Source organism: Nocardia sp. NPDC051756 (genome assembly GCF_040681495.1).
GTDB lineage: Bacteria > Actinomycetota > Actinomycetes > Mycobacteriales > Mycobacteriaceae > Nocardia.
Genome location: NZ_JBFAYV010000004.1, coordinates 802,041 through 859,711, shown reverse-complemented (window position 1 = coordinate 859,711; position 57,671 = coordinate 802,041). Strand labels below are relative to the sequence as shown.

44 protein-coding genes and 1 pseudogene (2 of these 45 cut by a window edge) are annotated in these 57,671 nt (G+C 66.6%); 20 read left to right on the top strand and 25 right to left on the bottom strand.

The window, feature by feature from the left end:
* Window positions 1-519: the 5' portion of a TetR/AcrR family transcriptional regulator gene (locus tag AB0M22_RS20795; protein ID WP_364728962.1), read on the bottom strand. The gene continues 42 nt to the left of window position 1, outside the view; the window shows 519 of its 561 coding nt (coding positions 1-519); its start codon is at window positions 517-519; the stop codon falls past the left edge of the window.
* Between the two features lie 107 nt (window positions 520-626).
* Between AB0M22_RS20795 and AB0M22_RS20790 the strand changes: the two genes are divergently transcribed.
* Window positions 627-1,175: a cupin domain-containing protein gene (locus AB0M22_RS20790; protein ID WP_364728959.1), complete on the top strand. Its 549-nt coding sequence runs from the start codon at window positions 627-629 to the stop codon at window positions 1,173-1,175.
* A 53-nt stretch (window positions 1,176-1,228) separates the two neighbouring features.
* Here the strand turns inward: AB0M22_RS20790 and AB0M22_RS20785 are convergent, their stop codons facing one another.
* The 3 genes from AB0M22_RS20785 to AB0M22_RS20775 form a co-directional block, all read right to left on the bottom strand.
* Window positions 1,229-1,879: a hypothetical protein gene (locus AB0M22_RS20785; RefSeq protein ID WP_364728956.1), complete on the bottom strand. Its 651-nt coding sequence runs from the start codon at window positions 1,877-1,879 to the stop codon at window positions 1,229-1,231.
* Between the two features lie 111 nt (window positions 1,880-1,990).
* Window positions 1,991-2,524: an SMI1/KNR4 family protein gene (locus tag AB0M22_RS20780; protein ID WP_364728953.1), complete on the bottom strand. Its 534-nt coding sequence runs from the start codon at window positions 2,522-2,524 to the stop codon at window positions 1,991-1,993.
* A 143-nt stretch (window positions 2,525-2,667) separates the two neighbouring features.
* Entirely contained in the window at window positions 2,668-5,001 is a 2,334-nt protein-coding gene (locus AB0M22_RS20775) for a pyruvate dehydrogenase (protein WP_364728950.1), read from the bottom strand.
* Window positions 5,002-5,133: 132 nt separating this feature from the next.
* Between AB0M22_RS20775 and AB0M22_RS20770 the strand changes: the two genes are divergently transcribed.
* A complete protein-coding gene (locus AB0M22_RS20770) occupies window positions 5,134-5,289 on the top strand; it encodes an FAD/NAD(P)-binding protein (RefSeq protein WP_364728947.1) in 156 nt (51 codons plus the stop codon).
* A complete protein-coding gene (locus tag AB0M22_RS20765) occupies window positions 5,231-6,958 on the top strand; it encodes an FAD/NAD(P)-binding protein (RefSeq protein WP_364729852.1) in 1,728 nt (575 codons plus the stop codon). The genes AB0M22_RS20770 and AB0M22_RS20765 overlap by 59 nt, the downstream gene beginning before the upstream one ends.
* Before the next feature lie 52 nt (window positions 6,959-7,010).
* Here AB0M22_RS20765 and AB0M22_RS20760 read toward each other — a convergent pair whose 3' ends face one another.
* The 9 genes from AB0M22_RS20760 to AB0M22_RS20720 all read right to left on the bottom strand — a co-directional run bounded on the left by AB0M22_RS20760 (window position 7,011) and on the right by AB0M22_RS20720 (window position 18,301).
* Window positions 7,011-7,256, bottom strand: coding sequence for a hypothetical protein (locus tag AB0M22_RS20760; RefSeq protein ID WP_364728944.1), 246 nt, complete (start codon window positions 7,254-7,256; stop codon window positions 7,011-7,013).
* 215 nt (window positions 7,257-7,471) lie between these two features.
* Entirely contained in the window at window positions 7,472-7,870 is a 399-nt protein-coding gene (locus AB0M22_RS20755; protein WP_364728941.1) for a DUF4870 domain-containing protein, read from the bottom strand.
* Window positions 7,871-7,972: 102 nt separating this feature from the next.
* Window positions 7,973-8,452 (bottom strand): Rrf2 family transcriptional regulator, encoded by a 480-nt coding sequence (locus tag AB0M22_RS20750; RefSeq protein WP_364728938.1) that lies wholly within the window; start codon window positions 8,450-8,452, stop codon window positions 7,973-7,975.
* Entirely contained in the window at window positions 8,449-8,739 is a 291-nt protein-coding gene (locus tag AB0M22_RS20745; protein ID WP_364728935.1) for a hypothetical protein, read from the bottom strand. Before AB0M22_RS20745 ends, AB0M22_RS20750 begins: the two co-directional genes overlap by 4 nt.
* A 342-nt stretch (window positions 8,740-9,081) precedes the next feature.
* A complete protein-coding gene (locus AB0M22_RS20740) occupies window positions 9,082-9,684 on the bottom strand; it encodes a GNAT family N-acetyltransferase (RefSeq protein WP_364728932.1) in 603 nt (200 codons plus the stop codon).
* A 72-nt stretch (window positions 9,685-9,756) separates the two neighbouring features.
* Window positions 9,757-10,998 carry an FAD-dependent oxidoreductase gene (locus tag AB0M22_RS20735; RefSeq protein WP_364728929.1) on the bottom strand — a complete coding sequence of 414 codons (1,242 nt, stop codon included), beginning with the start codon at window positions 10,996-10,998 and terminating at the stop codon, window positions 9,757-9,759.
* Window positions 10,999-11,160: 162 nt separating this feature from the next.
* Entirely contained in the window at window positions 11,161-12,204 is a 1,044-nt protein-coding gene (locus AB0M22_RS20730; protein ID WP_364728926.1) for a spirocyclase AveC family protein, read from the bottom strand.
* Window positions 12,201-13,067 carry an oxygenase MpaB family protein gene (locus AB0M22_RS20725; RefSeq protein WP_364728923.1) on the bottom strand — a complete coding sequence of 289 codons (867 nt, stop codon included), beginning with the start codon at window positions 13,065-13,067 and terminating at the stop codon, window positions 12,201-12,203. Before AB0M22_RS20725 ends, AB0M22_RS20730 begins: the two co-directional genes overlap by 4 nt.
* Complete coding sequence (locus tag AB0M22_RS20720; protein ID WP_364728920.1) at window positions 13,064-18,301, bottom strand: type I polyketide synthase; 5,238 nt, start codon at window positions 18,299-18,301, stop codon at window positions 13,064-13,066. Before AB0M22_RS20720 ends, AB0M22_RS20725 begins: the two co-directional genes overlap by 4 nt.
* A 457-nt stretch (window positions 18,302-18,758) precedes the next feature.
* Between AB0M22_RS20720 and AB0M22_RS20715 the strand changes: the two genes are divergently transcribed.
* The 3 genes and pseudogenes from AB0M22_RS20715 to AB0M22_RS20705 form a co-directional block, all read left to right on the top strand.
* Window positions 18,759-19,520, top strand: a complete 762-nt coding sequence (locus AB0M22_RS20715; RefSeq protein ID WP_364728917.1) for a helix-turn-helix domain-containing protein — start codon at window positions 18,759-18,761, stop codon at window positions 19,518-19,520.
* Between the two features lie 240 nt (window positions 19,521-19,760).
* Window positions 19,761-20,987 carry a Glu/Leu/Phe/Val dehydrogenase dimerization domain-containing protein gene (locus AB0M22_RS20710; RefSeq protein WP_364728914.1) on the top strand — a complete coding sequence of 409 codons (1,227 nt, stop codon included), beginning with the start codon at window positions 19,761-19,763 and terminating at the stop codon, window positions 20,985-20,987.
* Between the two features lie 445 nt (window positions 20,988-21,432).
* Window positions 21,433-22,350, top strand: a pseudogene (locus tag AB0M22_RS20705) (LysR family transcriptional regulator); the annotation flags it as partial.
* Between the two features lie 30 nt (window positions 22,351-22,380).
* Here AB0M22_RS20705 and AB0M22_RS20700 read toward each other — a convergent pair.
* Genes AB0M22_RS20700 through AB0M22_RS20685 form a run of 4 tightly spaced genes read right to left on the bottom strand, consistent with a single transcriptional unit; the run spans window position 22,381 to window position 24,645 of the window.
* Window positions 22,381-23,316, bottom strand: coding sequence for an NADP-dependent oxidoreductase (locus AB0M22_RS20700; RefSeq protein WP_364728911.1), 936 nt, complete (start codon window positions 23,314-23,316; stop codon window positions 22,381-22,383).
* A 2-nt stretch (window positions 23,317-23,318) separates the two neighbouring features.
* Window positions 23,319-23,735 (bottom strand): DUF2871 domain-containing protein, encoded by a 417-nt coding sequence (locus AB0M22_RS20695; protein ID WP_364728908.1) that lies wholly within the window; start codon window positions 23,733-23,735, stop codon window positions 23,319-23,321.
* A complete protein-coding gene (locus AB0M22_RS20690; protein WP_364728905.1) occupies window positions 23,732-24,232 on the bottom strand; it encodes an anthrone oxygenase family protein in 501 nt (166 codons plus the stop codon). Before AB0M22_RS20690 ends, AB0M22_RS20695 begins: the two co-directional genes overlap by 4 nt.
* Window positions 24,229-24,645 carry a DUF4267 domain-containing protein gene (locus tag AB0M22_RS20685; protein WP_364728902.1) on the bottom strand — a complete coding sequence of 139 codons (417 nt, stop codon included), beginning with the start codon at window positions 24,643-24,645 and terminating at the stop codon, window positions 24,229-24,231. Before AB0M22_RS20685 ends, AB0M22_RS20690 begins: the two co-directional genes overlap by 4 nt.
* A 196-nt stretch (window positions 24,646-24,841) precedes the next feature.
* Here AB0M22_RS20685 and AB0M22_RS20680 point away from each other — a divergent pair, with 196 nt between their 5' ends.
* The 13 genes from AB0M22_RS20680 (at window position 24,842) to AB0M22_RS20620 (ending at window position 47,113) form a co-directional block, all read left to right on the top strand.
* Window positions 24,842-25,810 carry a LysR substrate-binding domain-containing protein gene (locus AB0M22_RS20680; RefSeq protein WP_364728899.1) on the top strand — a complete coding sequence of 323 codons (969 nt, stop codon included), beginning with the start codon at window positions 24,842-24,844 and terminating at the stop codon, window positions 25,808-25,810.
* A 712-nt stretch (window positions 25,811-26,522) separates the two neighbouring features.
* Window positions 26,523-28,244, top strand: coding sequence for a non-ribosomal peptide synthetase (locus AB0M22_RS20675; RefSeq protein WP_364728896.1), 1,722 nt, complete (start codon window positions 26,523-26,525; stop codon window positions 28,242-28,244).
* Complete coding sequence (locus AB0M22_RS20670; RefSeq protein ID WP_364728893.1) at window positions 28,241-29,512, top strand: cytochrome P450; 1,272 nt, start codon at window positions 28,241-28,243, stop codon at window positions 29,510-29,512. Before AB0M22_RS20675 ends, AB0M22_RS20670 begins: the two co-directional genes overlap by 4 nt.
* Before the next feature lie 4 nt (window positions 29,513-29,516).
* Window positions 29,517-30,293 (top strand): thioesterase domain-containing protein, encoded by a 777-nt coding sequence (locus AB0M22_RS20665; RefSeq protein WP_364728890.1) that lies wholly within the window; start codon window positions 29,517-29,519, stop codon window positions 30,291-30,293.
* A complete protein-coding gene (locus AB0M22_RS20660) occupies window positions 30,287-31,504 on the top strand; it encodes an MFS transporter (RefSeq protein ID WP_364728887.1) in 1,218 nt (405 codons plus the stop codon). Before AB0M22_RS20665 ends, AB0M22_RS20660 begins: the two co-directional genes overlap by 7 nt.
* Complete coding sequence (locus AB0M22_RS20655) at window positions 31,501-37,767, top strand: condensation domain-containing protein (RefSeq protein WP_364728884.1); 6,267 nt, start codon at window positions 31,501-31,503, stop codon at window positions 37,765-37,767. Before AB0M22_RS20660 ends, AB0M22_RS20655 begins: the two co-directional genes overlap by 4 nt.
* A gap of 62 nt (window positions 37,768-37,829) precedes the next feature.
* Window positions 37,830-39,236, top strand: coding sequence for a M28 family peptidase (locus tag AB0M22_RS20650; protein ID WP_364728881.1), 1,407 nt, complete (start codon window positions 37,830-37,832; stop codon window positions 39,234-39,236).
* A 20-nt stretch (window positions 39,237-39,256) separates the two neighbouring features.
* The gene (locus AB0M22_RS20645) at window positions 39,257-40,267 is read left to right on the top strand and encodes a 3-oxoacyl-[acyl-carrier-protein] synthase III C-terminal domain-containing protein (protein ID WP_364728878.1); all 1,011 of its coding nucleotides are present in this window, start codon (window positions 39,257-39,259) and stop codon (window positions 40,265-40,267) included.
* A gap of 24 nt (window positions 40,268-40,291) precedes the next feature.
* Window positions 40,292-42,181 (top strand): HAD-IIIC family phosphatase, encoded by a 1,890-nt coding sequence (locus AB0M22_RS20640; RefSeq protein ID WP_364728875.1) that lies wholly within the window; start codon window positions 40,292-40,294, stop codon window positions 42,179-42,181.
* Window positions 42,174-42,425 carry an acyl carrier protein gene (locus AB0M22_RS20635; RefSeq protein ID WP_364728872.1) on the top strand — a complete coding sequence of 84 codons (252 nt, stop codon included), beginning with the start codon at window positions 42,174-42,176 and terminating at the stop codon, window positions 42,423-42,425. The genes AB0M22_RS20640 and AB0M22_RS20635 overlap by 8 nt, the downstream gene beginning before the upstream one ends.
* 28 nt (window positions 42,426-42,453) lie before the next feature.
* The gene (locus AB0M22_RS20630; protein WP_364728869.1) at window positions 42,454-44,259 is read left to right on the top strand and encodes a non-ribosomal peptide synthetase; all 1,806 of its coding nucleotides are present in this window, start codon (window positions 42,454-42,456) and stop codon (window positions 44,257-44,259) included.
* Window positions 44,256-45,557 carry an ATP-grasp domain-containing protein gene (locus AB0M22_RS20625; protein ID WP_364728866.1) on the top strand — a complete coding sequence of 434 codons (1,302 nt, stop codon included), beginning with the start codon at window positions 44,256-44,258 and terminating at the stop codon, window positions 45,555-45,557. Before AB0M22_RS20630 ends, AB0M22_RS20625 begins: the two co-directional genes overlap by 4 nt.
* A 23-nt stretch (window positions 45,558-45,580) precedes the next feature.
* Window positions 45,581-47,113, top strand: coding sequence for a condensation domain-containing protein (locus AB0M22_RS20620; protein ID WP_364728863.1), 1,533 nt, complete (start codon window positions 45,581-45,583; stop codon window positions 47,111-47,113).
* 12 nt (window positions 47,114-47,125) lie between these two features.
* On the opposite strand, the gene AB0M22_RS20615 is transcribed toward AB0M22_RS20620, so the two are convergent.
* Window positions 47,126-47,878: a phosphotransferase gene (locus AB0M22_RS20615; protein WP_364729849.1), complete on the bottom strand. Its 753-nt coding sequence runs from the start codon at window positions 47,876-47,878 to the stop codon at window positions 47,126-47,128.
* Window positions 47,879-48,019: 141 nt separating this feature from the next.
* Between AB0M22_RS20615 and AB0M22_RS20610 the strand changes: the two genes are divergently transcribed.
* Complete coding sequence (locus AB0M22_RS20610; RefSeq protein WP_364728860.1) at window positions 48,020-48,586, top strand: hypothetical protein; 567 nt, start codon at window positions 48,020-48,022, stop codon at window positions 48,584-48,586.
* A 45-nt stretch (window positions 48,587-48,631) separates the two neighbouring features.
* Here the strand turns inward: AB0M22_RS20610 and AB0M22_RS20605 are convergent, their stop codons facing one another.
* From AB0M22_RS20605 to AB0M22_RS20575, 7 genes are all read right to left on the bottom strand, one after another.
* Entirely contained in the window at window positions 48,632-50,653 is a 2,022-nt protein-coding gene (locus AB0M22_RS20605) for a LuxR C-terminal-related transcriptional regulator (protein ID WP_364728857.1), read from the bottom strand.
* 218 nt (window positions 50,654-50,871) lie between these two features.
* Window positions 50,872-51,813, bottom strand: coding sequence for a hypothetical protein (locus AB0M22_RS20600; RefSeq protein WP_364728854.1), 942 nt, complete (start codon window positions 51,811-51,813; stop codon window positions 50,872-50,874).
* Window positions 51,814-51,816: 3 nt separating this feature from the next.
* Window positions 51,817-52,866: a 3-oxoacyl-[acyl-carrier-protein] synthase III C-terminal domain-containing protein gene (locus AB0M22_RS20595; protein WP_364728851.1), complete on the bottom strand. Its 1,050-nt coding sequence runs from the start codon at window positions 52,864-52,866 to the stop codon at window positions 51,817-51,819.
* A 93-nt stretch (window positions 52,867-52,959) separates the two neighbouring features.
* On the bottom strand, window positions 52,960-53,790 hold the full coding sequence (locus AB0M22_RS20590; protein ID WP_364728848.1) for an SDR family oxidoreductase: 831 nt from the start codon (window positions 53,788-53,790) through the stop codon (window positions 52,960-52,962).
* A 1,674-nt stretch (window positions 53,791-55,464) separates the two neighbouring features.
* Complete coding sequence (locus AB0M22_RS20585) at window positions 55,465-56,418, bottom strand: ABC transporter permease (protein ID WP_364728845.1); 954 nt, start codon at window positions 56,416-56,418, stop codon at window positions 55,465-55,467.
* Window positions 56,415-57,383 carry an ABC transporter permease gene (locus AB0M22_RS20580; protein ID WP_364728842.1) on the bottom strand — a complete coding sequence of 323 codons (969 nt, stop codon included), beginning with the start codon at window positions 57,381-57,383 and terminating at the stop codon, window positions 56,415-56,417. Before AB0M22_RS20580 ends, AB0M22_RS20585 begins: the two co-directional genes overlap by 4 nt.
* Window positions 57,376-57,671, bottom strand: the 3' end of a protein-coding gene (locus AB0M22_RS20575) for a sugar ABC transporter ATP-binding protein (RefSeq protein ID WP_364728839.1). The gene runs 1,240 nt beyond the window's last position; 296 of the gene's 1,536 nt are visible here — the last part of the coding sequence; its start codon lies off the right edge, out of view; it ends in the stop codon at window positions 57,376-57,378. Before AB0M22_RS20575 ends, AB0M22_RS20580 begins: the two co-directional genes overlap by 8 nt.

The window sequence follows — 57,671 nt, the reverse complement described above, 5'->3', positions numbered from 1 at the left end:
CGCCGAGTTCGGGGACTCCTCCTCGGTTTGCGCCAGATGCAACAGGCCGAGGATGGCCGCGTAGGCGATCCGCGCTCGTCCTGCCGCACGGTCCGGCGGCAGGCCGAGCTGCTCGTAGGTATCGGCCAGAAGCGCCAGCCGGGCCCGGTTCACCTGGCGAATCGCGTCCCGGACCCGGGGATCGTTGCGGTCGCCGAGCAGGCTCAGGTGCACCGACGGCGCCAGTGGGCGGACGGACTGGACGACGGTGGCGAGCAACTCGCGCAGTCGCCGGGCCGGATCGGCGATCGCGGCGAATTCGGTGAGCGCGCCTTCTCCGTGGCCGCGCACCCACTCGTCGAGTGCCGCTTCGATCAGCTCGTCCCGGTTTCTGTAGTGGGCGTAAAAACTACCTTTGGTCACGCCGAGTGTCCGCGCCAGCGGTTCGACCGCGACTGCGGCCAGCCCGCCATCCGCGATCGCCTTCAGCGCGGCCAGTGCCCAGTCCCGGGCAGACAACCGGGTCGACTCGTTCGCCACGAAGAGCAGGATACGCCACCGTATTGACGCGCCCACAGCCCGCGAGATACGGTTCCGTATGGATACGGTGACGTATCCATACGGAAGCGTATTGAAGGAGTAATCGGATGGAGCATCCGAAGATTCGACGGGTGGTCACCGGGCACGATTCCGCGGGCAAGTCCCGCGTGGTCGACGACCGGCAGGTCGAGGCCATCACCACCGAGTTGATGCCCGGCTTCGCCGTGTATCGGCTGTGGGGCCGAGACGAGCGACCCACCTTCCCCGACGACGGTTCCCCGCGCGGCGCCGAGGCGTGGTACCCGCCCCGAGAGGGATCTCGTTTCATGATCAACACGATGCCGCCGGGCGAGATGATCCCGCCCCCGGACCTCGACCTGGACTCAGCCCTGCTAGAACTCGAGCGGCAGATGCCGGGAGCGATGGCCGTTCAGGAGCCCGATACCGCCGGGATGCACACCACCGACAGCCTCGACTATGTCCTGGTCGCCTCGGGTGAGGTCACGCTGGAACTCGATGACGGTGAGCAGCGAGTATTGCGAGCAGGCGACGTGGTCATCCAGAACGGAACCCGGCACGCCTGGCGCAACACCGGCACCGAATCCTGCACGATCGTCGGCATCGCCATAGGTGCGGACCGAGTCGCATCCGCGTAGCCCAGATGATCCCGGCCCGACAAATCCAACCCGCCGCGGCGGCCCGGCCTTCGCTACGGGTGCAACACGGCTGCCACGGAGGTCCGGTCGGGGTCGAAGGTCGTCATCAGGGTCTTCCCACCGTGCAATTCGGAGACGCTGATCGTGGTGTCACCGATGAAGGTGACCTGTGCCGGACAGGGCCCTTCGTACTCGACCCACACCAGTGCCTGCCTGCTGAACAGCCCGCCGCGCTCGCGAAGCCATACGCGGCAACCGAAGTCGAAGTCTTGGTAAGGCATCACGACCGCTTCGTGGCGGCCGTCGGGGCTCAGCACGATGTCCTCGACGCTGCCGTCATCGGAGGACCAGGCCGCCAAGAACGACGTCAACATCCATAGTGGCAGCGTCACCAGCGTCACGACGGCGACAAACGTTCTCCACACCCACTTGCGGTACCGAGTCAACCTAGGGGCGCACGCGAAGCAGAGCACCACGGCGATCGTCCAGAATATCGGGGCCGCCACGAAGGGGATGACGTCGAATCGGTAAAAGCGGACTGCCAAAGCGTCGGGCCCGGCGATGAACCACGTCGCGATCGCCGCGGCGAATAGCGCAGGGACAGCAAGCAACCCGACGAGCCGTACTCGGTTCGCCGTCTGATCCGCCCCGCTCACCCACGTATTCGTTACGGGTGGATTCTCTTCGGATATCTTCTCGGCCAACGATTTACCCACTCGCGCGATCTGTGTCCGAGCGCCTCGCGTTCGGAGGCGGGCCGCCAGCCTATCAGCGTCCGGCTCCCGTCTACGAGCCCCGAAAGTTCCTGGCAAACCCTAAGTCTGGGCTTCGCACTGCTCCAACCACTTTCGGTACCAGCGCGCGAACCCCAGCGGGATCCCGGCATCATCGAGCACGGGCCGGAAGCCGCCGTCGCTCGCGGTGTCGTCGGCCCACATGTGCCCTCTCGACTCCCCACTCACCACGAGTGCCTCGCGATATGCGCAGCCGAGATGGCAGAGGTAGAGCAGTCCGACCGAATGCTCCGGCCGGAAGACAACGTCATCGTGCGTTTCCCAGTAGACGTCCTCGGCAGCGTTGAAAGTCTCGATCGAGTCGTAGTTTTCGCGGTTGGGAGGATCGGGTAGCCGGTCGGCCGGGTTGAACGCCGCGACGTGCGGAAACGGCTGCGCAAGCGTGTCCAGCCCGGTCAGCTCCGCGCCATCGCCGTCCCACCGCCATTGCCCATCCACTCGACGTACGGGAAAGAGGCCGTAAGCAGGCCCAGCGCCGCCACGGCCGACCACCAGCAGAAACTCGCGATCCTCCGCAGGGAGGTCCACTCCCAATTGTGCTTCGAGCGCACTCAACTCAGCGACACTCAACGGTGGTTCGAGACGCCAGTTGTGCCCGCCTGCCCCGAAAACTCCGTCGGAGTTCTGCGCCGCCAGCCGGGCAAGCCGCGCGGGTACATCCGACCAATCATGCGTCATAACTGGCACCGTCCCCGAACTCAACCGGCGCCGAGGACATCGAGCGCCGCGGCGACGATGCTGTCGGTGTCGAGGCCGTGGTAGCGGTAGACCTCGTCGAGCGAACCGACCTGCCCGTAGTGGGTCACCCCCAGATCGATGTGGTGCACCCGGTTGATCCCGGACAGGAAGGACAGGGTGTGCGGGTGGCCGTCCAGGACGGTCACCAGCGGCGTGGCCCGGCCGGCCGGGAACAACTGATCCAGGATCCAGCTCTCGCCGTGGCCGCGTCCATGCCTGGCCTGCATCGCCTCGAAGAGCAGTCCGGGACTGGTCACACAGATGACGTCGGCGACCACTCCGGCCGAATCGAGCCGCTCGGCCGCAGCCGCCGCCTCGGTCACGACGGCGCCCATCGCCACGATGGTGACGACCGCGCCGTCGCGCCTGCGGAGCGGATATCCGCCTGCGACAACCTGTTTGCGGCGGCGTTCCCGGGCGGCGGGGTCGGCGGGCACCGCGGTGAGGCGCTGATCGACCGGCCGGGTCGACAACCGCAGATACGCCGAGATCCCGTCCGGTCGCCCGAGCCGGCCGACGCAGGCCAGCAGCGTCCATTCCGCGTCGATGGCGAACGCGGGTTCGTAGCAGATCAGGCCCGGGGTCTCGATGCCGAGCGACGGTGTCGTAATCGATTGGTGGGCACCGCCTTCGGCGGCGAGGGTGACACCGGACGGGGTCCCGATCAGAATCGATTGGCCGCCGGCGTAGATGCCGTAGGTCCACGGCTCGAGCGCGCGTTCGACGAAGGGGTCGTAGAGCACTCCGATCGGGAACAGGGGTTGGCCCCACCGGCTCCAGGTGGCGCCGAGTTCGCTGATGAGTCCGACCAGATTCGTTTCGGCGATGCCGAGTTCCATGTGCTGGCCGGTGGGTTGCTCGCGCCAGCGCATGAGCGTTTCGGCGTCGTCGGCGAACCAGTCGTGTCGTTCGGCGGTCGACCACACGCCGACCTTGTTGATCCAGCCCGCCAGGTTGGTGGTGGAGCTGACGTCTGGGCTGACGGTGATCACCCGCCGCGCCATCTCCGGCGCCGCCCGGCTCAGATCCAGCAGGGTGCGTCCCAGCGCCGCCTGGGTGGTCGCGGTGCCTTTCGGCGTGTGCCCGAAATCGACTGGCACACTGGGCACTTCCACCGCATGCACCGGTTCGCGGCGCAATCGCGCCGCGGTGTCCGCACACAGTCGCCCGGCGGCGCTCTCCCCATCGAGCCGGGCCCAGGGGTGCTGCGGATCCCGGCCGAGCTGAGCGGCGAGTGACTCGTACTCGGGCACCGACAGCAACGACGAGTGGTTCTGCGGGTGCCCTTGGGTCGGCAGTCCATACCCTTTGATGGTGTAGGCGATGATCACCGTCGGGCGGGTGTCGTCGATCTGCGCGTAGGCGTCGACGAGGGCTTGCATATCGTGCCCGCCGAGGTTGCGAATCGCTGCCAGCAGTGTCGAATCATCCAGTCCGGCAATCAATTCCGCCAATTGCGCGTGGTCGGGACCGTTGCCCGGCAGGCGGCGGCGCAGTTCGTCGGCGTCGCAGCGCAGCAGTCGCTGGTACTCGGGGTTGGGCATGTCGAGCACCCGGGTGCGCAGCGCCGGGCCGCCCGGCCGGGTGAACAGCGATTCCAGCAGGCGGCCGAACTTGACGGTGAGCACCTGCCAGCCGGCGGCGGCGAACATCGCCTCCAGCCGGCCCGCGGCCATATTGGGCACCACCCGGTCCAGGGACTGGCGGTTCAGATCGACGATCCACACGATCTCACCGAGGTCGACGTTGCCGGGGTCGACGATGGCCTCCCAGACCGCGCCCTCGTCCAGTTCCGCGTCGCCGACCAGGGAGTACTGCCGTCCGGTGCCGGCGTCGACGCCCAGCGCGGAATTGAGGTAGCGGCGGGCGATCGCGCCCCAGATCGGGGCGGTGGCGCCGATCCCGACCGATCCGGTGGAGTAGTCGACCGGATCGGGGTCCTTGGATCGGCTGGGATAGGACTGCAGGCCGCCGAATTGACGCAAGGTGGTCAGGTACGACTCGTCCAACTCGCCGAGCAGATAATTGATGGCGTGCAGCACCGGCGAGGCGTGCGGTTTGACCGAGACCCGGTCGCCGGAGCGCAGGGCGGTGAACCACAGCGAGGTCATGATGGTGGTCATCGACGCGCACGACGCCTGGTGACCGCCCACCTTCAAACCGGTCCGGTTCGGCCGGACCCGGTTGGCGTGATGAATCATCGCCACCGCCAGCCAGAGCGTGCGGCGCTCGATCTCCGACAGCGCGTCGATATCGGCGCCGCGCTGATATTTCGGCTCGGTGACCTCGGTCATCGGCATCTCCTCGAAGGGCATCCGGAATGGTCGGGTGGGCAAGCCGGTACGCCCATTGCACCGCCGCGCGCCGTGCATGGGACTACCGTAATCGGGTTGTTCGCGAATACGAGCGATTGAAGGGTACGAAAGGTGAAGTCCCCACAAAGATCTCGGCGAATCGTCGTGGTCGGAGCGGGCTTGGCCGGTACCGCCACAGCCATCCGGCTGCTGCGGTTCGCCACCGAGCCTGTCGACATCGTCCTGCTCGAGCGTCAGATGGAACATAGACACGCTGGCGTCGCATAATCCGTGGAGCCACGTCTTCAACATCCAAGCAGGCAGGATGTCTGCCTTCCGGGAGGATGTCGATGACTTCTTGAATTGGGCCAACCACGAAGCCGATCGATCCGCGTGGTCCATGGAATGGCGGGACGTCGAATTCTTCGAGTCGGATCCGGCTCCGCGCCGGCTATATGCGGATTACCTCGGTCAACGGTTGAGAGAAGCTGCCGCGGAAGCGTGTGACGGTGTTGTCCTGCGCGAGGCAAACGGCGAAATGGTCGACCTGGTGCCGTCTGCCGACGGTGTCACCGCTGTCATCGAGAACCTGTCCTGGTCGGGCAACGAACCCGGCCCCGGATCAGCAGCCCTCGACGCAGACCACGTCATTCTCGCGACCGGACCTGAACTGCGTCATCCGCGCTACGCAGCAGCCGTGCTCGACCACCCGTCATATATTCGACTGCCATATACCGGCGATGGAGTGGAGCGAGTCAGGTCACTACCGCCGCAGGCCGTCGTCGCGATCATCGGAACGATGCTCAGCGCCTACGATTTCGCTTCCCTGCTGCTACGCCAAGGGCATGTCGGCACGATCTATATGATTTCGCCATCGAGCCGGACACCGGGAACATATCCACCCGACCACCAACATGGCGTCCTGGATATCCCACCGCCCCTTATCGACGTCGAGCGGGGAAGCGCCACTCTCGCCGGTCAACTCGAAGCCGAGTGGCTCCGGGCTTGCCTTTTCGTTGTCCGGCAGCATCCCGAAGTGCATCCGGCGGTGATTGCGGAGCGAGTCGCGAAATCCTGGGAAGCACACCTGCCCGAGCTGATCCAGAAGATCTCCGGCGAAGACCTGCGGACCCTCTTGGAAAAGTACGGAAGCCGTATCGCCACGCTGCGGGTCAGTGCGATGTCGTATACCACCGACCTCGTGGATTCGGCCTACCGCATGAGCGGCCAAGTCCAGATAATCACCGGCCGGGTCACGGACTTGAGTCCGCTCGAGCAGGATCGACTTTCGCTGACCGTATCCGTAGGCGGGTCTCACCGGACCGTGGAAGCGGACCTGGTCATCTCCAATTTCGGCCGCGAATTCGACTATACCGAGGTGACATCGCGGCTGTGGCAACGTCTCCTGGTCAGCGGGCTGGCCGTGCCGCACCGGAAGACCAGAAGAGGCGTCGAGGTAGATGGATTCGGCACCTTGCTCATGGCCGATGGCCGTAAGTTCGGAGCGATCTCCGCAGTGGGAGCGCCTCGTGAAGGCGACGAAATAGTTCGGCACGGACGTATCGGGGCCTTCGGTTTCAATCTGGCGACGATCAAGAACCATTCCGTTTCAGTGGCCGCCGATGTGCTGCGCAACCTTGAATCGAGATATGACAGCCGAGAACCCTGTCCCGACTCCACACCGACCCCACCGCTGAGCAGTGCATGGGCACAACTGGTTTCGTTGGAGATCCAGCGATTGGCCGCCCGTCGGCGGCAGAGCCGCGCCGAGTATCAGGTGCAGTTGGATAGAAAACTCCGCGAGTTCGCGGGACAGGCCGATATCCGCACCTGGTTGTCGGCGATAAACCGAGCGGCCGTCGATTGCTTGACCGAGGTTTCCGTGACGCCAAGGGAACTGCGCGCCCAACTCATGCTCGACCACCAGTCCGCAACTCCTGACCGGACACCACAGTGACGGAGATCTGATCTGCCGCGAAGCCGACTTGGTCTGCTCTACCGGTGCTGGGTCAGTGCCCGGCCGCCAAGAACGGCAGGAACTGGGACAGGAAATCGTCGACCGCGGGCAATGCCAGGATGCGAGTCACCGCGCCACACACTGTGATCAGCTGCGCGATGGCGGGCACGGTGTCGATACCGCCCGCGACTGCGACGACGGGAATGAGCGAGGCGAGGGCGACGAGCACGGCGAAGACCGTGCGGGCGGTGGCTTGCCAGGGGTGGGTGACCTGGGTGGGGGTGGCGACGTCTGGCATGGTGAATCCCCTTGTGTACGTTTACCTTCCGGTATCGAGGGGGTGCGGGCTTCGTCGAACTTGCCGTCGGCACCGATCGCCCCCGCGGCCCGCCGAATGGCGTGGGCCGCCGAGCCAAGGATGGCGGATCCCCGCATGATCGGATACCTACTGTTCCGCCCAGTCGAACGGCCCGAGATATCCTCGGGCCGTTGCTCTCCGGACTGGCGACTTCACTACTTGACCGCGTTGGCCAACCGATCGGCGTAGGGGGCGGTGAATTTTCCGACAATGGGCAGTGCCATCCGGACACCGCCGGTCTTGTTCGCCTGGACCATCGCCATGATCCAGACGACGACCGCGAAGACCCCGACCACGAGTCCGACGAGGCTGAAGATGATCCCCAGGGCCCCGAGGAGCGAGCCGACGACGCTCAGCACGATATTGAGCACCGCGACCGCCCCGAAGAAGACGATCGACTGCGAGGCATGGAATTTCACGTCGGGATCGTTCTTCCCCACGAACAGGAAGATGATTCCGGTGAGCCACCCCAGCGCGTACGCCAGGATCGCGCTGGTCTTTTTGTCCAACCCGGTGGACGACGGCTGGTTCGTGGGCGGTTGCGAAAATGTCATGCGGTAAGTACATGCCGCACCGGCCACCTACCGATCCCAGGTTTCAGCACGAACCCGCAGGTCGCGGGCCGGCGCCCAGGGTCCGGCCAGTGGCAGCAGCTATCAGCCTCCCGCGTTCAACCACTCGCGCAGCTCACCGAGCGCGGTGTCCCCACTGTCCGCGTCGATGCTCGCGGCGAGATCGGCGATGGTGACCGCAGTGAGCGCGGTGCGCCATGCGGCGTCGGCGGCGGTCATGGCCCGCATGACCGCGCAGCGGGTGCGGCAACTCTTCGCCGGTAGGCCCAGTGGCCCGTTCTGCCGAATCTCGGTGCAGCGGAACGCCGGTTCGGCACCGTCGACCGCTTCGACCACCTGCAACATGGTGATGCTCGCGGCGGCACGAGTCAGCACGTAGCCGCCGGTGGGCCCCGGCACCGAACGGACGATGCCGGCCCGCGACAGCGCTTGAAGATGCTTGGCCAGATAGGCCGCGGGGACATTGTGCAGCTCGGACAGCCGCGCGGCCGGCACTGGAGCGAGCGCCTGCCCGAGCGAAACGCAGCAGTGCATGGCCAATTCGACACCTACGGACATCTTCATGCGCGGTCGTGAAGTCCCGCTTCGCCGACCACGCGGGCCTCGTGACCGGCATCTACACCGCCGGACTCGGCCTGGGCGGCGCTATCGCCGCAGGTATCAGCGCCCCCGCTGGCCGACGCGTTGGACTCCTGGCCCGGCGCGCTCGCGTCGTGGACCGTGCTCGCCATCGGTGGTGCGGTGCTGTGGTCGGCGGCACGGACGGCGCTCAGGCTCGGTGCGGTGTCCGGACCGCAGGGGCCGGCGACAACCGGCCTGCCGTGGCGCAGCGGGACCGCGTGGATGATCACGCTGCTGGCAGCGGGTAACTCGGCGCTGTACTACTGCGAATTGGCTTGGGTCGCACCGCTGTTGCACGACAGCGGCTACCCCGCCGCCGAGGCGGGGTTCCTGCTCACCGCGCTGATCTCGATCCAGGTCGTCGCCATGCTGGCTGTACCGGCGCTGCTCGGCGAGCGCAGAGACAAGCGCATCGGCCTCAGCCTTACCGGTGACCCTGACCGCCCTCGGATTCGTCGGCTTGGCGCTCAGCCCAGGCACCGCCACCTGGCTGTGGATCGTCGCGCTCGGCATCGGGCACGGCGGCCTGTTCACGCTCGTACTCACGGTCCCGGTATCGATGAGCCGCGATGTCACCGAGGCGGGCCAGTACAGCGCGATGGCCTTCTTCCTCGGTTACGCCGCGGCAGCAGCGGTTTCGCCATCTCGTCCATCACCGGCCAATCGGCAAACGGCCGGGTCTGTCCGATGACTTGCCACCCCCACGACACATAGAGCGCCTTAGCCGGATTCTCGACCCGCACGAGCAGGTATGCGAGCCGTTCGGGGCGTTCGGCGAGGACCGCGTCGTGAATGATCCGCCCGTAGCCCTGCCCCTGATGGTCCGGGTGGACGGAGAACTCGCGGAAGATGTAGACCGGCGCGTCCACAGTGTCGGCGGCCAACTCCGGAAAGACCTGCGCTGCTTTGGTTCTGGCTTCCGCCGGCCGCCGATACGGCGTACCGAAGGCGTACCCGACGATATGGCCGTCATACCACCCGGCGACGAGTTCGAAACCGGGGCTCGGCGCGTACAGCTCTTCGAGTCGTTCCCAGAACTTCGCCGGGCTGTACCACGGGTTGCCCTGCTGAGGCCGGTGCGCGGCGAGATAGACCGCTTTGATCTCGTCTGCATGCCGCAGGGTTTCCGACGAGTTGTAGTGGACGACCTTCAGCGCCGTCCCCTCGGTGTGCACGCTTCGATCACCTTTCGTGAATGCTGTCCGGTGACCGGCCAACTGCTGGTTGGCCGGTCACCGATCGACGGGTCAGCTCCAGGTTGCGCTATAGGACTTCTGGCATTCGAGATAGGCCTCGATGACGGCGGTTTCGGTGGTGTATTGATCGCCGAAGCGGTCGGGGTTCCAGTCGTCGGCGGCGGTCAGGTCGCTGCTTCCGTGCAGGAGTATGTCGGTGAGAACCTTGGCGTAGCCGGGGCCGTGGGTGAGGCCGGCTTCGTTGTCTCCGGTCAGGACGTAGAGACCGTCGACGGCGGCGACCGGCCCGACCAGCGCCCGCCAATCAGGGGTGTAGCAGGGTGCGCCGTGTTTGACGGTGATACTCGATTGCCGGGCCAGCACCGGCATGGCGGTGTCGGCGCGGGCGGCCACCCGCAGGAGCTCTTGCACACCGTCGTAAGGGATTTCGTCGAGTCGATCCGGTACCGGGGCGTCGACGAGGACGTTGCGCGGGTAGGTGTCGTAGGTACCGCCCCAGAGCAGGCCGCCGTCGTGCCAACGTACCCACAGCAGAATTCCACCGTCGGGATCCTCGGGACTCAACCCCGAAAGAAACAGGGCGGGAAGGTTATTGGGCAAGCCTAGGTTCTCCGTGATGATCCGCGAGGTGATCTGGGGTGCGCTGGGCAGAAATAGGCCGAGGGACCCGAGTAGTCCATTGCTCCAGGCGCCCGCGGCCACCACCACAGCATCGCAATCGATTGTCCCGGTGGCAGTCTCGACGCCGACGATCCGGCCGCCACGGGTGCGTAACGAGGTGACCGGCCGCCGCGAATCGACCACACCCGGGTGCCGGTGCAGCCGCTCCGCGAGCGCAGCCCCGACCTTCGGCGCGAAGACCTGCGCACCGCCCGGTTCGAACAACCCGCCTGATATTCCACTGCCCGTTACGAGACCGTGCGTCAATACCTCGACGGCGGCCGCATCCAGGACAGTGGCCGACTCCCCGTATTGTCCCCGGTTGTCGCTGATCTCCTGCAACGAAGACGCGCTGGCATCCAGCCACAGAATCCCGTTGCGGCGCAGGTCGATATCGCTGCCTTCAACTTGCAGCCCGGCGTAGTAGTCCAGGCCGTAGCGGGTCACGGCGTGCTCCGACTCGAACGGAGTCCAGCTCGCCAGGAATCCGGCGCCGGCCGCGCTGGTGCCCTGAAAGAGCCCGTCGCGTTCCAATAGCCGAACACTCCCCACGCCGGCCTCGATCAAGTGCAAAGCCATCGTGCACCCGAATATTCCACCACCGATGACAACGACATCAGAATGGTCAGACACTATTCCTCCACTAAGAGCTGAAACGAGATTCCGATACCCGGGGCCCTCGGGATGAAACCGACCGTAGCCGACCCAGAAGCTCTTCGCATATGGCAATTTCGGCGACGTGGAGAGGTGAAGTGGTACTCACGTTTCGACAGATGTCATTACCCAGACATGGGCTCAGCGCGGGATGAGATCGGGTTGCGGGATCGGGATGTTGGGCACGGAGCAGGGATGATCGGTTTCGGTGCCACAGACATTGTTGACCATATAGCTGGGCATGTCGGCCGGCGCGGGACCACCGTAGATGGTGCCCCAGTTGAACATCACCATGAAAAGACCGCTGACGATGGCGATATAGCCCGCGACGCCGAGAATGCGCGAGATTGCCGACCGCAGGCCCGACATCCCCGCCTCGTCTATGCCGCGCTCGGCGATCGAATGGTCGTCGGCGTCGCGGAAATAGCGCAGGACCGAATAGGAGGTGAAGAACGAGCAGGAAGCCAGGACCTCAGTGAGCGGAATCTGATACCGCTCACCGGACCAGAGGGTGAGCTCCGGAATCCCGTGTCCGTACTGGTAGAAGCTGGTCGTCGTATACAGGGCGTCGAGTAGCGGTTCGGTGAGCAGGAATCCACCGAAGCAGCACATCACCAATTGCGGTTTACTCAGTCGTGGCCAACGACGAGCGCACCAGCGCATCACCTGGCAGCCGAAGACGGCGATCAGCAGATAGTAGCTGCCATAACCGAGTTCGAATATCAGCGGCAATGGCTCGCGTTTGTTGTCGACGTTCATGAACCCAGGCAGATGTGGACCCCAGGATCCCAGATTGACCCAATAGGAATTATAGAATTGATTCCCTGGCCGAAGATAGTTCATGAACGGCTCTTGCCAGGCGATCAGCGTGCCGCCGATGATGAACGTCGCATCGAAGGTGATTCGCCGCTCCCGCCAGGAACGCCGCGCCGCATAGGACACCACCGAGATGATGACGATCACCGAGGTGATCTGCCAAAACCAAGCACTGAACTTTATATAGCCCGGGACAGGATCGGGTCCGGTCGGGATCGGAGTGGCGTCGCCGGAAACGATCCAGGCCGTCCACGCATAGAACCCGATGACGAACGACAGCACGCCGACCACGGCAAACCATAAATACGGCTTGGCCGGCCTCTGCGATGTCGCGCTGCGGCGCTCACCGACATCGGTCTCGGTACTCATGCGCCGGTATCGCTTCGCCGAACATGCAGATGATCAGGCCCGAGGTGACCGATGGTCCAGCCGAGTGGATAACTGCGCGGTGCGCGCTCATACGCCTGCGAGTCCGGCCGCGGCGGCAGCCAGCGGACGAACCGGCCGCGGGTCCGCAATCCCCACCGCCCGACGGTCCCCAGCCAGCGAGGTTGCACAGGCAGGTCGAGGAGTTCGCGCGTGTGATCGTCCATCAGCGCGATCACCCCGCGCTTCACCATCGCCCGGGTGCCGGGCGGGCAAAGCGAGGCGATGATCCGCAGGACGGTATAGGCCATCGCGTTGTTCGCGTAATGCCAGACGCCGCGTTCACGCCGGTCACGCTCGAGCCAGGACCGGAATCCGTCGAAGTCGGCCGGAATGCCTTTGATCCCCATGAGTTCGCCAAATCTGCGGTGGGTGAGCACCAGGGCACGTTCTTCGTGCGGCGACAACCGCCGCCACGCGTAGGCGTTGATCCAATCGATCGACGCGACGAGGTGACTGGTCAGGATGTGCAGGTAGTCGTCGTTCGCTATCTCGTAGTTGCTGTGAATCTTGTTCAGCGCTCGCATGGTGTCGCGCCCATGCGGAGATTCCAGGCCGAACCGATGCGCCTCGAACGGAAACAGCATCGTATCGTCGTAGCGCTTCATGGAGTGATGGGCGAATTCACCGGTGGCGGCCAGCATGTGGGCAATGGCCGGGATGACGAAATCGGTGGCGAACGCGAAGGAGTAGCCGGTGTTGTAGTCCCAGGGAAACTCGTATCGGGTGACCAGGGTGAATATCTCTTCGTAGTCCCTTTCCGGATCCAGGGTCTGGATGTAGCGCAGTCGACTCCGACGGCTCATCGCGCGTTCGCCTCCTCCTTGTGAAAACCCATCCGGTGCAGAATCCAGTCGGCGAGACCGGCGGGTGTAGGCCGCACCCAGACCACTCCGCCTTCGATCGTGATTCCCAGCGTGTGTTGCAGCCGGTTCTGCAACTGGACCGCGGCGAGCGAGTCGACCCCCAGGATGATCATGCTGGTGCCCGGGCCGATGTGCCGGGTGGTGCCGCCCATCAGGTCCCGGACACATTCGATGATGTGTTCTTCCAGGATGTTTCGGCGCTGCGGCTCGGTATCCGCCGCGAGCAGACTTTCCAATACGGCCGAGGACGAAGCGTCGGTGGCGTGACTGTCGGCGAGCATCCCGGCGAACAACTCGGACCGGCGCAGTGCTGGATACGGTTGTATCCAGCGTTCCAGATCGATCGGCGAATAGGCGACATGCGTGTATCCGGCGGTCAGGATGCGGTCGAGCGCGTCGATCCCGTCGTGCGGGGAGATCATCGCGACGCCGCGCTCCGCCATGTGCTGCCCCCGGCCCGCCTGACTCCATGCGCCCCAACAGATTCCGGTGGCCCGCAGACCGTTGTCGCGACGCCACCTGACCAGCTCGTCGAGGAAGGCGTTGGCGGCGGCGTAGGCGCCCTGTCCGGGCGAACCGAGCAGCGACGCCACCGAGGAGTAGACGACCCAGAAGTCGAGGTCGTGTTCGAGCGTGGCCCGGTGCAGGGCCCAGGCGCCGTTCGCCTTGCCTTGCCACACCCGCGCCAGCAAATCCGCGTCCACGTTGGCCAGGGTGGCGTCCTCGACTACCCCTGCGGCATGGATCATGCCCTTTAGCGGCCCGCAGGCAGCCGCGGTGTGGACGGCCCGGGTAGCCACGTCGAGGTCCGCGATGTCGCCCTGAATGAGCGTGATCGTGGTTCCGGCGGCTCGCAGCTCGTCGAGTACCAGCTCAGCCTCCGGCCCGGGTGCGCTCCGGCCGCACAACACCAGGTGCCCGGCCCCGCGCTCGACCAGCCACGCTGCGGTCAACAGCCCCAGCCCGCCCGTCCCGCCGGTCACGACGTAGGCGGCACCCGGCTGTACCGGTGTCGGCAGCGCGGCGTCGGGACTCGTTTCCGGGGATGGTCCGGAATGGATCTGGGCGGTGAAGCGGCTGCCACCACGCCAGGCGATCTCGATCGGAGTTGCCGGTGAGGTGAGCAGATCGTCGGCCAACAACCTTGTGTCGCCATCGAATTCGATCATGCTGGGTGTCAGCTGCGGGCATTCGTAGGCCGCCACCCGCGCCACGCCTCGTACTCCGCCGCACGCCGGTGACGGCCCATCGGCGCGGGTCGCGATCCACAGCCGTGGCGGTTCGGAAAGCCGAGCCAAGGCACCGGTCAATGCGCAGGCCCGGGCTACTCGGCTGACCGCAACTACCGACGGCGAACTGTCGTCGTCGGTCAGTGTCAACACCACTCCGCTCCACCCACCATTGGCGGTGGGTTCGACGAGGCTCCGGACAGCCTGCCCCACATCACAATTCATGGCCGCGTGCACAAAGTGGCATTGCGCACCGCGTTCGGTCAGCGCCTCGCACAGTTCATTCGGCCAACCGTCGGCTTCCTCACCGATCACCAACCATCGGGATATGCCGTCCAGCGGCTCGGCGGCGATCGGCGGACTCGGCACCCAGGCCAGGTGCGTCAGCCGCGAGACGAACCGTTCGGCGGCCGGAGTCACATTGGCCAACCGCAGGCCGCGGACCTCGGCGACCACTTGCCCGTCAGTGGTGGCCAGAACTCCGGATGCGATGCAGGACAGGTCATCACAGTGCTGCACCCAGACCTCGGCAAGGCGGGCATGTGCGGTAGGCCCGTACACACGCACCTCGTCGAATCCGGCGACCATCACCGGTCCCGGGGTGTCGTAGTGGTTGAGCCACACCGAGACCACCGCCTGCACCAGCTCATCGGTCAGGGCGGGATGCAGCGCCATCATCCACGACGACACGCGCGCGCCGTCCGCGATCCGGATCGTCGCGAGTGCGTGGTCCGACTCCGGGTCTTGTTGAATGCGTTCCACATTGGCGAACGCGGCGCCGTGGTAGACACCGTGCGCCCGAAGCACCCGATACAGATCGGCCGGGACGACCTCGCGCCACGCGAGACCGGACAGGCCGGCCAGGTCCAACGGCGCGCACTGGTACCCGTCCCCCAGCGGACCGACCACGGCCTGCGCGTGGATCTGCGGCCCATCATCGGTTTCGGAAACCACATCGACGCGGGCGCCGTCGCCGTCGCGGGTGACCCGGGTCGTCACCACCGGCTCGGGAACCAGCACCAGCGGACTGAGCAGCCGGAGATCGGTGACCGCGATCCGGTCGGTACCGAAGACCCGGGCGCCTGCCGCCAGCATCATCTCGACGAATCCGGCGCCCGGCAGCACCGGTATCCCGGCGACTTGATGATCGTCCAGCCAGGGCAGCCGGGCGGGGCCGAGCGGGGTCTGCCACAGGTGCCGGTCGGGCTGGTCCGGGTCGCGGACGTAGCCGCCGAGCAGTGGATGCTGGTCCGCCCCAACGAGTCCGGGCGCCACCAACCGATACGGCAGTTGATCTCCGCCGGAGTGCGTGCGGTTCCAGGCGGTGCCTGGGACGTCGGCCAGCTCGCCGGAGTAGTGACTCGCCCAGTCGACCTCGAATCCCGCGCAGTGCACGGCGGTCAGCTGTGTCAGGAACGCCTCCTGGTCGTCGGTGTCGCGGACCAGGCTGCCCAACGCGAGCACCCCTCTGGCCTCCTGGTGGCCGGCGATATCGGTGACGGATCGGACGGCGAGCGCGTGCGGCGAGCATTCCAGGAACAGCCGGTGGCCGCGATCGAGGGCGGCCGCCACGGCGGACTGGAAGCGAACCGGGCGCCGCAAGTTCGCCACCCAATAGTCGCCGTCCAAGGTGCCGGACGCACACGGATCATCGGCGACCGTGGAATAGAACGTGATCTCCGCGGTACCCGGATGCAGCGCGGACAGCTCCGTGCCGAGTCGTTCGAGTATCGGATCGACCTGTGGCGAATGCGATGCGACATCGACCGACACCTTTTGCGCGCTCACGCCCGCGTCCTGCCAAGCCCGCACCAGATCGTCGACCTGGGTGGCGTCACCGGAAATGACGGTGGCTCCGGGCGAGGAGATCACCGCCACCGAGACGCCGCTCGATCCCGCTGTCGCAAGGTCCTTTTCGACCTGCCCCACGGGCAACAGGACCGACGCCATCGAACCACCGGTCACCTCAGTGAGCAGGCGGGTGCGTCGGCAGATGACCAAGACACCGTCGGCCAACGACAGCCCGCCGGCGATCACGGCCGCGGCCGCCTCGCCCATGGATTGGCCGATGACCGCGGTCGGTCGCACACCCCAGGCCGCCCACATCTGCGCGAGCGCGATCTGCACGGCGAACAACACCGGTTGGATCTGATCGATTCCGTTGAGTTTCGCCGGGGCAGTGATCATCTCACGCACGGAGAAGCCGGACTCGGCGGCGACCAGCGGCTCGATCTTGTCGATGGCCGCCGTGAATACCGGATCGACGTCCAACAGCTCGCGGCACATGCCGGGCCATTGGGAGCCTTGTCCGGTGAAGACGAAGACCGGACCGGGATCGTCGACCGGTGCCAGCACGCCGCCGGCGGTAGTACCCGGGCTCTCCGTGTTGTCGGCGAACGCTCGCGCGCGGTCGACTAGTTCCGCTCGCGTGCGGGCAAGCACCCCGAGCCGTTGTGGCCCATGCGATCTGCGCACCGCCAAGGTGTGGACCACGTCTGTCAACGCGACCTCGGAACCGCTCGCCCAATCCGCCAATCGGCTACTCGCCGAGTTCAACGCGGAAGACGTTGTCGCGGACAGCAGATACGCACGCAATGGCTGGGCCACTGTCGAATCGGCGCTTCCAGAGGTACGCCGAGTTCGGCCGATATCAGGAGCCTGCTCGAGAATGAGGTGACCATTGGTGCCCGTGACGCCGTAGGAGCACACCGCGGCCAGTCGTGCACCACCCCGCACCGGCCATCGGGTCATCTCGGTCGGCACGAACAATCTCGACTGCTCGTCCAGCGGAATCGCCGGGTTCCAGGTCTGGAAGTTCAGGTTCGGTGGTATCCAACCGCGTTGGAGGCATTCCACCGCCTTGATGATTCCCGCGATCCCCGAAACCGGTTCGGTATGACCGATATTGGTCTTCACCGAACCCAGTGCGCACCGTCCTCGACCACGGCCGTAGACGGCGTTGATCGAGGTGTACTCGATCGGATCGCCGACCGCCGTACCTGGCCCGTGCGCCTCGACCAGACCCACCTCCCCCGCTTCGGCTTTCGCGTTCGCCAGCGCCGCCCGGAACACGTTCTGCTGGCCGATCGTCGAGGGTGCGGTCAATCGGGTCGCCTGACCGTCGTTGTTCACCGCGCTGCCGCGCACCACCGCCAGCACCCGATCGCCGTCGCGGCGCGCGTCCGCCAGCCGCTTCAGCACCAGCATCCCGGCGCCTTCGCCGCGCACGTAACCGTCGGCGCGCGCGTCGAACGCGAAGCACCGGCCGTGTTTCGACAACAGCCACGGTGCTTCGTAGTGATGGGTTTCCGGCGACAGCATCAACAGCACGGCGCCGGCCAACGCGAGATCGCAATCACCGTTGGTCAAGGCGGAACAGGCCGCGTCCACGGCGACCATGCCCGAGGAACAGTGGGTGCTGATCGTCATCACCGGACCGCGCAGGTCCATCGCGAACGCGACCCGGCCCCCGGCGCCCGCGGTGAAGTTGCCGAACACGTAGAGAAACGACAGCGCGTCTTCGATCGGCCGGGCCTCCCGAAACATGTTGTCCGCGGCGTAAGTTCCGACATACACCCCGGTACGCGAACCGCGAATCCGGTCCATCGGAATGCCCGCGTGCTCGACCGACTCCCAGGCCACCTCCATCAGTACCCGGAACTGCGGATCGACCGATTCGCGTTCGGCGGCGGCCACCGACAGTGCCTCCGGGTCCCACGACCAGACATCACCGTCGAGGAAACATCCCCAGCCGTATCGCTCGACCTCATCGGGATGCTGGAATGCCATCAGGTGCAAGGCATCCCACCGCTGCGCCGGTACCGGCCCCGCGGTATCGCGGCCCTGGCTCATGAGATCCCACAGTCCGGCGGCGGACTCCACGCCGCCGGCGAACCTGCATCCCATACCTACTATTGCTATCGGTGTGTCATTAGAGGCAGACATCGGCAACCTTTCCGATTCGGCAGCTGGAGAGAACGCGCCCAAGCAGCCCTGATCAAAAGATCGGCGCCTCCCACCTTGCATTCTGGGGAGCTACGCCAACGGAGGCAAAGCCACGTTCCACACCGTGGAACGTCATGGATCCGCCCGATATTCGCGGCGGCCTCGATATGGGCCACGGTAGACGCCACTAGTGGCGCGGGAGATATTGCGCCGCAGGCTTATTCATCAGTTCCACAGTTGTTGCTGCACCGAAGCACATTGCGCCACAATCCAATACGCGAACAAGCAGCAAATTTTCTGCGTTACCCGCGAAAGCCCTTATTACTCAAGCCGATTGCACAGTATGCGATTTCATACCACCCAGGTTCCTTCGCGATCGGTGACCCAATGTGTCATCCTGAGATGGACCCGTCAATGCGCTCCGGCCGCAGCAACGACTGCAGAATCACGGACCCTCGTGAACGAAACCGAGTACGCACATCCAGGACGTTCGAGCTCGGTCGACAAGGCGCTGACCGTGCTCGAAATCCTCACCGCCGCCGAACGTCCGCTTCGACTGAGCGAGATCGCCCGCCGCGCGCGTTTCGCGAAATCGACCACCCACCGCCTGCTCGCCGCCCTCGGTTCCCATCAGATGGTCGCCGGGGCAGTGGGTTCCTACATGCTCGGCGACCGGCTCCTCGACCAGGCGCTCCCGGCCGACGCGACCGAAACCAGGCTGCTGCGGGTAACCGCCATGCCGTTCCTCATCGACCTCTACAACCTGACCCACGGGGCGGTGTATCTCGGTATCCTGCGCGACGGCAGAGTGAACTACCTCGCGAGCCTGTTCGGGCACAAGACAATTGCGACCCCCTCCCGCAATCGCGACTGGGCCCCGGCCCACTGCACCGCCATCGGCAAACTTCTACTCTCCGGCCGCCCACCCGAGGACCAGCAATCGGACCGGACGGATACGCCCTCGCGATTCTCCGACCAACTTCTCGCCGTACGTCGCACCGGAATCGCCCATAATCGCGGCGAATACATCCCCGGTGTCGCCTGCGTGGCAATCGGCATAGCCGACTCCCCCGCCACGCCGCACGCCGCCATCGCGGTCGGCGACCATATCGACCGGCTGGATCCGATACGCACGATCCGGCACCTCCGAAACATCAGCTTCGCGTGCTCTGTCGCCGTGCAACGCGCTCCGGCCCGGGACGCGACCAGCGGGAACTGAAAACGTTCCACAACATCGGCCACGCTCCATCAGAGAGCTAGGCATCTTGCCTCGCCATAGTGCGATTACGGCAGGCATTCTGTGCAGGTTGTGCCGATGCGGCTAGGCAGGTTGCGCGGAAAGCGTCGGGAATTCAGAGTTGCTCACACAACGGGTGCCGTTCGGCTCGGCCCACCTTCGAGTCGGGCTGCCGCCCTGCCCCTTTGGTCGACGGCACATTCCGGACGGTGAGGAACACCCATGAAGAACCTGCTTTCCCAGTTCGAGGAAAAAGCACCCGAGATCGTGTTCGAGTGGCAGGACGCCGAGACGACCGCGAAGGGCTGGGTGGTGATCAACTCGCTGCGCGGCGGGGCAGCGGGCGGCGGGACCCGGATGCGCCGCGGACTCGATCGCAATGAGGTCGAATCGCTGGCGAAGACCATGGAAATCAAGTTCACCGTGTCCGGGCCTGCGATCGGCGGCGCGAAATCGGGGATCGATTTCGACCCGCGCGATCCCCGCAAAGGCGAGGTGCTCAGCCGGTGGTATCGGGCGGTCGCGCCGCTGCTGAAGGCCTATTACGGCACCGGCGGCGATCTCAATGTCGACGAAATGGCCGAGGTTGTGCCGATCACCGAGAGTTACGGGTTGTGGCATCCGCAGCAAGGTGTGGTCAACGGGCACTACGGAACTGACGATCGGGAACTCGTCCAGCGGGTCGGCCAGCTTCGGCTCGGGGTGGCGAAGGTGGTCGAGGATCGGCGCTTCACCCCGAATCCGAATGGCAAGTACACGGTCGCGGACCTGATCACCGGCTGGGGCGTCGCCGAATCGGTCCGCCATTTCTACCGGATCTACGGTGGCGACATCGCCGGCAAACGGGTGATCGTGCAGGGTTGGGGCAATGTCGGCGCGGCCGCCGCCTACTACGCGGCGCAGGCCGGAGCCCGGATCGTCGGCATCATCGATCGCGACGGCGGTGTGCTGAATCCCGCCGGGTACACCCTCGAGCAAACCCGAGAGTTGTTCTTGGCCAAGCAAGGTAACGCACTGCACGCCGACGGCACCCTGCCGTTCGACGAAATCAACGACCGCATCTGGGATCTCGGCGCCGAGGTGTTCCTGCCTTGTGCCGCATCGCGTCTGGTCACCCACGACCAGATCGACCGGATGACATCGAATGGCTTGCAGGTCATCGCCAGTGGCGCCAACGTCCCATTCGCGGACTCCGAGATCTTCTACGGCCCGATCTACGAGCACGCCGACAAGAGCGTCGCGGTAGTCCCGGACTTCATCGCCAACTGCGGCATGGCCCGCGCCTTCGCACTACTGATGCAAGGCGACGTCGAGGTCTCCGACGAAGCGATCTTCGGCGACATCTCGTCCACCATCGCCACCGCCCTCGAACGCTGCCATTCGCGTTCCGACCTCACCACGAACCTGGCCAGCACCGCCTTCGAAATCGCCCTCGACCAACTCGTCTAGGCCGCGGCGCCCGACAGTCATCCGCCGTAGTGGACCACCCGGCCGATGCTGTTCGGCCGCCATTGTCGGCGATGTAGACGCCCTTCACATCGTATAGATCGGTCAGCGGCGGCCCGGTTGTCGCGTTGGAGCTGTCGAACCAGGGCGGCCCGCCGACCGACACCAAGCCCGGCGAGTAGCCAGCCCAAGTGAAGCACTCCACAGTGGACGCCAAGTCATCACGACGACACGCCTCTGATCTTGGTCAGGTGATCAGAGGGAACTGGTGCTGGCATCGGTCGAGAGGTAACATCATCAGTTCCCGGTGATCGGTTGTCCAGCAATGTATCTCGAGAGTTGCGGGCGAAATGGGGGTGTATTCGGCTGGGTGCAGTGTTCTGTCGTCGGATTCAAATAGCAGGCGAATCAGCGAGTTCGGTAGCCCACAATTTCCAGCAATAACCCGATGACGTGCGATGATCAGCTGCTCAAACTTTCCACGCAGTCGAGGAGTCCGGCGATCGAGCGGCATGAAATCGAAACTTTTCTGACCTTGGCGGAAGAGTTGCACTTCCGGCGAACCTCAGAACGGCTGGGGTTGTCACCGGGGCGGGTGAGTCAGACGATCAAGAAGTTGGAGCAGCGGATCGGTGTGCCGTTGTTCGTTCGCACCAGCCGCCAGGTCGTGCTCACTGCTGCCGGACGACAACTCCGGGATGAGTTGCGCCCTGCGTACGAAAGCGTCCAATTGGCAATATCCCGGGCGATCGAATTCGGTCGCGGCGTCACGGGCACGCTCCACGTCGGATATTCCACACCGTGGGTGGCCGACCTACTCGGTCTCGCCGTCGAAAACTTCCAGCAGCGCAATCCGGGCTGCGAGATCAAGGTTCACGAAATACAGCTCGGCGATCCGCTCAGTCGGCTCCGTTCGGGCGAGTTCGATCTACAGATCAGCGAATTCCCCATCTACGAACCGGATCTCACGGTCGGCCCGGTGATTTTCGCCGAACCGCGGGCACTCATGGTGCCGGCGCAGCATCCGTTCGCCGGCCGGGAAACCGTGTCGCTGGAGGACCTCGCGGACGCTCCATTGGTTTCCCTGCACGGCGATATCCCCGCGTATTGGCTGGATTTCCACCTCCCCACCCGTACCCCTTCGGGGCGGCCGATCCCACCAGGACCGACCGCCACGTACTGGTCCGAAATACCCTCCTACGTCGCAACGGGGCGCGGCGTCTCCCCCGTGGCCTTGCGCGGTCTTCGATACCACGCTCGCCCGGGCGTCGCATTCGTTCCGTTCCGGGACGCCCCGCCGATCGAATACGGGCTGATCTGGCCGAGGAACGGAGACTCCGCCCGGGTCTGCGCATTCATTCGGACGTTGCTCGAAATCGCTGCGGCGCAACGCCGGTCAGCCGACGGTGAGGACAATCTTCCCGGCGATGCGCCCGCTGTGACTGAGCTCGTGCGCGAGGCGGGCCAGTTCGAGCGGCAGGATGGTGTCGATCTGTGGACGCAGACGCCCGCTTTCGACCAGCGCGGCGATCTCCCGCATCCCCGCTCGATCGGCTTCGACGATCATGAATGCGGCCCGCAGACCGAGCCGCCGCGCCTCGTCGGCTAGGTACGCCTCGGCCGGTGAGGCCAGCGAGACAAGGACGCCCCCGGCCCGCAGAACCGTCAGCGAGCGCGGCCCGTATTCACCACCGACGGCATCGAGGACAACATCGATGTCATGCGCGACGGTGGTGAAATCGACCTGGGTGTAATCGATGACCTCATCGGCCCCCAGCCCACGCACGAACTCGTGCTTGGCCGAACGCGCGGTGCCGATCACATACGCACCGCGCGCCTTGGCGATCTGCACCGCCAGATGCCCGACCCCGCCCGCCGCGGCGTGAATCAGCACCCGCTGCCCAGGCTGGACGTCAGCGGTGTCGACCAGCGCCTGCCATGCGGTAAGCGCGGCCAGCGGCAATGCAGCGGCCTCAGCATGCGGGATCGAGGACGGCTTCCGAACCAGGTGCCGCGCAGGCGAAGTCACGTACTCCGCGTACGTGCCCGCCGGGTGCGGATGCCGCGGCAGCCCGAACACCTCGTCACCGGGCTCGAAAATGGTGACGCCCAATCCGACCGCTTCGACAACGCCGGATACGTCCCACCCCAACCTGATCGGTGTCTCCCCGCCCGCGAGTCCCCCGCTGGCCCGATGCCACAGATCAGTCGGATTGACACCGACCGCACACACTCGGACAAGCACCTCCGCAGGCCCCGGCTCGGGTCGCGGCACCTCGGCGACCGTCAAGATGTCCGGCCCACCGAACGTCTCCTGGACGATTGCCTGCATGGTCAAACCTCTCCCTTTCGTTGTGCCGGAACCATTTTCCCGAGGTCGACGAAGAACAGAATCAAACCCACGGTCAGCACGATGTGTCCGAGCCCGGCAATGCCGGAGATCGCGACACTGGTGTCGGCACCAACGACAGTCTGGACACCGTGCACGGTCATCACCGCGACAGTCAGCACCAGCCCCGCGTTGTAAACCCAGAAGAACCAATCGAACAGCTTGCCGCCCAGCGCGAACACTTTTGCCAACACCAGCACGATCAGATGGAACAGCATCCCGAGCGCAAGCAGATGCGTGTGCACCACTCCGAGTTGGGAGTCCCCGGTGAAGTCGTACCACTTGGTCAACTCGCGATAGAACAGACCACTGACAACCCCGACGATCATGTAGGCATGCGCCGCGTAATAGATCTTCTTCATAACGCTCCGCGCCGAAAACGTAACAGCGCCAACGCAAAGCACCCCAGCGCACCGACACTCGCGACCGCGCGAGCAATGTTCCAGGCCACCCACGGTCCCTCGAACTGCGCCCGCACCGCGGCCAGATCGGCGATCTGCGCAGGGTCGCCCGCGGCCGCCAGTTTGTCGTTGAGCGGAACGCTGATCCCGGTCGTGATCGCGAACATCAGCAGATAGCAGAAGAACCCGGCGACCGCCCAATTGCGCACCGCCGCGGAACCGGGCCGCCAATTCGTCAGCACGGCGGCCACCGCGGCCGCCAGCCCGCCCATGAACAAGACCATGAACAACGGATTCACGATGACCACATTGATGTTCTGCATGACCTCGACGAAAACACCGTCGCTACTACGCCCCAAGGCAGGCATCACGGAATAGGCGAACCCGGCGAACAACCCCGCCATCAGACCAGCCAGGACCGCAGCCACAACCAGGGTGGCCGCGCGAGCCGCCCTCACTGCGCAACCGCCGGCGCACCGGCGGTCCGCGCGCGCTGCTCACGAAGCAACAGTGCACCGGTGAGTGCGACGAGCACCGCGGTCAGCCCATGCACACCGAGCGCGGTCGCCGTCGACCCCGAATAGCTGAGCACAGTCACCATGTCGCCCAACGGGTTCAGCGCGATGACGAGGGTGACGACACCCAAAGCGAATCGCTGCCGAACCGCGAGCAAAGCGAGGATGATCAACCCGCTCGTGATATCGCGAATGCCCTTGAGATTCAAGAAGGCAACCGCATCCCCCTGCGGCCACTCGGGCAGCCCAAATTGCGGCGCCATGGACGCCGGCGTCAACACGTAACTGACGCCTACATAGATGATGAACGCGGCACCGATCAGCGAAAGCGCGGTGGCCGTGCGGGAGAGATTCAAACTCGTGCTCCAGATGTCGATCGTCGAACTGCCTGCTCAAGGATTCAGAACGGGAGTTGCGGGAACAATGACGTATCAGTCAACCGGCGTTTACCCCTGCTCAACGATCGACCGGAAGGAACAAATCCCCCGTCCCGGCGGTAGTTAGTGGAGCCCTCGAGACGGCGGGCACCGCAACGAGCGAGACGGAGCAGCGATGGAACGGTATGAGATCGAGGCCTTCCTGACGCTCGCCGACGAGCTGCACTTCGGCAAATCCGCTGAGCGGCTCCAGGTTTCGACCGGCCGGGTGAGCCAGACCATCCAGGCGCTCGAACGCCGCATCGGCGCCCCGCTGTTCGAACGCACCAGCCGCCGGGTGACGCTGACCCCGGTCGGTCAACAGTTCCTCGATGACCTGCGCCCCGGCCACGACCTCATCCAACTGGCTGTAGAGCGCGCGACCACCGCGGGCCGGGGCGTGCCCGGTGTGCTCGAGGTCGGCTTCGTCGGCGCAGGCGCCAGCACCTTCCTGCTCGAGGCGGCCGACCGGTTCGCCGACGACCATCCCGGTGCCGACGTCCGAATCCGGGAACTGCCGTTGTTCGAAGGCACGGCCGCCCTGCGCGCGGACCTGGTCGAGATGGTGTTCGTGTTCCAACCCGTGGACGGGACCGGTCTCGGCGTCGGCCCGGTCCTGCGCCGCCTGCCACGCCTGCTCGCCGTCCCGAACGGGCACCCGTTGGCCGCCCGCGACTCCGTGTCACTGAACGACCTGGCCGACATCACGCTGATCGGCGCACCCGATTCGACCCCGCCGGCGGTGGCCGAGGATCGAGTGCCGACGCGCACGCCCGACGGCCGGCCGATCCGACACGGCAAGACCGCCAACACTTTTCACGAAGCCACCGCGCTGGTCGGGGCGGGCGAGGGCGGATTCATCCTCGGCGACGAGGGTTCCTGCTACCGCGCCCACCCGCGCATCACCTACCTCCCCCTCGACGACGCACCACCGCTGGACGGGCGCCTCATCTGGCGCGAATCCCGGGAGAACTCCCGGATCCGAGCCTTCAGCGAGGCGGCGCTGGCGACCAGCCGGAGCGACTGCCGCAGACCACGATCGGCGGAACTGCTCGGGGCCACCACCGGCTCATTGCGGTCCCCGAGCGGTCGACTCTGCCCGTAAGTCTCGCGGGCTCGCGTATTCGGGCAGGCCGCAGGATTCCCGATCAGATCGCTGATCGGGTCGCTGCCCCAGCAATTAATCGGTCGAAATCCTCCGTTTCCGCCGGTCCGCAACCCCTCGAAGATACCGACCAGTCGCTTATAAAGAAGACATGTCAGCATTACCCCCGAAAACTACGGTCTTGTAAGAGTTTATTCCGACTTATATGACCGGGGCGTTATTCCGGCAAAAATGAGACAACTATTGCGCGTTATCACTATGTGATGCAAGTCACATGTGCATTCGGTTGCCGCGACTTTGTAAGATCGATTGTAATGATTCCACTCGGAATCAGGGGAACACCAAGCGCTCACAGGGGGTGAGATATGCACGGACTTTCCGGATGCAACATTCCGGTGCCGGTCGAGGCATCGCGGTTCGGACAGTCCTCAACCTGACTCATCTCGGCCGCGCCACCAGCGCATATGCCGAACTCCACCCGTTCTGACGTCGTCCTACATCGCCCTAGGCTGACGTCGGCAAACCTTGCGGAAGGCCGCGACCGTCATCTTCGGTCGAGCTGTCCGCAAATATCCAGCACCGGGTTTATTAGACTTTCCACGCCCGGTGAGATTTCTCTGTGCGAAAGTCTCGGGCGATCCCCGGGATTGTGAGGCTGACTGTGAACGAACACGCTCTTACATCCCCGCCGGTCATCGGCGAACGATTTACGTTGCTGGCGAAACAGCACCCGGAACGGGTAGCGGTAATCGGCGACGGCGGCCAACTCAGCTACGCCGAACTCGACCGGCGATCCGATGCGCTGGCCCGATATCTGCAAGAGTCCGGCGTACGCCCTGGCGACATCGTCGCAATAGACGCCCGCCGCCGGATTACCACCATCGTCGGACTGCTCGCGATTCTGAAAGCAGGCGCCGGTTACCTCGCACTCGACGAACGTTCGCCGCGCCAACGCCGCGAACTCGTCCTGCGCCAATCGACCGCGACAATCGTCCTGACCCACGACGGCCTGACCCCGGAACTGCCCGCCAACTGCTCCGCGATCTCGCTGGACGCGGACCGCCCGGATCAGACACCCGCACCGGTGACCATCACCGATCTGCACCCGGCTTATCTGGCCTACACCTCGGGCTCCACCGGCACACCAAAGGGCGTGTGCGTACCGCACCGAGCGATTTCGCGCCTGGTCGTCGACACCGATTTCATCTCTGTCACCTCCGACGACGTCTTCCTGCAATTCGCTCCGATCGCATTCGACGCTTCCACCCTGGAGATCTGGGGTGCGCTGCTCAACGGGGCCCAACTCGTCCTCGCGCCCGGCACCGAACTCTCGATCAGCGATCTGACCAAACTCGTCGGCCACTACCGGGTGACCGTGCTCTGGCTGACCGCAGGCCTGTTCCAGCAGGTCACCGACGCCGGCCTGGACGAACTGCGCGGCCTGCGCTACCTGCTCGCCGGTGGTGACGTGCTGTCCCCCGCACACGTCCGGCGGGCCGTGACCACCCTCACCGACACCACGGTGATCAACGGCTACGGCCCCACCGAGAACACGACTTTCACCTGCTGCCACCCCGTCACCGACGTGCCGTCCGGACCGATACCGATCGGCCACCCGATCCGGGGCACCGCTGTCCGCCTGCTCGATGCCCGGCTCACACCGGTACCGGACGGCAGAGCCGGCGAGCTATATGCCACGGGAACCGGTCTGGCCCATGGATATTGGGGCAATCCAGCGCTGACCGCCGCGACCTTCCTCGCCGATCCGGCCGCCGAAATCCCGGGACAGCGGATGTACCGCACGGGCGATCTGGTCCAGCGGCAATCGACCGGAGCGCTCGACTATCTGGGCCGCGCGGACCAGCAGGTGAAGATCCGCGGGTTCCGCATCGAACTCGGCGAGGTCGAGGCCGCGATCGCCGCCCTGCCCGGCGTGGCCGGACTCGCGGTCGTCCCGCAGGAACCGCGCGGCGGCGGAAAACGTTTGTCCGCGTGGATTGTTGGCGAACCGGACCACACATTGTCGAGCCTGGACGTCCGCCGCACACTCACCGAAACACTCCCCTCATACGCGGTCCCCACGCTCATCCGGATCGTCGACGCATTGCCGCTGACCGCCAACGGCAAGATCGATCGGAAGGCCCTGGCCGCCGACCAGCCCACCGAACGCCCACAGCTGACCACCGCCTATCGCGAGCCCTGCACCGCGATGGAAGCGGCCGTAACCACGCTCTGGAGCGACCATTTCGGCATCGCGGGCATCGGCGCGGACGACGACTTCTTCGAGCTCGGCGGCCATTCGCTGCTCGGCGTCCGGATCACCGCCGACCTCGAACGCGAGTACGGCGTCGCCGTCTCCCCGGTCACCTTCTATCTCGATCCGACCCCCGCCGGCCTGGCTACGGCCGTCGAGCAGGGACGGCCTACCGCGTGAAGATCAGCACCGACGTGCGCGCGGCCGTCGACCTCGATCAGATCGACCTGTTCAACCCTCACTTCTTCGCCACCGGCGATCCGCATCCGGTGTGGGCGGCCATGCGGGCCGACGCACCGCTGCATCGCCAGGTGCTGCCCGATGGGCGGTCGTTCCGGTCGGTCACCCGGCACGCGGATGCCTGCCGGGTGCTCGGCGACCATCGCGCCTTCACCTCCGAACGCGGCAGCGTGCTCACCCAGCTCGGGCACGGCGACATCTCGGCCGGCAAGATGCTCGTATCCACCGATCCGCCAAGGCATTCCGAGCTGCGCAGGCCGCTGCAACCGAAGCTTTCGGTGCGCACGATCGCCGCGTGGCAGGACCGGATTCGCGCCGTGGTGCGGCGGTTTCTGGCACCGGCCTCGGCCGGTGCGGCCTGGGATGTCGCACAGCAGGCGTACGAACTGCCGATGACGGTGGCCGGGGCGCTGCTCGGCGTCCCGGAGGCCGACTGGGACAACCTGGTCAAGTGGACCGCGATGGCCGCCGCGCCGGAGGACCCGGAGTTCCAGGTCCGCAACGGGTTCGCCACCCTGGCCATCGCCCATCACCAGCTGTTCGACTACTTCGCCGCGCAGGTCAAACGCCTGCGCAACAGTGAGCCCACCGCCGATCTGCTCGGACACATGGTGAGCATGGACGCCGGCGGCGCACCACTCACCGACGAAGAGGTCATCTACAACTGCTACAGCCTGCTGCTCGGCGCCAATGCCACCACCCCGCACACGGTCAGCGGCACCCTGCTCGCGCTCATCGAGCACCCGGACCAATGGGACGCGGTGCGCGCCGACCCCGCACTGATCCCCCGCCTCGTCGAGGAGGGGCTGCGCTGGACTTCGCCCGCCAACAGCTTCCTGCGCTACGCGAGCGTGGATACCGAGCTGAGTGGCGGGCTGGTCGAGGCGGGTGAGGCAGTCGCGGTCTGGATCGGATCGGCCAATCGCGACGAATCGGTGTTCGCCGACCCGTACCGTTTCGACGTCACCCGAACCGACAACCGCCACATCGCCTTCGGCCACGGACCGCACTACTGTCTCGGCGCACCGTTGGCGCGGTTGACCTTTCGGGTGCTGTTCGAAGAGCTGTTCGGGCGGTTCACCGGCGTCGAGCCGGTGGCGCCGCCGCAACACCTGGCCTCCGTCTTCATTGCCGGGATGACGCACTTCCTGATCCGGACCCCGATGAACCAGTCCGGCGAAAGCCGGCACTTCAACGAAGGGATGTAACTCAGTGACTTCAGATACCACCCTCCGCGACACCACACCTCTGACCCGCTGGCTGCTCCGCCTACCCGACGACGACGCGACCGCCCGGATCTTCTGCTTCCCGTATTCCGGGGTCGGCGGATCCATGTTCAACCAGTGGCCGCGGCGCATCGGCGGCATCGAGGTCTGCTCCATCCAACTGCCCGGACGCGAAAACCGGCTCCGGGAAAGGCATTACGGCACTTACGCGGATCTGGCCGAGGTGCTCGTGGACCAGCTGCTGCCGCACCTGGATCGGCCCTTCGCCTTCTTCGGGCACTGCGCCGGCGCGCTGCCCGCCTTCGAGACCGCCCGGCTGCTGGCCGAACGCGGACTCCCGACGCCGCAACAGTTGTTCGTCTCCGCGCAGGTCGCGCCGCACGACTGCCCGCACGACCGGTTCCTGGACATGTCCGACGACGAGCTGCGCGCGGAACTGGAATTCCTCACCGCCACCCGCGGCGGACTGGTGCACCCGCAGTTGATCGAGCTGGGCCTGGCCATCCTGCACGAGGATCTGACCGCCAACCGGGTCTACCGCAGGTCCGCGCCGATCGAGGTGCCGTTCCCGATCACCGTGCTGCACTGGTCCGAGGATCCCGAGGTGACCGCGGCGGAACTGCGTGGCTGGCAACACTATTCGGCCGACGTCCGGTTCCCGGTGGTCGAGGGTGGTCACTACGACTTCCTCAGCGCGCCGGAACCGTTGCTGGAACACCTGTCCGAACCGTTCGCGCATGCGCACGGGACGTGCCAATGCTGAAAACCATGGCGCAGGTGCCCGGCTTCCGCCGCCTGCTGCTCGGGCGCACGCTGTCGTTCCTGGCCACCGCCCTCGTGCCGATGGCTCTCACCCTCGCGGTGATCGACGCCACCGGACGAGGCAGCGACCTCGGCATCGTGCTCGCGGCAGAGTTGTTGCCGCAGTTGGTGTTACTGCCGATCGGCGGGGTGCTCGCCGATCGATACCCGCCGCAGAAGGTGGCGTTCGCCGCGGACCTGACGCGCGGGCTCGCCCAGCTCGGCATCGGCATCGAATTGCTGTGCGGCGTAGTGCGAATCACCGATCTGGTGATCCTCTCGGCGATCACCGGCATCGGCGTCGCCTTCGGCATGCCGACGATGTCGCCGCTGGTCTTCGCGACGGTGCCGCAGGCACATCGGTTGCAGGCCAACAGCTATCTCGGCGTGGTACGCGGCGTCACCCTGGTCGCCGGCCCCGGCGTAGCCGGCGTGCTGACCGTAACCGTCGGTGCGGGTTGGACATTCATCGCCACCGCCGTGCTGTTCGCGGTGGCCGCCTGCACCCTCGGCGGACTCCGGATCGCGCCCAAGCCGGCGATCGAGCATCCGGTGACGTTCTTCCGGCAGCTGGCCGACGGCTGGCTGGAGGTACGCAGCCGAGCGTGGTTCTGGTCGAACCTGATCGGTCACGGCGTCTCCAATCTCGGTGCGGGCGTGCTGATGACGCTCGGACCGTTGATCGCCGTGCACTCGCTCGGCGGCGAGGTGTCCTGGGTGCTGATCTATCAGGCCGGCATGGCCGGGTTGGTGATCGGCTCGCTGATCGCGCCCCGGCTGCGGGCGCAGCGCCCGCTGATCCTGACCTCGATGTGCGGTGCGCTGTTCGCGCTGCCGCTGATCAGCTTCGCGGCACTGGTGCCGAGCTGGGTCGATGCCGTCGCCTACGGTGCCGCGATGTTCGGGGTCGGGCTGCTGAACACGGTGTGGCAGACCACGATGCAGCGCGAGTTCCCGCCGGAAGCGCTGGCTCGCGCCGATTCCTACGACGTTCTGCTGTCCTTGGCCGCCCGCCCGCTCGGCATGTCCGTGGCCGCACCGATCGCCGCGGCCATCGGCAACGCCGTCCCCCTGCTGACCATGGCGGCCCTGGTCGCGGTGGTCAACCTGGCGATCATCGCGCTACCCGATGTGCGGGCGATGACCAGCGAGAAAGAAGCGACACGGCTATGAAGAACCGCGAGGACGCAGCGGCGGTCGCCGTCATCGGCGTCGCCTTCGAACTACCCGGCTGTCCCGACTGGGCCGCGCTGACCACGCTGCTGCGCCACGGCCGGGACACCATGCACCGCTTCCCGGTCGAGCGGGCCGAGGCCACCGGCGTGCTGCGGTCCGCGACCGACCGGGACGGCGGCTGGATCGATGACATCACCGGATTCGACTACCGCTACTTCGGTCTGGCCAAGGCCGAAGCCGAACTGATCGACCCGCGGCAGCGGCGCATGCTGCAACTGGCGTGTGGTGCCATCGGGCATGCGGGTTACGCACCCGCGGAGTTGGCCGGGACGAATACCGCTGTGGTGGTCGGCGGGTACGGGGCTCCGCATCCGAGTCTGTCCGATCTGCTGCCGGTCGAGGAACGCCACAGCGGACAGGCCAAGACCGGCAGTCTGCATGCCTACGCCGCCGGGCGCATCGCGTATCACCTGGATCTGCGCGGCGCGGCGCAGGTGGTGGACACCGCGTGCTCGTCGTTCCTGGTCGCCTTGCACGAGGCGCGCTGGAAACTCGCACGGGGTGAAAGCGATCTGGCGCTGGTCGGCGGCTACGAGATGGTCCTCGGTGCGCTTCCGCAGCGCAGTGCCGACGGCATGGGCGTGCTCTCCCCCGTCGATCGGTGCCGGCCGTTCGACGCGGGAGCCGACGGCACCACCTACGGCGAGGGCGGCGGATTCGTCCTGCTCAAACCGCTCGACGCCGCCCTGCGCGACGGAGACACGGTGCACGCGATACTCCGCGGCAGTGCGGTCAACCAGGACGCGCGGCGCGGTGCGGGACTCACCGCGCCGAGCCCGCAGGCCCAGACCGAGGTCATCACCGCTGCTTTGCGCGACGCGGAAATATCCCCTGCCGCAATCGGATACGTGGAAGCGCACGGCACCGGTACGAAGATCGGCGACCCGATCGAGATCCAGGGGCTGCTCGACGCGTACGCCGGGCAGCTCGAAGGTAGTGGGCCCGCGGTCTCCTCGGTCAAGGCGAACGTCGGCCACCTCGGCTCCATGGCCGCGTTCGCCGGACTCGTCCGCATCCTCGCGCAATTCCGGGCTGGCGAGATCTTCCCGACCGCACACCTGGAACGGCCGAATCCGTTGCTGGACATAGACGGTGGGCCACTGCACCTCGCCGATCGCGTGGAGCCGTGGACCGGCGAAGCACGCTACGCCGCAATCAGCAGCTTCGGATTAAGCGGCACCAACGCGCACATGATCGTCCAAGCGCCGGAGGTGACAGAATCTGTCGACGCCACGCCCATCGGTGCTCAGGTCATCGTGCTCTCAGCCCGCAGCAGCGCAGGTCTACGCGCCCACGTACAGGCCCTGCACGATCAGGTCGCCACCGATCCGAGTGCATTCGATCTCGCCGCCGCAGCGGCCGTGTTGTCTATGGGCCGTGAGCATTTCGCGCACCGACACGCCTGGGTCGTGCACGATGCGAAGGAACTGCTCGATCAGCTTGCCGACACGTTGGCCGCACCCGACACCCACCAAGGACCACCAGATCCTGCCCCGGTAGTCATCGCCCTCGGCGATATCAGCGATGTACCTGCCGACCAACTCCAGGCCGCCGCTGAGACCTTCCTGGCATTCGCTCGCATCGTTGATCAAGCCAAAGCTCATGTGGCAGAAACAGACTGGACGCCAACCCAGCGCGCACTCATCTGGCTACTCGGCGCACACCAAGTCCTCACTGATGCCGGAATCTCTCCAGACCTCCTCCTCACCCACGGCATCGGTGCAACTGCGGCCCGAGTTGCCAACGGCGACGAAGACCTACCAACCGCCCTCACCACCGAAATCCCCGCACCCCGCCCACCGAAAGCCGATGCCCTCACCAAGGCCATGGCCGGCCTGTCCGCCGACCCGGTCATCATCGATCTAGCACCAGGCAGCGAACTGTCGACCCTGCTGGCCGACCACCCCGCCACCGCAGTCACCTCCACGCCCGCGGACGCACTCTGCCACCTGTATCTCGCAGGCCACCAGTTGAATTGGCCCAAAACTTTGGGCCAGAAACCTCCCCGACGACTCGAACTCCCAGTCGCCCCGCTGGCCGAAGTGCACTGCTGGCCCACCGTCGCCCCATCCCCCACCGCCACAACAACATCCACCACCGCACCGCCTCCGCCCACCGACGGCACATCACCCATCACCGTCACGCCATCCGCCGTCGCGGCACCCGACAACACATCGCTTGCTACTGCCGCAGCACTCACCACCGCAGTACCTACCGTCCACGCGGCTTCCGCCACTGCATCCACAGACGGCGCAACGTCTACCGACGCATCACCCACCACCGGCGCGCCTCGAAATCCGGCACCCTCGGTCGCCGAGGTCGTGATCGCATTGGCGAGGGAGGTGCTCAAAGAACCGGGGCTTCAGCCGGAAGACGACTTCTTCGACGTCGGCGGCACCTCGCTCAACGGGGCACAGTGGGTTGCTCGGATCAACGAACGGTTCGGCACCGATCTCGGGGTACTCGATCTGTACGACTACCAGGATCTGGGCGAGACCGCAGCAGCCGTCGCCGAGCTGGTCGGTGAAAGCTCGTCCACCGCATCAATCACCGTCAGCGCAACGCCCACCGACGCATCGCCGACTGCGGCCGCACCGCCGACGGGAAGCGGATCATCCACCGCTGCTTCGCTATTCACCACCGCCACACCGCTCGCCGACGAATCACTCAACGGCAAAGCGGGTTCCTCCAGCGGCGCGGGTTCCGCTAGCCGCCCGGCGTCTACCAGCGACGCAGCGTCTACCAGCGACGCAGCACCTATTGGTGCTGCACTATCGGCCGGCGCCATGGCGCCCGCCGCTGATCCCGACGCACGTTCTCTCCCGGAGTACTCCGTCGCCGAGGTGGTGATTGCGTTGGCGAGGGAGGTGCTGAAGGAGCCGGGGTTGCGGGCCGAGGATGACTTCTTCGAGGTTGGTGGTACCTCGCTTAACGGGGCGCAGTGGGTGGCTCGGATCAATGAGCGGTTCGGGACCGATTTCGGGGTGCTTGATCTGTACGACTACCAGGATCTGGGTGAGACCGCGGCGGCCGTCGCTGAGTTGGTCGGTGGAACACCCTCCACCACGCCATCCGACGCACTGTCCGTATCACCCGACGCGCTGTCCGTGGCACGCAACGAGGCGCCGGCCATCCACGACGTGCCTTCCGCTGCGATCAATGAGTCGCCTGCGGTGCATGAGGAACCGACCGACGCTGAGCGGACGACGGACTCCCAGCCCAGCAGCTCGCGCGGTGACGTCGGACCCCTTTCTGGGCAACAGATGGCGATCTGGGCTGCTGACCGGCTGGACCCTGACACCGGTGCTTACAACGTCCCTGCCGCGCTGCTGCTCGACGGAGACGTGAACATTGCGGCACTCGCCGAGCGGCTGCGGAATGTCGTTGCGCGGCATCCGATGTTGCGCGCCCGGATCGTGGATACCGCCGATGGCCCCCGGCAGGTGGTCACGCCCGCTGACGAGGCGCACGTGGTGATCACCGAGACGGTGGTCGATCTGACCGGTGCCACTGCGGCTCAGGGGCACGCGGACTTGCTGGACCGTCTGCGTGCGCTGGTCGCCGAGCCGCTGTCGCCCTATGGTCCGTCGAGTCGATATCTGTTGGTGCGAGCCAGGCTCAGCGATGGTGAACAGCAGGTCCTGCTGCCTACCTTTCATCACTTGTTCGTCGACGGCTGGTCGTGGAGCCTGTTGTTCGCCGAATTGGGCGGCGATCCAACGGCACTGCCGATTCCGGAACGCCGCTATCTCGACTACGTCGCCGATCAGCAGGCGCTCCTGGCCGGGCCGGTCGGAGCCGACCTGACCGCCTTCTGGTCGGACTACATGTCCGGCGCACCCTATGCACCCTTGCCCGCCGATCAGGTCGCCGACGAAACATCCGACGGGACAGGCGAACTAGCTGTTCCGATCGACAGCGCCCGCGCCACCCGACTGCACGAACTCGCGCGCCGCGAGCGTTGCAGCCTCAACACCGTGCTCTTGACGGCCTGGATGACACTGCTCCGGCAGATCACCGGCGAGCAGGACGTCTGCGTGGCATTCCCGGCCGCAGGACGCAAACCGATCGATGAACCGGTCGTCGGCAACTACGCCACCACCTTGGTCGTGCGAACGAAAGTACTGCCAGAGCAATCGATCACCGGCCTGCTCACCGCGGTCCGCACCGCCTCGCTACAGGCGCTCGACCATCAGAACCTGCCCACCGATCGACTCCGCCGCATAGCGCGACCCAACTCGGCGGACCCACTGGCGGCCACGATGTTCACCGTCACCAGCGATGTGCGGCCGTTGCAGCGCTTGGGCTCCGACGGCCCGGCCGTCGAACTGCTCGATGTCGGGCAGGGAGGCGCCGCCTTCCCCATCGCGGTCACCGTCCTGGAATACGGCAACCAACTGCGCTGCCGACTGCAATACGACCCGACAATATTCCGCACCAGCACAATTCGCGCCTGGGCTGACGCATACCAGACGTTGCTGGATCGCCTATCGTCGCTGGCACCGGATACTCCGATACAGACCATGTCGATCGGCATCGCGCCGACAACCAGACGCCGACCAGCACAGTCCAGCACCACCAAGCGGCCTGCCGAAAACGCCGCCCCGAATACCGATCTGCATCAACGACTATCCCTGCTGTGGTCCCACTATCTGCACCGCGACCAGGTCGGCATCGAAGACGACTTCTTCGACCTGGGCGGCGACTCGATCTCCGCGATCGCAATCGCCGCCGACGCGGGCACCAACGGAATCGCATTGCGGCCGCGCTACATCCTCCAACTGCGGACGATCGCCGCCGTCGCCGCCACTATCACCGAGCGCGAAAGCACCCAAGCCCAAACCGATTCCGTTGACGCTCCCCCGGTCCAGCCGGAAGAGCACACCGCAGCCGACCCGACCCCACCACAGCTGGAATTCCTCGCCCGCGGCGTACCGACCCCGGACCACTGGAACCACGGCGTGCGCTACACCTTGCGACACAACACCGAAACCGAAACCGTCGAGCGCGGCGTGCGGGACCTGGCGCTCCGCCACCCCGCCCTACGCGCCCGATTACGCACCGTCGCCGGCAACTGGCAGTTGTTACCCGATGGCGCACCACCCGAAGTCACCGAATTCGACCTCACCGCAGCAGATCCCGCCGATCTCCCGAACCTGGTGCACAACGCGGCAACCGAACTGCACCGCACCCTCAGCCTGTCCGACGGTCCCGTCTGCCGAGCGGGCGTCTTCCGCACCCCGGCGGGCCACGGCGACCAACTCGTGCTGGTGATCCACCACACCATGGTCGACCTTTACTCGTGGAACGTTGTGACAGAGGACCTTTCGGCCCTACTCGCCGGAACGAACACCGCCGAACTCCCCCCGCCCAGCTCCAGCTATTTCGACTGGGCCCGACGACTAGCGAACCTGGTCCGCACCAACCCGAACACCTTCGACGCCAGCTACTGGCTGGACCGCACTTGGGGCGACGGCACGCAACTACGTCTCGTCGACAACGAGTCGTTCGGCGTCGAGGGCAACACCGGCGAACTGGTCACCGAATTCCCAGCCCCCGACCAGGTTCCCGGCCTCAGCCGCGCCGAACAGCTCCTGGCCACCCTGGGCGCCGCCCTACAGCACTGGCTCGGCGTACGCGGCGGCGAAATCGCCATCCAACTCGTCGGCCACGGCCGCGAGGATCTGTTCATCGACCTCGACCTCGGCCGCACCGTCGGCTATTTCAACACCACCTACCCGTTCGCCCTCGGCCTCCCCGGCCGCCGCACCCCCGCCGACCACGCTGCCTTCGTCGCCGAACAGCTCCGCTCGATCCCCGGGCGCGGCTTCGACTTCGAGCCGCTGCGCAGGTTCCATCCCGATGCGGCCATCCGCACCGCTCTGGAGCAGGTCGGCACCCCCACGGTGCAGTTCTCCTTCTGGGGCACCCCCGAATTCCTGTCCGCAGAAGAAGATCCCACCGACGCACTCACCAACGCCGACAACGAACTCGTCGGCCAGGACCGCCCCGACGACATGCCACGCCCCTGCGCGATCGAGGTCTACCCCATGCTCGTCGCCGACCAGGTCCGCGTGCAGTGGCGCTACAGCGGCGAAATGTTCACCCCCGACCGGATTCTCGCGCTCGCGGAAGCCTTCGGCGCGGCCTTGGCCACGCCCGCACCAATGATTCACCAGAACACAGGAGTTGCCAGATGAGGATATTGTCACGCCGAATCCGCTTGCGGCAGAGGCACTTCGCTGCGAAGTGCCTCGTCGTATTGACGGCGGCGGCCCTGCTCGGCGCACAGGCCGTCTCCGCCGCCGCGGACACCGGCGATCGCACGCTCGCCGACCGGCTCGCGAACGAGGTCTCCGGCGACGGCGCCTGGCAGCACCTGACCGCCATCTCGGGCCTGACCATGGCCCTCGGCGGGAGCCGGCTCTCCGGTTCGCCCGCCTACGAAGCCAGCGCCCAGTACATGGCCGCGCGCCTCACCGCCGCCGGATATCAGGTGACGCGGCAGCAATTCAGCTTCCCCGACTACGACATTCACGCCGAGACCGGTTCGGTGACCGCGCCGCAGGCCCGCCCGCTGCACCCGGTGATCGCCCGCTTCTCCCGTCCCACCCCGAACGGCGGCCTCAACGCCGCGCTGAGCCTGCCCACCGGCAAGGACACCGGTTGCAGCGCAGACGATTACGCGAACACCGATGTGCGCGGCAAGATCGTGCTGGTCCGGGTGGGCGACTGCTTCATCACCCAAAAGCAGCTGGTGGCCGCCGAAGTCGGTGCGGCAGCCATGTTGATGAACGGCGACACCCCGAACCCGACGCTCAATCTGCGCTACCGGATGGTCCCGCCCGCCGACGCCCGCATCCCCACCGCGACCCTGTCCCGCGGTGAAGCCGAGCAGTTGATCGGCGAGGTCGCGGCCGGCCCGGTGCAGCTCACCCTCGACCTGCGCGGCGCCGAAATCCAAACCAACACGTTCAACCTGATCGCCGACACCCCCACCGGCCGCGCGGACAACATGATCGTGGTGGGCGCGCACCTGGACTCCGTCGACACCGGACCGGGCATCAACGACAACGCCTCCGTCGCCGCGGTGAACCTGGAGACGGCGCTGCGGCTGGCCCCGTACCGCGATCAGGTCCGCAACAAGGTGCGCTTCGCCTGGTGGGCCGCCGAGGAGAAGGGCCTCGCGGGCTCGCAGTTCTACGTCGATCGGCTCTCCCCCGAGCAGCGCAAGTACACCGCCCTGTATCTGAACGCGGAGATGATCGGTTCGCCGAACTTCGCCCGTCAGGTCTACAACGGCAAGACCGCGAACGGCCCCGGCCCGGCCGGCTCCGACCAGATCTCGGCCCTGATCAGCGGATACTTCGCCGAGCGGAACCTGCCGACCGCCGGACTGATCCTGGACGGCCGCTCCGACCATGCCCCGTTCATCGACGCGGGCATTCCGGCGGGCGGCGTCAACGGCGGCTCCGACACGGTCAAGAAGGCGGATTGGGTGCAGATGTTCGGCGGCGTCGAAGGCGAGATGCTCGACCGCTGCTACCACCAGGCCTGCGACAACCTGGACAACATCAATCGCACCAGTTTCGACCAGTTCGGGCGCGCGCTCGCCTGGGCGACCGGCCGGTTCGCGGTCAACACCGAGGACATCAACGGCGTGCGCTAGCCGCACCGGAGGGACGACGAATGTCATTGGGAATCATGGCGATCGGCTATGCGCTGGGCACGCCGGTCACGCTCGACGAGCTGGCGGCCAACGGCATCACCGACGACCAGAAGGTGCGGCAGTGGGGCTACCGCCGCCTGCATCGCGCCCTGGCGGAGGTCGGCCTGACCGATCTGGCCGTCCGCGCCGGGGAGACCGCGCTGCGGCGCGCCGGTGTCGAGGCCGGTGAGGTCGATCTGGTGATCCTGGCGATCACCGATATCGCCGAGTATCTGTACTGGGACGCCGCCGCCGCGGTGACGAGCCGCCTCGACGCCCGGCACGCGGAGGCGATGCTGCTCAGTCAGGCCTGCGGTGGCGGCGTCGCGGCCTTCGACGTGGTCGCCGGCAAGTTCGCCACCCACCCTCGATACCGGACCGCGTTGGTCATCGCCGCCAACCGCATCGCCGAAACCTATTGGGACCGTGTCGAAACGAGCACCTCGCTGAGTTCGGACGGCGCGTCGGCAGCGGTGCTGCGGCGCGATCATCCGGACTGCCGATGGCTGGCGACCGAGGTCGTCACCGACGGTCGCTACGCGGACTTCATGCGGATGGAGGTAGGCGGCGCCGCGCACCCGTTCACCGGCACCGAGCGGCCCGCCATCGCTCCGCTGATCGACCGCATGGACACCTTCTTCGACGGAAACGGCGGTGCCGCACTGTCCTTCGTCGACGAACTGCACGCCCGCAATCGCGACGTCGTCGAACGCGCCTGCGCGAGTGCCGATGTCGCGATCGGCTCGATCGAACGGGTGCTATACCTGCACGACAACGCCGGCGCCTTCGCCGATCTGGCCAAGGCGCTCGGCGTGCCGCTCGACCGCACGAATCTCGAAATTGCCCGGGACCACGGGCATTTCGGTCCGGCCGATCAACTCCTGAGCCTGGAACGGCTGCTGGCCACCGGCGAACTCGTCGCCGGCGACACGGTCGCCCTGCTGAGCATGGGCACCGGCATGCATTGGGCCTGCACGCTGCTCCGCATCTGATCGACAACGAAAGAGAGGACGGTCGTGAACGACCTACTCGACCGCGCCCGGCGGCTGACCGAGCCGGACGCCGAACCCGATCCCACGCTGGCCGCCGCGCTGGCCCACACCCCCGACATCGGCATCGCGCGTGAAGCGGGCCGGCTGCTCGGCCGCATTGATCCCACGCTGGTGACCAGGCCCGGCACGAAGCTCTACCCGCTGCGGGTGGCCGTCGCCTCCTCCTTCACCGCCGACAATGTGCTTCCGCTGCTGCGTATTTCGCTGCTCGCGGCGGGTATCGACGCCGAATTCCAGCTGATCCCACCGGATCAGCTGCTCATGCAGCTCAGCGATCCGAATTCGGCACTGGCGCAATCCACACCCGATCTCACGGTGTGCCCGATCCACGAGGAACTGTTCCTCCCCCGCGACGCCGACACCGCCGATCTCGACACGGTTCGCGACCTGCTGGAACAGCGCCTCGACCTGTTCGGCGCGGCACTGTCGGACTTCGCGACCCGCACCGCCGGAACAGTTCTCGTGCACACCGTGCCGCTGCCGCACCTGCGCTGGCGGACCGTCAACGCCTACCGGTCGCGCGCACGGCTCGGCCGGGCCTGGCGCGAACTCAACAGCGGCCTGCTCGAACTCGCCGACCGGATCGACGGCGTCGGCGTGCTCGACCTGGAGATGCTGCTCACCGACGCCGCCGTCCCGCTGCGCGACGATCGGCTGTACCGCTTCGGCAGCATGGCCTGGTCGCCCGCGGTCGAGCAACTCTTCGCCGGACAGGTCGCCGCTTACGCGAGCGCGCTGACCGGCCGATCGAAGAAATGCCTGGTGCTGGACCTGGACAACACCCTGTGGGGCGGCGTGCTCGGCGACGACGGACCGGAGAACATCGAGCTGGGTTCGCTGTATCCGGGTAACGCCTACTCCGAGTTACAACGGGCGGCGCTCGCGCTGCGCGCGCAGGGTGTGCTGCTCGCGGTGGCCAGCAAGAACGATCCGGACCTGGTGACGCAGGTGCTCGCCGAACATCCCGACATGCTGGTCCGCGCCGAGGATTTCGTCGCGATCAAGGCGAACTGGGAACCCAAGGACGGGAACCTCACGGCGCTCGCCGCCGAGTTGAACCTCGGACTCGACAGCCTGGTCTTCGCCGACGACTCGCCGTTCGAATGTCAGCTCGTCGCCCGTTCCCTGCCGCAGGTCACGGTCGTGCCGATGACCGGCGACCCATCCGGGCACGTCGGCACCCTGCTGGCCGGCGATCACTTCACCGTGCTGACGACGACCGACACCGACCGGGAGCGCACCGAGCTGTACCGAGCCAGGGTGCACCGGCAGGAGTGGACGCGCGGGCACTCCGCCCTCGACGGCTACCTGAGCGAACTCGGCATCGAGGTCACCGTCCGCCGGGCCGACGAGTACCTGCTGCCGCGCATCGTGCAACTCGGCGGGCGCACAAATCAATTCAATCTCATCGGGCGCGCGCATTCGGCGCAGCAGACCGGCCGCATGGCCGACTCCGCCGAGCACGCGGTGTTCGGGTTCGAGGTCGGCGATCGGTTCGGCCGCGAAGGCATCGTCGGGGCGCTGTGGATCGCCAAGCACACCGACCACTGGCTCATCGAGAACGCGGTGATGAGCTGCCGGGTGTTCGCGCGCGGCATCGAATTCGCGGTGCTACAGACCGTGATCGACGAGGCAGCGGCGACCGGTGCCCTGCGTCTGGAGGCAGACTTCCGCGGCACCGGCCGCAACGGACCGGCCGAGAAGTTCCTCGCCGACGCCGGTTTCGTTGCGGCCCAGCAGGATTCCGACCCTGACGGCACCCTGCGCCACGTCCTGCACCTCGACCCGCGTCCGGCCCTGTCCCCAGCGTGGATCTCGATCCACACCGACGAATCGATGAAACCCCATGTCTGACCTGACATCCGAATTGGCCCAGATGATTTCCACGGTGACCGACGTGCCGCCCGAGGCGATCACCGGTGAGCGCCGGTTCGACGAGCTGGACAACTGGACCAGCCACACCGCGCTGCGCCTGTTCACCGCGCTGGAAGACCGCTTCACGATCCAACTCTCGCTCAAGACCTACTTCCGCACCCCGACCGTCGCCGCGCTGGCCGAGCTGATCGAGAGCGCGCGACCGGCTCCCGCGTCGCACTGACCTTCCCCGGAACGAATCGAGTTTTCCCATGTCGACTACGTCTGTCGCCTTACGACAGTCCCCGACCGCCGCGCACGCCTTCGTGCGCCTCGCCGCCGACCTACCGGATCGTCCAGCCCTGCGGCAGGAAGATTTCCAACTCACCTACCGCGAACTCGCTGCCCACGCAGGCGCGGTGGCCGCCTGGCTGCGCAGCGAGGGCATCGGCCGCGGCGATGTCGTTGCCACACTGATGGATCGATCCGTGCGCTGCATGGCCGGAGTACTCGGCGCGTGGGCCGTCGGCGCCGCCTACGTCCACCTCGAGGCGACCGATCCCGAGCCACGCCTGCGCTCGCTGCTCGACACCACCCGGGCGCGGGCCGTGCTCACCGACGCGCGAAACCGGTCCCGGCTGCCTGCCGACGCTCTGCCCGTGCACGTACTGGACGACGAGCCGCCGACCGAAATCCTCGACCTCACAACGGGACTCGACCGCGACGACGTCGCGTATCTGGTGTGCACGTCCGGCTCGACCGGCACGCCGAAAGCCGTCCAGGTATCGCACCGTGCCTTGCTCAACTACTGCGCGGCCTTCTGGGAGCGAGTGAGTCTCCCTTCGATGGAAAGCTTCGGTCTCGCTACGACTTTCGCCGCCGACCTCGGCAAGGTGTCGGTCTACGGCGCACTGCTGTCCGGCGCGCGGCTCGACGTATATCCCAGGGACACAACACTCGATCCGATCGCGCTGGCCGCGGATCTGGCCGCGCATCCCGTCGACTGCCTCACCTACACCCCATCCCAGCTCGAGGCCTTGGCCGCCGAGGGCGATCTCGCCGCGCTGCTACCGGAGCGGGTGCTGGTGGTAGCGGGCGAGGCCTTCCCGCCACGCCTGGCCACCGCGATCCTGCGGGCGCGCCCAGACCTGGAGGTGCACAACGGATATGGCCCGTCCGAGGCCACCATCCTGGCGACCATGCACCGGGTCACCGTCGCGGACGCGGATCGACCCAGGGTCCCGGTCGGCACGCCGCTCGACGGCGTGCGCGCCGTCGTCCTCGACGACGACCTCGGCCCGGTGCCGGACGGCACCCCGGGCACGCTGTACCTCGGCGGCGAATGCGTGGCCCTCGGCTACCTCGGCGACCCCGCGCGCACCGACGCCAAATTCCGCCGGCTCGACGCGTCCGGTGACCGGTTCTACTGCACCGACGATCTGGTGATCCAGGAACCCGGCGGCACGCTCGACTATCTGGGTCGCGCCGACCGGCAGATCAAGATCCGCGGCAATCGGGTCGAACCGGGGGAAGTCGAAGTCGCACTGCTCGATTCGCCCGGCGTGCGGCAGGCAGTGGTCACCGGCGAGCGCGCGCAACCGCAGCAGCCACTCGAATTGGTCGCCTATGTTGTCGGCAATGTGCAACCCGCGGAACTGATTCGAGCGCTGCGCGCCACGCTGCCGTCGGCGCTGGTGCCGAGCCGGATCGTGCCGGTGCCGCACATTCCGGTCACGGCGAACGGCAAGGCCGACTTCGCCGCCCTGCACGCGCTCGCCGATCAGGCCCCGATCCGCGCGACAGATCCACCACGCACCCCCACCGAGCAGCTGATCGCCCGGCTGTGGAGCGAGGTGCTCGGCCGCACCGATATCGGGCGGGACGAGCGGTTCATGGAGATCGGCGGGGATTCGTTCAAGGCGCTGACCGTGTTCGCGCGCCTGCGGCGGCACTATCCGACCCTGGTCATCGCGCAGATCTACGCGCACGCCTGTATCGCCGATCTGGCCGCCGCGCTGGACGGACCCACCGCCGCGGTCCCGGAAACGGGCCGGGCCGTCACGGTCATCGAGCTATGAGCGGCGCGCGTCCGACCCTGGTGGTCGCCTACGACGAGGGCGCCGCGCATCCCGGCGACATCGCCGTCGGGCTGGCGGGGTGGGCGAACTGTGTCTTCGTCGCCGAGCCGAACGAGCACACCCGCACGATGGAACCCCTACTGTCCCAATTCGGTTCGGTGCTGTGGGCGGAGTCGGTCGCCGTCGCCGCCGACGCGGTGCGCGCGCACAAACCCGACGGGGTGGTCACCTACACCGAACGCGGTCTCGGTCTGGCGGTCGAACTGGCCGGCGAACTCGGTCTGCCGTTCCATGATCGACGGACCTTCGCCGCGCTGACCGACAAGTGGGAGCAGCGCGAAGCGTTGCGGCGCGCGGGGGTCGACGCTGTCCGCTGCCACCGGATCGACGCGGAGTCCGACTGGCCGGCCGCCGTCGCCGCGACCGGGCTGCCCGCCGTGCTCAAGCCGGTGCACGGCGGCGGCAGCCGCAACACCTTCTACATCGACGACGCGGACACCGGTCTCGAGCTGACCCGGATGCTGCTCGCGCAGTCCCGGCCCGGCCTGGTCGCCGGGGGCACGCTCGTGCTCGAGGAGTATCTGGTCGGCCGCGACTGCGAACCGTTCGGCGACTACGTCTCGATCGAGAGCGTCGTGCAGCACGGCGCGATCCGGGATCTGGCTGTCACCGGCAAGTTTCCGATGGTGCCGCCGTTCCGCGAGACCGGCCGGTTCTGGCCGTCGCCGCTCACCCCGGACGAGGACGAGCAGGTGCGTACGCTGGCCCGGCAGGCCGTCGAGGCGCTCGGCGTGGTCACCGGCCTCACCCACACCGAGATCAAGCTCACCCCGCAGGGCCCGCGGCTGATCGAGGTCAACGGGCGGCTCGGCGGCGGCATCAACGAACTCGCCGGGCGCGCACTGGGATTGGATCTGATCGAGCTGGCCGGTCGCGTCGCGATCGGTGAATCGGTCAGCCTGCCACCGGTTTACCAGGGACGGGCCTACTTCCAACTGTTCCATCCCGCGCCGCGCCAGGCCGCCACGCTGGTCGCCATCGAGGGCGTGGACGACATCAAGGCGCTGCCCGGCGTCACCCTGCACCGGCCGTATGTCCGGCCGGGCACCCCGCTGCCGGGCGGGGTGGAGACCCGGGAGATGGACATCGTGATGGGCGAGGCGCACGACATCAGCGAATTGGCCGTCATCGCAAAGCAAGTCGAATCGACCCTGCGCTACCGATTCGACTTTCCGGCCACGCCGGACGCACCGGCACACACCTGCACAGTCACCGCGGCGGAACTGGGGCAGCTATGACCACGCTACGGAAGGATCTCTCGATGAACGACAGCATTGCGGCGCCCGAGGACGTATTCGCCGCCATCTGGCAGGAGGTGTTGCAGGTCGACCACGTCGGCCCGGACGACGACTTCTTCTCTCTCGGTGGCGATTCCCTGCTCGCACTCAAGGTGCTCGGGGCGGCGCAGGAGCAAGGGCTGGCGCTGACCCTGATCGATCTGTTCCGCAATCCGACTCCGCGCGGGGCCTGCGCGGCGCTCGGCACCTCGGCCGCGGCCCCGGCCGGCGCCGATGATCTGCTCTCGCTGCTGGACCGGGCGCGGCTGCCCGACGATGTCGAACAGGCTTATCCGGCAGCACGGCTGCAACTCGGGCTCATCCACGAGAGTCTCATGAGTGACGGGGCGTTCTATCTCGACGTCGTCTCCCGCACCGTGCAGCGCCCATTGGACCCTGCGGTCCTGCGGCAAACGCTGGATCTGCTGTCCGCGCGACATCCTGTGCTGCGCATGCGATTCGATTTGGCCACCTTCAGCGAGCCGATGCAGTTGGTGCAGCGAGCCGCGCCGATCCCGCTGACCACGGCCGATCACCAAGGTCTAGACGACACCGTGAAAACCCAACGGTACGAACAGATCATGGCCGACCTCGGGCAGCCGTTCGATCCGGAGACCGCGCCGCTGGTCCGCGTGCACGCCGCCGCCACCGGCGAACAGACCTTCGCACTGTCCTATTCGTTCCATCACGCGATCCTCGACGGCTGGAGCGAGGCGGTGTTCTGCAACGAACTCGTGCGCACCTACGCCGGTCTGCTCGACGGTCGACCGCCGGAATTCCCGGAGCCGGTGCCGTATTCGGAGTTCATCCGGCTCGAACGCGAAGCCATGCAGGCAACCGATTCCGCGGAACTGTTCCGGGAATTGCTCGGCACCATCCCCGACCCGGAGCCCGGCACCGGAATCCCGGTGCATCGCAAGGTGAGCGCCGCCGTGCCCGCCGACGACGCCCGGCGGCTCGAGGAGCTGTCCGCGCAGTGGGGCCTGCCGCTGAAAAGCCTGCTGCTGGCGGCCAACTGCGCGGCGATCGGCACGGTCTGGCACACCGACGCGCCGGTGGTCGGGCTGCTGCTCAACGGTCGCCCGGAGCGCGCCGGCTCCGACGTCACCCTCGGCCTGTTCCTCAACCAACTACCGCTGCGTCTCGAACTGTCCGGCCGCGACTGGCAAGACGCGGCCCGCCGCGCGTTCGACGCGGAGAACCGGCTCCTGGCCCACCGGCGCTTCCCACACTCCGAGGTGCGCAAGCTGCTCGGCGGCGACCCCTACGACGTCATGTTCAACTACGTGCACTTCCACCCGCGCGACGAACTCCTCGCCGCCGGCCTGATCGCCGCCGAAGAGGACATGCGCGACCACACCAGCCTCCCGGTACGCGTCGAACTCCTCGACGACCGCCGCGGCCACGGCCTGAGCGTGCACGTCACCGCCGACACCGCCCGGTTCGGCGACGATCTTCCCACCCGCCTACTGAAAGCAGTGCTGCACGAAATCCACGACCTCTCCCGGCCGCAGTAGCCTCCGGCCGGATCAGTTCATCGCCTGGGTTCGCAGCACGTCGACCTCACCGCCCGGCGCGGTCGGATCGAAACCGTGCTCGACCAGCCAGCGAACCCCGAGCAGGCTGCGCAACGACCACCACGCGCGGATCACCTCGAGGTCGACGTCAGCGCCGTAACCGGTAATGACGTCGCCGAGGTGTTCCGGGTGTCCGAGCGTCAAGGTGGCGAGGTCGAACAGCCCATCGCCCCGGCCCGCCTCTGACCAGTCGAGCACGCCGGTGACCTCGTCTCCATCGACGAACACATGCGCAACCTGCAAGTCGCCGTGCGTGAACACCGGCGTCCACGGCCGCAACGCAGCCTCGGCGACCCGGCGATTGCGCGTGACCAGGTCGACCGGCAGCACCCCATTGGTCATGAGCCACTCGCATTCGCCGTCGAGCTCCACCACGGTCTCCTCGAGACTCCGCCCCGGCCAGGGTGGCAACGGCCCGTCGTGCAACATCCGCACCGCGGCACCCGCCGCAACCCACGCCGCCGACGAGGCGGTCGACGGCTGACCAGGCCGACCCAGCGCCACCCCTGGCAACGAGGCCAACGCGAGCACAGAAGGCTTGCGCCACAAAACCTCCGCGGTCGGAATCGGCACCATCCCCATAGCCGCAACCTCGACATCGAGCCGCGCCTGATCACCATCGACCTTCAAAAACACATCCCCAACCCGCAACGTCGCCCGCTCATGATGCGCAACCACGACCTCGACCTCGTCCACGCCGGCCATTATCGCGAGCCCCACCACCAACTTTCACCTGGTTCAACGCGCGCAGACGACGCCGGTCGCGGCCGCACCGAACACCCGCTATACATGTGAGAGGGGTGTCGCGGGGGCATTCGCAGATCGCATTCGAGGAGCCGATGACCAATGGCGGACGTTGGGCAGACAGTCTCCAAGAGCATCGTTTTCGGGGATGTCGTTATCAGCAGGGCCGATGGCTACTATTCGACGCGGTTCGCGACGGCGGATTCGCCGGTGGTGACCATCGAACGGGTAGGTGCGCGCACGCGCCCGAGTGTGCCGATCGGGACCCGGGATGCGAGCTGTCTCGTGGCGCGGATCGACGACCGTCCGATTACCTTGCTGCCGGGTAGTGGGCGCGTGCTCGAGCGCAGCTACCGGGTGATCGCCGAAATCGATCACCGGGTAGTGAGTCTCGAGCCGAAATCCATGGCCACGTGCAGGTTCGTCAATGGCATGCCGGGCGAGGTCGTGAAGACGTTCGGCGAGTTCACCTTGCGGGCCAACGGGTCGATCGAGGTCGAATGGGAGACACCGACCACGTACAGGCTGCTGAAACGTACCGTCATACCACCGCAACCGACCCGAGAGGACACGCTGATCGGCTTCGCCCTCGCGGCGGCATTCGGGACCGGTTCGCTCTCGCTGATGTTGATTGTGGCCGGGTTCATTTCGGCCGCGCTCCCCGGCTGAGCCGGTTTCCGCGACCCGCCGGATCCACGCGTCGGCGTGCACGGGCTATCCGGTCGCGGAGACCGACGGGCCGGTTGGGGTGAAGACGAAGGTCAGTTCGGTGCGGCGGGCTATTTCCAGTTTGCGGTAGACGCGGGTCAGGTGTTGTTCGACGGTGCTGGTGGTGATGTCGAGGGTGGCGGCTATGTCGCGGTTGCGTTTGCCGTGGGCGGCCAGTTCGGCGACGCGACGTTCGGCGGGGCTGAGGGTGTCGAGGCCGTTGGGGTGGGGGCGTAGGCGGGGGCTGGGTGGGGTGGGGCGTTGTGCGCGGTCGCCGAGGAGGTCGCGCAGGAGGGTGTCGGCGCCGCAGGAGTCGGCCAGCCGAATGGCCTCGCGGTTCAGCAGGCGGGCCTTGTCGTGGTCGCCGACGGCGCGGTGGGCGGCGCCGAGTTCGCCCAGGGTCGTGGCCAATTCGAGGTCGCAACCGCCGGCGCGGGCGATCGCGGCGGCGGCGCGGAGTAATCGGACGCGCTGGTAGCGGTCGGCGGTCGCGGCGAGCATGCGCAGCGATACGCCGCCGGTGCGATGCTGGCTCGCCGCCCCGAGCAGATCGAGATGGCGGTTGGCGACGGCGCGCGCGTGGCCGTGCTCGCCGAGCGCGAGGTGGGCCGCGGCGACGTCGTTACGCCAGGCGACCAACCAGGGAAAGTCCATGTGCCAGCGGCGCATCAGGTGGCCGCAGCGGCGGAAACTGCGCAACGCCTCGTCGGCGTTGTCGACGGCGAGGTAGTGGTGGCCGCGCGCGTGCAGGTAGGGCAGGCCGAAACGGGACTCGAACAGGGCGCGGGGCAAGGGTCTTCGGAGTTGCGCCTCGGCGGCGGCATGCTTGCCCGCGAGCGTGAGCGCACGCACCAGCGCCGCGATCGGGGTGCCGATCCAGACCCCGAGCTGTTCGGCCGGAACATGATTCAGCGCGAACACCGCGTCCTCGGCCGCGGCGCGCGCATTGCCCTTGCGCAGCATGGTTTCCGCGCGCAAGCCGGTGAAGATCGACTGCCAGGTCGGGGCCCGCCGCGCCTCCGCCTCGGCCAGCAGCGAGTCACACCAGGCCGCCGCGACGTCGAGCTGGTCGGTGTAGATCAGGCAATGCACCGCTGCCGCAAGGGTTTCCACGGTGCCAGGGGCGAGCCGATGACCGGTGAGCAAACGCTGTGCCAGGGTGACGGTTTCGGCTTGCGGCCACCCGGTGAACAAGCTGGTCAGCAGCTCCGCGCCGAGCAGATGCGGGGACAGCTGCATCGCGACCGCCGAATGCCGCCGCGCGCGAGCGGTCAGGAGCCGCGGATGACGTTGCGCGTGCGGCGGATGCGCGGATCGCAGCCACGCGCACAGGAAGTCGACCTTCGGCGCGGCCTCGTCGAGCGGACCGCAATCCAGTTGTCCGAGCGCCTGATCCGCGTGCTGGGTCTGACCGTGCCAGAGCAGGAACATGACGACGGCGGGCAAGCCCGAGGCAGGCACCCGGCCGGCCCGGACCGCCGCGCGCATCCGCGTGTAGTTCCGCGTGCGATTCGACGGACTGCTCCGCCATTCGGCCCGCACCAGCCGGATCGCGATGGTGGCCCGATCCGCCGGGTCCCGCGTCGCCCGGTAGGCCAGCTCCAGCCGCGCCACCGCGCGGTCGATCTGGTCGTTCGCCAACGCCTCCGCCGCGGCGGTGAGCAGCACCACCGCCGCCCACGGATGGTCGGCGGCACCCGCCGCAACCAACTGGTCGGCTACCGCGCACGGCGGAAACCCCTTGTCGTGTAACAGCTTCGCCGCCCGCGAGTGCAGTTCCCTGCGGATCTCGGCCGGGGTGTCGCGCAGGATTCGTTCGGCGAGGTCGACATCGTCGAACGTCGCCCGCGCGGACGCCCCGGCGGCGAGCTGCCGCACAGCCGTGCGCACCGTCGCCTCGTCGGCCTCGAGCAGTTCGGCGACCAGGCCGACCGTGCTCGCGCCGCCGAGCACGGCCATGGCCTGGCCGACCCCGGATCGATGCAGCGTCGACCCCTGCTCGCCCTGTGACGAGATCTGCTGGTGCATACCCGAACCCCCTTCATCGACGAGGTGTACCCGACTGTGACGGGCACCATCGAAGGGGTGCGCTGTAGATGCGGCGTCGTCGCAGCAGGGGCGTATCCGGACGCCTCATTGATCCAGCCGGTGCCCATAGCGTAGGACGCCGACCGCGGCCTGTCATCGGATCTCGGTAACAAGATCGTCGCAACGGTTCCGACACCGATGACGGAATACAAGTTACATCAACGACTTTCGCGTCGCGCCGCGCCGCCCGCGCCCACCGTGGCGACGGCGGCCGCCTGGGGATGGTAGGCCAGGCAGGCGGCCGCGGCATCGTCGGCGGCGAGGAACAGCACCGAGTCGGCGGTCTCGAGCACACCGGATCCGCGCGCGTTCAAATACGCGTGCACCGGCGCCGCCGTGTACGGATCGCCGGCCGCCGGGGCGACGCCGACGACCGATTCCGTTCGGAACCCCAAGGTTTCGGCCAGCCGGGCCGCGAATCCCACGGCCGGGGCCGGCGCGAGCAACACCGCGCGCCCCTCGGCGAAATCGTCGTCGTCCAGGCCCTCGTCGGCCACGCAGGCCCGAACGGCCGCCGCCGCAAGCTCGATCGGATCCTCCGCAGGATGCCGAACCTGCATGGCGGAGCGCCCGTTCGAGCCGGCCGCACCCAGATCGACCCAGGCCGAAGGGTCGGCCGGACCGGCAGTCTCCCGGGTGTGCAGCGGGCAGAAGCCACCCGCGGTGGGCGACCCACCGAGCAACAGCGCGGCCGCCCCCGGGGTGTACGGGAACCCCGCGACATAGCGCTGCGTGGACGGATGGGTGTCCCCCGCCACGACCAGTGCGTACTCCACGTCACCGGTGGCCAGGAAGCAATCCACGGTATTGATCGCGTGCAGCAGACCGGTGGCGCCGTGCATCAGATCGAAGGAGAACGCAGGCACCCGGCCGGGCTGATACTCCAGGCCGAGGCCGATCCGTTTCTGGATCAGCGCGGACACCGCGGGCTCGGAAATATTGTGATCGCGGAAGACGCCGACGTTGATCAGCATGCCGACCTCGTCCACGGAGACATCCGAACCGGCCAGACAGCTGCGCACCGCACGGGCGGCCAGCTCGAAATAGCTGCCGGTGTCGAGATCGGTGTTGGTCGCGGCCGCGACAATCGTAGTACCCATAACTCACGCCTCCAGACGCGAAATAGTCGCGGCCAGATGACCGGAGACGAGCCCGGAAGCCGCGGGAATCATCAGGATCTTCGATCCTTTGGGAATCTTCTGCTGCGCGAGATGCTCGTGCAGCACCAAGAAATGCGAGGTCGACGCCGTATTGCCGAAGTCGTGCAACACATTCAGGGCCTGCGGCATCGGAGTGCCGAAATGCTGCTCGGTCAGGTGCCCGAGGTAATCGATGACCGGCGCACTGAATTGGTGGTGGATCCAGTAGTCGTATTTCTCGCCCGCCCAGGTGCGCCCGGTCTCCTGCAAGAAGGTGTCGATGCGGTTGATCGCCTGCAGATACCGGCCCTCGTTCTGCATGGCCCGGTTGTCGGTGTAGAGCGCTATCCCGGCGGACTGGTCGCTCGGCATGCCGAGGCAGTGCTCGGCCCCTTCGGCGGCGGTCAGCAATTCGACGTAGTGGATCTCGTCGTGGTCGTCGCCGCGATCGTCGAGCACCACGGCCACCGCTGCGTCACCGACGGTCAGCGCCGCGAATTGCGGATCGTACGGTTTGCTGATCTCCCGCACCGCCGTCTCCGCGATCGGCGTGATCTGTTCGCCGCTGACCACCAGACCGTTGCGCACCACCCCTGCCTTGATCATCCGGTCCAGTACCAGCACCCCGGTCAGCATGCCCGCGCAGGCGTTGGACACATCGAAATGCCGGGCCGCGGTCGCGCCGATCGCATTGCCGAGCATCAGCGCGAACGCCGGTGCGTAGCAGAAGATTTCCTTGCCCCGGGTGCGGGTGATGGACGCCGAGATGACGATGTCCAGCTCGTCCGCGGTGTAGTCGGAATGGCTCAGGCAATCATCGATGGCCCGCAGCGCCAATTCGAACGATGATTCGTAGCGGTCCGGATGCGCGTCGTATACCCGCCGATTCTTGATCCCCGTTATCCGTTCCAGATCCAGCGACCTCGGTACCGCCAGACTGTCGATCAATTCCGCGGTGGAACGGACGGTTTCCGGCGTGTACGAGCCGATCGACTCGAAACGCGTACGCTGCATAACCCCTGCTTCCTACAAGCTCAGTCGAGGACAAACATGATGTGTCGCTTGGGAATTCCGACAACGTTGTCGTTGACTGCTTGGCGACCGCGTCTAGGGTTCGACCATGGTCGCGCTCACCTCGCACAGCCGCAGCCCGAGCGCGTCGTCCTGCGCCCGGCGCGACGGGATCTTGACGCGGTTCTTCTGGAAATACACGCCGGTGACTCCAGCGACCTCCGGGTCGGTCGCGAGATAACTCAGCGCCCGCCCGCCTTCCCCGACGGGAATCATGAACAGCCGCTTGGCCAGCGCGATCAGCGGCTGCCCGTACCACGGCAGCGAATCCCAGATCCCGCTCTCCACCGCGCCGGGATGAAAGGCGTTGACCGTCACGCCGGCGCCCTCGAGCCGGCGCGCCAATGCCCTGGCGTACAGGATATTGGCCAACTTCGATCGGCTGTAGGCCTTTTCGCCCGAATACCCGCTCTCGAAGCCGAGGTCATCGAAGTCCAGGGTGGCGCCGAAATGCAGGACCGACGAGGTGAACAGGATGCGCGAGGGCGCGTTGCGCACCATCAGATCGACGAGCAGTTCGGTGAGCAGGAAACCACCGAGGTGATTGACGCCGAACGTCATCTCGATGCCGTCCTCGGTCTCGGTGCGCTGCTTGTGATAACCGCCCGCATTGTTGGCCAGCACATCCAGCCGGTCGTATTGCGCGAGCACATTTTTGGCGAGCTGACGGATGGCGGCCTGGGACGCGAAGTCACATTCGAGGGTATCGACGCCGCGCGCGCCGGCGGCCCGCACCGCGGTCGCCGTATCGGCCAGCTTCCGCGGATTCCGTCCGACGAGCACCAGCCGATGACCTCCTGCGGCGCACTGTAGTGCCGCTGCGCGGCCGATACCCGATGTTGCCCCCGTGATCAGGATCGTCTTCATAGCCGATCACCATGCCACACGTTTCCGGCTGGTCAGGGGCACCGGCGGCCCGTCAGCGCGGCCCTGAAAGATGCTGCGCAGGAAGGATATCTACGCAACTTCGCAGGTCTGGCCGCGCTGGTTCGACGCGCCACGACATTTCGCCGTGGCCCCGCGAGCGTCGTCGCGGGGCCAGGGTAGGGGGTTATAGGGGTATGCCCGCATGCGTCAGGCCGACGCCGGATGGCGGCGGACCGAACGGCGTGGCACGCCGGCCGTCAGCCGATGCCGAGCGCCCGGCCGATTCCGCTGATGAGCGCATACGCCCCGCCGATGACGATCAGCGGCGAGAGGATGGCCAGCCAGATGAGCGCGCCTTCGGGATTATTGACGTCCATGTGCAATCTCCTAACAGTGATTCAATCCGGTCAGCCGTCTTATCGGATTGAATTTGCTAGATGTTACCTAGCGCCTCGCCCGGCTAGATCGCTTCGGCCACCGGTCGCAGCTCGCACAATCGGACAGCCCGCCACGGCAACCCACCCGCACACCCGCACACCATCTGACTTCACGCACCCCGACTCACCGCCCTGACACCCATGCGTACGCCAAAGGGCGTGCATGTGCGGCCACCAACGCGCCCCCTGGACTGCGCCGCCGCCTCGGACCACCATCGAGTCGAGTCAAATGGTCGTTAGTTGATCTTCAACAGCGACCATTTGACTCGACTCGATGTTCGGGAACGACCATTTGACTCGACTCGATCTTCCTTGCCGTCTCTGAACCGGACCACAGCCAAGGAACCACGCCGGAACTCCCACGTTGCCCATACCAACAGCGGGAGGTAAGCCGGGGACCCCACCTGACGCGCCCAGCACTGCTCCAGTGAAAACCTGGGACAAGTCTTCAGAACTACGGACCAGGCCTCATCGCGAATCTTTCCCCTCGGAGCAGGTACACCTACCCGGTAGGTACAGCTAAGGACATCCCAGGCTGACCTGGCCAGTAAAACTGAAGACCTACACCGGTTTTCACTGAAGTAGTGCTGGGCACGTCGTGTGCCGTACCCGGCTTACCTCCCGCAGTCAGATGCGTGTTCGTCGAGTTCCGGCGTGGTTCCTTGGCTGTGGTCCCGTTACAAACGCTTCGGACAAGAGGCGGGATGGTCAGGTCGCGTTATCGAGGGGTCTTCGCACACCTGCTCCATCCATCACACTCCTGCTTCATCCTCCGCACACCGGCTTCATCCCCCGCACACCTGTTTCATTCTTCGCAGACCTGCTTCATCTTTCGCATATCCGTCAGCACGTTGAGGGGTATGCGGAGTGAGAAGCAGGTGTGCGGAGTTGACCTATCTGTCGCTTGGTCTGCGGTTTCGGGGTTTGCCTCGGTGCTGATGGGGAGGGACGGGACGACGTTGCCGGTCAACATGGAGAGGTGCGGTTGCCAGCAGTCGATCAGACCTCTGCAGTACCGCGCCACCGCCGCGGAGCGTCCCCTCTGACCGTAACTCCCAGGATCTGCACACTCTCTTGGGATACGCACCGAGAATAGGGCCCTAAAGCCGGTGCGGATCCCGAGTTAGGGTGCGTGGATTCTGTTGTCGACGTTGCGGTCGGCGCTCGCACCCTGTTCGACCTTTCAGCTCCAGAGGCGGCGGATCGAGACCCGGCAGGGCGAGTCGCGTCCGCGATCTCACTCTCGGCGCACGTACCCGAGCAGTCGCTGCAACACGACCACGACTAGCAGGAAGGCGCCGCTGACTACCGATTGATAGTTGCTGTCCAGGGTGCCGATTTCGTTGATGATGTCCTGGATGACATTGCGCAGCAGGACGCCGAAGATGGTGCCGATCACGGTGCCGACTCCGCCGGTGAGCAGTGTTCCCCCGATTACCACCGCGGCGATCGCGTCCAGCTCGGTGCCGACGCCGATCACGGTGACCCCGGACTCCAGATAGGCGGCGGTCATCGCGCCGGCGAATCCGGCCAGCAGCCCGCTGAGGGTGTAGACCATGATCTTGGTGCGGATCACCGGTAGACCCATGAGCACCGCGGAGCGCTCGGAGCCGCCGGTCGCGAACACGACCTGGCCGAAGGCCGTGCGGCGTAAGAGCACCGCACCGGCGGCGAATAGGATCAGGGTGAGGTAGACCGGATAACCGATGCCGAACAGCGTCCCCCGGCCGATCTCCAGGAACGCCTGTCCACGCTCGATCTTGTAGGTGGTCGCGCCCTCGTCGGTGATGGCGAGCAACAGCCCTCGGGCAAAAAGCAAGGTCGCCAGGGTGACGATGAACGGCGCCATCCCGGTCCGCGCCACCAGCAGACCGTTGATCATCCCGATCAGACCGCACACCGCCAGCGGCAACAGCAGCGCCGCCGCGAACCCCCACTGCGATCCGTACGCGGCCAGCACCCCGCCGAGCGCATACACCGACCCGGCCGACAGGTCGATGCCCCCGGAGATGATCACGAAGGTCATGCCGAGCGCGATCACCGCGAGGAACGAACTCTGCATCGCCAGATCGCGCATATTGGTGACGCTGCCGAAATGCGGCAGGGTCGCCCAAGCCACCCCGGCCACCACGACGAAGACCACCGCCGCGGGCTGCTTCTGCAACCATTCGAGGAGAAACCGCGGGCTCATCGGCTGTTCCGCTCCCGCGCGACATACACGGCCACCACGATGATCGCCGCCTGCACCATCTGCGCGGTAGAGGACGGCAGATCGTGCTTGATCAGGGTGGCCAGCACCAACTGCATGAGCAGCGCCCCGGCCACGGTGCCGACCACCCGGACCTTGCCGCCGGTCAACGGCGTGCCGCCGACCACGACCGCGGTGATGGCCGAAAGTTCCATCAGCAGACCGACATCCGCCGGATCACTGGCCCGCAGCCGGGCGGTGGCGAGCACCCCCGCCAACCCGGCGAGCACGCCGCAGATCGCATAGACGGCGACCAGCACGCGCCGCACCGGCAACCCCGCCAGCTCGCTCGCGGATCGGTTGCCGCCGATCGCGACCAGCTGGCGGCCGAATGTGGTTCGGCGAATGAGGAATCCGGCGCCGACCGCCAGCAGGGCCGCGATCAGCACGCTGATCGGGACGCCGAACAGGTCGCCGGAGCCGAGGGTGAGGAAGGATTCGTTCCGGATGTCGACGAGCTGCCCGTTGGCGATCACCAGCGCCAGCCCGCGACCGGCGACCAGCAGGGCCAGGGTGGCGACGATCGGTTGAATCCCGATGCGCGCCACCAGAAGTCCGTTGAACAGACCTGCCGCCAGACCGATCAGCAGGGCGACCACGATCGCGGCCGCGGGCCCGTAGCCGAGATATTGCGGAATCATGGCCGCGGCCAACGCCATCACCGCGCCGACGGACAGGTCGATGCCTTCGGTCCCGATCACCAGCGCCATGCCGAGCGCCACGATGACCACCGGCGCGGCCTGGAGCAGCTGCGTGCGAAGGTTGGCGAGCGTGAAGAAATTCGACGTGGCCACCAGGTTGAACAGGATCAGCGCACCGAGGGCGGCGTACACGCCGTACGCCTGTAACCAGACCGTGGTACGAGCCCGCCACGCAGGCGGCCGCCGGGCAGCGACCTGCTCAATCATCCGATGTCCCTTCGGGATCCGGCGCCTCGGCGAGCGCGGCCAGCACATTGCTCTCGGTCAGCTGATCGCCGACCAGTTCGCCGACCGTCGCCCCGTCGCGCAGAATGAGCAGCCGGTCGGCCCCGTCGAGCAGCTCCTCCAATTCCGCGGAGATGAGCACGACCGCCAGCCCCGCATCGGCGAGTTCGTCGATCAGCGCCTGCACCTCGAGCTTGGCGCCGACATCGATGCCGCGCGTCGGCTCGTCCAGCAGTAACAGCTTGGGCTGCAAGCACAACCAGCGCGCCA

Coding starts and splice junctions, on each gene's coding strand:
- AB0M22_RS20790 (WP_364728959.1), top strand. CDS start 627: ATGGAGCATCCGAAGATTCGACGGGTGGTCACCGGGCACGATTCCGCG.
- AB0M22_RS20775 (WP_364728950.1), bottom strand. CDS start 5,001: ATGACCGAGGTCACCGAGCCGAAATATCAGCGCGGCGCCGATATCGAC.
- AB0M22_RS20760 (WP_364728944.1), bottom strand. CDS start 7,256: ATGCCAGACGTCGCCACCCCCACCCAGGTCACCCACCCCTGGCAAGCC.
- AB0M22_RS20755 (WP_364728941.1), bottom strand. CDS start 7,870: ATGACATTTTCGCAACCGCCCACGAACCAGCCGTCGTCCACCGGGTTG.
- AB0M22_RS20750 (WP_364728938.1), bottom strand. CDS start 8,452: ATGAAGATGTCCGTAGGTGTCGAATTGGCCATGCACTGCTGCGTTTCG.
- AB0M22_RS20730 (WP_364728926.1), bottom strand. CDS start 12,204: ATGAGTACCGAGACCGATGTCGGTGAGCGCCGCAGCGCGACATCGCAG.
- AB0M22_RS20725 (WP_364728923.1), bottom strand. CDS start 13,067: ATGAGCCGTCGGAGTCGACTGCGCTACATCCAGACCCTGGATCCGGAA.
- AB0M22_RS20720 (WP_364728920.1), bottom strand. CDS start 18,301: ATGTCTGCCTCTAATGACACACCGATAGCAATAGTAGGTATGGGATGC.
- AB0M22_RS20710 (WP_364728914.1), top strand. CDS start 19,761: ATGAAGAACCTGCTTTCCCAGTTCGAGGAAAAAGCACCCGAGATCGTG.
- AB0M22_RS20700 (WP_364728911.1), bottom strand. CDS start 23,316: ATGCAGGCAATCGTCCAGGAGACGTTCGGTGGGCCGGACATCTTGACG.
- AB0M22_RS20695 (WP_364728908.1), bottom strand. CDS start 23,735: ATGAAGAAGATCTATTACGCGGCGCATGCCTACATGATCGTCGGGGTT.
- AB0M22_RS20680 (WP_364728899.1), top strand. CDS start 24,842: ATGGAACGGTATGAGATCGAGGCCTTCCTGACGCTCGCCGACGAGCTG.
- AB0M22_RS20660 (WP_364728887.1), top strand. CDS start 30,287: ATGCTGAAAACCATGGCGCAGGTGCCCGGCTTCCGCCGCCTGCTGCTC.
- AB0M22_RS20655 (WP_364728884.1), top strand. CDS start 31,501: ATGAAGAACCGCGAGGACGCAGCGGCGGTCGCCGTCATCGGCGTCGCC.
- AB0M22_RS20645 (WP_364728878.1), top strand. CDS start 39,257: ATGTCATTGGGAATCATGGCGATCGGCTATGCGCTGGGCACGCCGGTC.
- AB0M22_RS20635 (WP_364728872.1), top strand. CDS start 42,174: ATGTCTGACCTGACATCCGAATTGGCCCAGATGATTTCCACGGTGACC.
- AB0M22_RS20630 (WP_364728869.1), top strand. CDS start 42,454: ATGTCGACTACGTCTGTCGCCTTACGACAGTCCCCGACCGCCGCGCAC.
- AB0M22_RS20625 (WP_364728866.1), top strand. CDS start 44,256: ATGAGCGGCGCGCGTCCGACCCTGGTGGTCGCCTACGACGAGGGCGCC.
- AB0M22_RS20620 (WP_364728863.1), top strand. CDS start 45,581: ATGAACGACAGCATTGCGGCGCCCGAGGACGTATTCGCCGCCATCTGG.
- AB0M22_RS20615 (WP_364729849.1), bottom strand. CDS start 47,878: ATGGCCGGCGTGGACGAGGTCGAGGTCGTGGTTGCGCATCATGAGCGG.
- AB0M22_RS20610 (WP_364728860.1), top strand. CDS start 48,020: ATGGCGGACGTTGGGCAGACAGTCTCCAAGAGCATCGTTTTCGGGGAT.
- AB0M22_RS20605 (WP_364728857.1), bottom strand. CDS start 50,653: ATGCACCAGCAGATCTCGTCACAGGGCGAGCAGGGGTCGACGCTGCAT.
- AB0M22_RS20600 (WP_364728854.1), bottom strand. CDS start 51,813: ATGGGTACTACGATTGTCGCGGCCGCGACCAACACCGATCTCGACACC.
- AB0M22_RS20595 (WP_364728851.1), bottom strand. CDS start 52,866: ATGCAGCGTACGCGTTTCGAGTCGATCGGCTCGTACACGCCGGAAACC.
- AB0M22_RS20590 (WP_364728848.1), bottom strand. CDS start 53,790: ATGAAGACGATCCTGATCACGGGGGCAACATCGGGTATCGGCCGCGCA.
- AB0M22_RS20585 (WP_364728845.1), bottom strand. CDS start 56,418: ATGAGCCCGCGGTTTCTCCTCGAATGGTTGCAGAAGCAGCCCGCGGCG.
- AB0M22_RS20580 (WP_364728842.1), bottom strand. CDS start 57,383: ATGATTGAGCAGGTCGCTGCCCGGCGGCCGCCTGCGTGGCGGGCTCGT.